Source organism: Bacillus sp. RSS_NA_20, from assembly GCF_020165915.1.
Taxonomy (GTDB): domain Bacteria; phylum Bacillota; class Bacilli; order Bacillales; family Bacillaceae; genus Bacillus; species Bacillus altitudinis.
On the sequence record NZ_JAIUKW010000005.1, the window covers coordinates 344,627 to 402,297 of the forward strand.

Genomic DNA, 57,671 nt, shown 5'->3' on the forward strand with positions numbered 1-57,671 from the left:
AGAAGAACCTGGGAAAGTGATTGAGCTTCAAAAAGAAGGACCAGTCGTTGGAACAGGAAATCAGCAAGGCCTTTTATTAACGAGTGTACAGCCCGCTGGAAAGAAAAAAATGAGCGGTGAAGACTTCTTAAGAGGCGCAAATATCGAAATTGGACAGAAATTAGGGCTAATCAATGAAGAAAAGTAATGTGAGAGAAGTAGCGCTAGACGCTTTAATCAAACTCGAACAAAATCAAGCCTACAGTAACTTGCTTTTGCAGTCAGTGATGAAAGAGAAAGAACTCTCCGATCAAGACAAACCGCTATTAACAGAACTTGTATACGGTACACTGCAAAACAAGCTGGCACTTGATTATATGCTCACACCCTTTGTGAAAAAACCGCAAAAAGTGGCTCCATGGGTGATGCAGCTTTTGCGGATGTCTCTTTATCAGATGGTTTATCTTGAAAAAATTCCAGATCGTGCAGCCATCCATGAAGCAGTGGAACTAACGAAAAAGCGCGGACATAAAGGTATTTCTTCACTAGTCAACGGCGTTCTTCGTTCTGTGCAAAGAGAAGGCGTGCCATCATTTGATGCGATCAAAGATCCGGTCAAGCGGCTCTCAATAGAGACAAGCCATCCATTGTGGCTCGTACAAGAATGGGTGGAGGCGTACGGTTTTGAAGCAGCAGAAAGCATGTGCCGTATTCATTTAGTCCCGCCAAAGCAGACATTGCGTGTCAATCAAATGAAAAAAAACCGCACTGCACTGCAGCAAGAACTCATGGATGCAGGAATTGAGACAGAGCTCGGCGACCTATCTGAGGATGCACTCAAACTCATGAAAGGATCTATCGTATCTACTCCTTTCTTTCAAGAGGGCTTTGTCACGATTCAAGATGAAAGTTCCATGCTTGTCGCAAGAGCGCTGGATCCTCAGCCGGGAGAAATGGTGCTTGATGCCTGTGCCGCCCCTGGTGGTAAATCAACACATATTGCAGAGCGAATGAACGATGAGGGGAACATTGTGTCTCTTGATTTACATGAGCACAAAGTAAAACTGATCAAACAGGCGGCAAAGCGTCTAAACTTAACGCATATTGAGGCAAAAGCGCTTGATGCAAGAAAAGCATCCGACCATTATGATGATGCTTCGTTTGACCGTATTCTTATTGATGCACCATGTTCAGGTTTTGGCGTCATCAGACGAAAACCAGATATGAAATATACAAAGTCCTCGGAAGACTCAGCAAGACTTGCGACAATTCAGCAATCGATCTTGCATGAAACAGCCCAGCTGCTAAAGCCAGGCGGAACCCTTGTATACAGTACATGTACAATGGATCCAACAGAAAATCAACAAGTGATTCATGCGTTTTTACAAGAACACCAAGACTTCGAACCCGATCTATCTCTTAATGAACGGCTGCCTGAGCAGGTTGCTCCGTTTGTTCAAAACGGAAGTGTACAAATTCTTCCTCATTATTTCGGAACAGATGGTTTCTTTATTTGCAGCATGAGAAAGAAGGGATAAAAAATGACAGAACAAAAACAAAAAGTAAGAAAAGAACTGAAAACAGACATGCCGTCGATCTACTCGTTTGAGCTAAATGAAATCAAAGACTGGTTAAAGGAACAAGGCGAGAAGCCTTTCCGTGCAACACAAATTTTTGAGTGGCTTTATGAAAAACGCGTCACGTCCTTTGATGAAATGTCTAACCTTTCAAAGGAATTAAGAGAAAAATTAAAAGATCAATTCGCCATCACGACTTTAAAAACAGTGATCAAACAAACTTCTCAAGATGGAACGATCAAGTTCTTATTTGAATTACACGATGGCTATACCATTGAAACCGTGCTGATGCGCCACGAATATGGCAACTCTGTCTGCGTCACAACACAGGTTGGCTGCCGGATTGGTTGTACATTCTGTGCATCTACACTTGGCGGTTTGAAACGTAACCTTGAAGCAGGAGAAATTGTGGCCCAAGTATTGAAAGTACAACAGGCGCTTGATGAAACAGATGAACGCGTCAGCTCAGTTGTCATCATGGGTATTGGCGAACCGTTTGATAACTTTGATGAAATGCTTGCATTCCTTAAAATCATTAACCATGACAACGGTTTAAATATTGGTGCACGTCATATTACCGTTTCGACGAGCGGGATCATTCCAAAGATTTATCAATTTGCGGATGAGCAAATGCAAATCAACTTTGCTGTCTCCCTGCACGCACCAAATACTGAAATTCGAAGCCGCCTCATGCCAATCAATAAGGCATACAAGCTGCCAAAATTAATGGAAGCTATCGAATACTACATTCAAAAAACAGGCAGACGCGTGAGCTTTGAATACGGTCTGTTTGGCGGAGTCAATGATCAAGTCCATCACGCAGAAGAACTTGCTGATTTATTAAAAGGAATCAAATGCCATGTAAACCTCATCCCGGTGAACTATGTACCAGAAAGAGATTACGTGAGAACACCAAGAGAACAAATCTTCCTATTTGAAAAAACGCTGAAAGAACGAGGAGTAAACGTAACGATTAGACGAGAGCAAGGCCATGATATTGATGCTGCTTGCGGTCAGCTAAGAGCGAAGGAGCGTCAGGAAGAGACGAGGTGACGAATGTTGATAAGGGCAGCCTTTCAAACCGATACAGGAAAAGTCCGTCAGCATAATGAAGATGATGCAGGTATTTTTGAAGCAAAAGAAGACACACTTCTAGCTGTTGTAGCAGATGGAATGGGAGGTCATCTTGCTGGTGATGTAGCCAGCAAGATGGCAGTTTCTTCTTTAAAAGAATACTGGCAGGAAACATCTTCAATTCCAAATAAACCAGCCGATCAAGAAAATTGGTTAATCTCAAAAATTAGCGATATTAATGACCAAGTATACGAACATGCGAAAAACAATGAGGAGTGCCAAGGAATGGGGACGACCATCGTTTGTGCGCTCGTTCATTTGCAAACGGTCACAATAGCCCATATTGGTGACAGCCGCTGCTATTTGCTAAGAGAAGGCGCGCTGACCCAATTAACAGATGATCACTCACTAGTGAATGAGTTAGTGAAAACAGGAGAGATTTCAAAAGCGGATGCAGAATATCATCCAAGAAAAAATGTGCTGACCAAAGCGTTAGGAACGGATAAACACGTTCAAATTGATGCAAGAACTTTTGAAGTGGATCCAGGAGATCAAATTTTGCTTTGCTCAGACGGATTATCGAATAAAGTAGAAGAAGAACATTTGATTCAGATTTTATCGCAAACAACCGCACCAGATAAAAAAGTGACAGAGTTAGTTCAAACAGCGAATGACAACGGCGGTGAAGATAACATTACAGCAGTACTGTTAGAAATCTCCTCCCAAACAGAGGAGGGTGACAGCAAGTGTTGATCGGAAAAAGGATCAGCGGCCGTTATCAAATTCTTCGCGCCATAGGCGGAGGCGGAATGGCCAACGTTTATTTGGCGGAGGATATGATTTTAGATCGCGAAGTGGCGATTAAAATTTTACGGTTTGACTTTGCAAGCGATGATGATTTTATTAGACGGTTCCGGAGAGAAGCGCAATCAGCAGCCAGCTTAGATCATCCGAATATTGTCAGTATCTACGATGTAGGAGAAGAAGATGACATTTATTATATTGTCATGGAATATGTCGAAGGGATGACGCTGAAAGAATACATACACGCCAATGGACCGCTTCATCCAAAAGAAGCAATTCGCATCATGGAGCAAGTCGTTGCGGCGATGGAAGAAGCCCATGCGAAACAGCTCGTCCATCGAGACATTAAGCCTCACAATATATTAATAGACAACTTGGGGAATATCAAAGTCACTGATTTTGGCATTGCCATGGCACTTAGCTCAGCGACGATTACCCATACGAATTCTGTTCTTGGCTCCGTGCATTATTTGTCCCCAGAGCAAGCGCGTGGCGGTCTTGCAACGAAAAAGTCAGACATTTATTCACTTGGTATTGTTCTTTATGAGTTGATTTCAGGACGCATGCCATTTGAAGGAGAATCCGCTGTCAGTGTCGCACTGAAGCATTTGCAATCAGAGCCGCCATCTGTGAGAAGGTGGAATCCTTCTGTACCACAAAGCGTGGAGAACATCATTTTAAAAGCGATGGCCAAAGATCCATTCTATCGATACGAAGATGCATCTGAAATGCAAAAAGACTTAAAAACGGCTTTTGACCCTGCAAGACTAAAAGAAAAGCGCTTTGTCATTGAAGAAGATCATGAAGCAACAAAAGCCATTCCTATTATAAAAGATCATCAAGTCGATCAAGACAATGAAAAAACAGCCGTCCACCCGGTTCAAAAACCAAAGAAAAAAGAGAAACAAAAGCCGAAGAAAAAACGGAAAAAATGGCCGTGGATTGTAGCATCGATCTTATTTGTTTTGACGGCTGCGACCATTTTAGCGATCACGGTCTTCCCAGGATTACTCTTTCCAAAGGATGTAGAGGTGACCGATGTTTCTGGCATGACGGTTGAAAAAGCGGAAGACACCTTGAAGAAAGCCGGATTTACCGTCGCTTCTGAACCCATTGATATTGCCGACGAGAAGATTGAAAAAGGGCTGGTTGTCAAAACAGACCCGAAAATTGGAACAAAGGTAAAAGAAGGGACAGAAATTCAGCTTTATCAAAGTACAGGTAAAGAAAAAACCGAATTACCTGATGTAACAGGTGAAAAGGTCGAGAAAGCAAAAGAACTATTAGAGAAAAAAGGGTTTAAACAGGTTGTTGTAGAGGAAGTGAATGATAATGACACAGAATCAGGCATTGTCATGGAACAGAAACCTTCCGCGAATACAGAACTTGTCGCAGCAGATGAAGAAGTCACATTGACCGTCAGTATAGGCCCTGCCGATATTACCTTACGGGATTTAACGACGTATAGTAAACAGGCCGCATCAAATTATTTAGAGGATAATGGACTAAAGCTAGATGAAAAAGAAGCATATTCTGACGATGTGCCAAAAGGTGAGGTCATGAAGCAGGAACCGGGAGCGGGGACAGCTGTTAAACCTGGTGATACGGTTAAAATTACGTTCTCCCTTGGACCAAAAGAGAAACCAGCCAAAACAGTGACTGAAAAGATTGCGATCCCATATGAACCAGAAACAGAAGGACAAGAAATGAATGTTCAAATATCCATTGACGATGCAGAACATAGCATTTCTGATTTATATGAAACCTTTAAAATCACTGCGCCCACTGAGCGAACGATTAAATTTAAGATAGAACCTGGTCAAAAAGGATACTATCAGGTGACTGTGGATGATAAAGTAGTAAGCTCCAAAACGATTGAATACCCTGATGATGAATAAAGGAGGGACTTTATGCCTGAGGGCAAAATTATTAAAGCATTAAGCGGATTTTATTATGTGCTGGATGAGTCTTTAGAAAGTGGCAAAGTAATTCAGTGTAGAGCAAGAGGGATTTTTCGTAAAAACAAAATAACCCCTCTTGTTGGAGATTATGTCGTCTATCAAGCAGATAACGATAAGGAAGGCTATTTGCTTGAAGTAAAAGAGCGGACAAACGAGCTGATTCGGCCGCCTATTAGCAACGTTGATCAAGCGGTGCTCGTTTTCTCAGCAGCGGAGCCAACCTTTAGTACATCGCTGTTAGACAGATTCCTAGTGCTTGTTGAAGAGAGCCAGATTGAACCGATAATCTGCATCACAAAAATGGACTTGCTGAAAACAGAGCAAGAGCGAGAAGCGATTCAAGCCTATGCAGAAGACTATCGCCAAATTGGATACGACGTTCATTTAACATCTACGATCGAAGGGGATGGAATTGAAAAGCTGACTCCGCATTTCCATCACAAGATTACTGTATTTGCAGGTCAATCAGGTGTAGGGAAGTCTTCTCTCTTAAATGCGATGAGTCCTGATTTAGCACTGAAAACAAACGATATTTCCTCCCATCTTGGCAGGGGGAAACATACAACAAGACATGTGGAACTCATTCGAACGGCTGAAGGGCTTATTGCCGATACACCGGGATTCAGCTCACTTGAATTTACAGGTATTGAAGCGGAAGATTTAGGGCTCTATTTCTTAGAAATCAGAGAGAAGAGTGCAGAATGTAAATTCAGGGGCTGTTTGCACGTAAAAGAGCCTGGATGTGCGGTAAAAGAGGCAGTAGAAGACGATCGCATCAGAGAGTATCGCTATCAGCATTATTTAGAGTTTTTAACTGAAATTAAAGACAGAAAGCCGAGGTACTAAATCATGGTTTATATTGCCCCATCCATTTTATCAGCCGATTTTGCCAATCTGGAGAAAGATATCCGTGATGTGGAACAAGGTGGAGCGGATTATATTCATATTGATGTGATGGACGGTCATTTTGTACCGAATATGACATTTGGACCAAATGTAGTGGAGGCGATCAGGCCGCATACAAAGCTGCCGCTCGATGTTCACTTAATGATTGAGCAGCCAGACCAGTATATCCCTGCATTTGCAAAAGCGGGCGCTGATATTATTTCTGTCCATGTTGAGGCGTGTCCACACTTGCATCGCACGATTCAGCATATAAAAGAACAAGGTGTCAAAGCAGGGGTTGTTTTAAACCCGCACACACCCGTTTCTCAAATCGCGCATGTATTAGAGGATGTTGACCTCGTCTTATTCATGACGGTGAACCCTGGTTTTGGCGGACAGGCGTTTATTCCTTCTGTTCTCTCAAAGGTAAAAGAAGTAAAGACACTTAGTGAACAAAAAGGCTTAACTGATTTACTCATTGAAATAGATGGCGGTGTCAATGTAGAGACAGCAAAGAGCTGCAAAGAGGCAGGCGCTAATCTACTTGTTGCCGGCTCAGCGGTATATGGGAAAGATGACCGCGCGGCGGCCATTCAGGCCATTCGAGAAGCATAAGAAAAAGAACCAAAGATCACAATGACTTTGGTTCTTTTTCAATGGAGAGGAGCGTAATCATGCACATACATATCGTAGCCGGCGGTCCTTTTGCGTACATCCCGCCGCTTGATCATGAAGCATCTGAGGAGGACATTCTCTGGGTCGGCGTAGATCGGGGAACCCTTTTCTTACTAGAGCACGGCATTGTACCTGACAGAGCATTTGGTGATTTTGATAGTGTGACAGAAGAAGAGCTTCATGAACTGAAAAAGAAATTGCCTGCACTCAATCTATTTCAGGCAGAGAAAGATGAAACGGATTTAGAACTTGCGCTGAACTGGTCTTTGCGTCAGAATCCAGCACATATTCAAATTTACGGCATCACAGGCGGAAGAGCAGATCATTTTCTTGGGAATATCCATCTCCTTTACAAAGGCATTCAGCATAAACAGAGCATGACCCTTGTAGATAAACAAAATATCATTCAAATGTTTGGACCTGGTACATACGAAATCAAACAAAACCCGGATAAAAAATATGTGTCGTTTTTGCCCTTCGGTACATCGGTTGAAAAGCTGACATTAAAAGGTTTCAAATATCCTCTGAAAAATTGTCATATTGAGCCTGGTTCCACACTATGTATTAGTAACGAACTCATCCACTCAAATGGTACTTTTTCTTTTCATGAAGGCATATTAATAATGGTAAGAAGCAAAGATTGACCAACCTATCAATGTGGATGGCTGATTAAGCTCAATTGTGCTGCAAGCGGTACTTTTAGGAGGGGGACAAAATGAAATTTTATACAATCAAACTGCCTAGATTTCTTGGCGGCATTGTCCGTGCGATGCTTGGTTCATTTAAGAAAGATTAATGAGTAATCTCCTTTATTTCCACATAAAAACGCCTGCTACAGTTAAATGTAGCAGGCGTTTACTCTTGCTTATACACGCTCAACTTTACCAGATTTCAAAGCTCGAGCTGATACATATACTCTTTTAGGCTTACCGTCCACTAGAATACGAACTTTTTGAAGGTTCGCGCCCCATGTACGTTTTGTAGAGTTCATTGCGTGAGAACGGTTGTTCCCAGCTTTTGTTTTTCTGCCTGTAATAACGCATTTACGTGCCATTTGTTTCCCTCCTAACTGCGAAAACATCATCATATTCTTCATATACGTACTTAGAGATGCCTCAAGATACTTTAATAATTTACCACAGCTTCAAGGGGTTTGCAAGGATTGTTTACTCCTCTTTCAAGAAAAATACCTTGACATCTTGATAAAAAATCAAGGCTATAGTATAAGTAGGATTGGGTCGGATTGAATGATTTCTTTTAAAAAGAAGGGTCTTATAGTAAAATAGTGATAACTCAGGGCAATTTCTCAAAAAGGGGGAACCAATGTGTCCATTGAACTTAGAACGAAATACGGACAAATTGATATATCAAATGAAGTCATTGCAATGGTGGCAGGAGGCGCTGCGATCGATTGCTATGGTATTGTTGGCATGGCGTCCAAAAATCAAATAAAGGACGGCTTGACGGATATTCTCCGCAAAGAGAACTTCAGCCGGGGTGTTCTTGTGCGTCAAAAAGAAGATCGCATTCATATTGATATGTACATCATCGTCAGCTACGGTACAAAAATATCAGAAGTCGCACATAATGTTCAAACGAAAGTCAAATATACGATTCATCACACGATTGGACTTTCAGTTGACTCAGTCAACATTTATGTACAAGGAGTAAAAGTTACGAACCCGTAGTAAGGAGGAAATATATTGTCTATTAGAAATCTGGGTGGCCGCTCATTTGCAAAAATGATTCTTGCAGGTGCTCACCATCTTTCTCAAAACGCACAAATTGTTGATGCGTTAAATGTTTTTCCAGTGCCAGACGGAGACACGGGGACAAATATGAATTTGTCAATGACTTCAGGGGCAAAAGCAGTTGAAGAAACAAATACCGATCACATTGGTAAGGTCGGGGTGGCTCTGTCAAAAGGGCTGTTAATGGGGGCAAGAGGAAACTCAGGTGTGATCCTGTCTCAGCTCTTCAGAGGTTTCAGCAAAAATATAGAACAAAAAGAAACAATTGATGCAAAAGAATTTGCGCTTGCCTTGCAGGCCGGTGTTGATACAGCATATAAAGCCGTCATGAAACCGATTGAAGGAACCATCTTAACGGTTGCAAAAGACGCAGCAAAGAAAGCGGTTGCTGTTTCAGCAACAGAAGACCAAATCGATCGTGTGCTTGAATTAACGATTGAGGAAGCAAGAGCATCACTAGACCGCACACCAGATCTCCTTCCTGTTTTAAAAGAAGTCGGCGTTGTAGATAGCGGCGGTAAAGGACTTCTTTGTGTATATGAAGGTTTCCTTGCTTCATTAAGAGGAGAAGAGCTTCCTCCTAAAACGGCCTCTTTGCCAACATTAAAAGAATTAGTGAGTGCAGAGCATCATAAAAGTGCACAAAGCCATATGAACACAGAAGATATTGAATTTGGCTATTGTACAGAATTTATGGTGAAATTCGAAGAAGACAAACAGTCCTTTGACGAAAATGCCTTCAGAGAAGAATTAAGCGAATTCGGAGATTCACTTCTTGTGGTATCTGATGATACGCTTGCAAAAGTTCATATTCATGCAGAGCAGCCAGGGGATGTCTTATCATATGCACAGCGCTACGGCAGCTTAATTAATATGAAAATTGAAAACATGAGAGAGCAGCATAGCTCGATCGTCAATGAAGAAAAAGATCACTCGCCTGCTGCACCAAAAGCAACAGCTGCTGAAAAACAGCGTTTTGGAGTAGTGAGTGTCGCAATGGGAGAAGGGATTGCTGACTTGTTTAAAAGTATCGGAGCATCCGTCGTCATTGAAGGCGGACAGACAATGAATCCGAGCACAGAAGACATTGTCAAAGCAATTGATAGCATTCATGCCGAAACCGTCTTTATCTTACCTAATAATTCTAATATTGTCATGGCAGCTAAACAGGCGGCAACTGTCTCAAGTCGTGAGGTCGTTGTTATTCCGACAAAGACCGTTCCTCAAGGAATGTCGGCACTTCTTTCTCTAAATGAAGCAGCTTCAAATGAAGACAATGAAGCAGCGATGTTAGAAGCGATTGATCATGTGAAAAGCGGCCAAATTACCTTTGCAGTGAGAGATACCCAAATTGATGGGATCGACATTGCCAAAGGCGATTATATGGGCCTATACAATGGAAAAATCACCTTAACAGCTAAAAATCAATTAGATGCAGCAAAAGAGCTTTTGACCCAAATGGTGACAGAAGATGATGAGATTGTCACAATCATCAAAGGGGAAGATGCATCATCTGATGAGATGGAAGCTTTAGAAGCATATATTGAAGAAACATTTGAAGATGTAGAAGTTGAAGTCCACGATGGAAAACAGCCGCTTTATTCATATATTTTGGCTGTTGAATAAAGAAAGAAGGGCACATGAAGCCCTTCTTCTTCTTTTGCATTTTTTTACTATGTGTTCATTCGTCAAATGAGTTGCGGGAATCGAATGAATCCATTAGTCTAAAGGGAGTAACAAACCAATCTGTGATTGGTGATGAGAGGGGAAGACCTATGAAATTTAGAAGTGTGTTTGATATTATTGGACCCGTCATGATTGGTCCATCAAGTTCGCACACGGCGGGTGCGGCTCGTATTGGAAGAGTGGCTCGCAGCTTGTTCGGAAGAGAACCGAAACGAATTACTGTATCGTTTTATGGCTCTTTTAAAGATACGTATAAAGGACACGGGACAGATGTAGCCATTATCGGCGGTGTTCTTGACTTTGATACATTTGATGAACGAATTAAAACAGCGATCGATATTGCAAAAAGCAAAGAAATCGACATTGAGTTTAAAGAAGAAGATGCGGTGCCAGCGCATCCAAATACAGCAAAAGTAGAAATTTCAGATGCGAATGGAAGCCTTGAATTAATCGGGATTTCCATTGGCGGAGGTAAAATTGAAATCACAGAATTAAATGGCTTTGAACTGAGACTCTCAGGGAATCACCCGGCCATTCTTGTGGTTCATAACGACCGTTACGGGACGATTGCAGCAGTTGCCAATGTGTTAGCGAAATTCGCCATCAACATTGGTCATATGGAAGTGGCACGTAAAGAGGTCGGGCAAGAAGCACTCATGACGATTGAAGTGGATCAGAATATTGATCCAGCGGTTTTAACAGAGCTTGAGACGCTGCCAAACATTATTCAAGTCACACAAATTGCAGAGTAACAACAAGGAGGTTATGTATGATGTTTAAAAACGTCAAAGAACTCGTGCAGCTAACAGAAGAACGGAATACCTCCATTTCAGAAATTATGATTACTCAAGAAATGGAAGTGACAGGGAAGTCACGTGAAGACATTTTCTCGCAGATGTACCGCAACCTAGAAGTGATGGAACAGGCCGTTGAAAACGGACTGAAAGGTGTGAAATCATTATCTGGTTTAACAGGCGGGGATGCGGTGAAACTTCAAGCATATATCGCATCAGGCAAAACATTGTCTGGTCATACCATTTTAGATGCTGTCAGTAAGGCAGTGGCAACAAATGAAGTGAACGCAGCAATGGGAACGATCTGTGCAACGCCTACAGCTGGCTCAGCAGGTGTTGTGCCAGGAACGCTCTTTGCGGTGAAAGAAACATTAAAGCCAACAAAGGAACAAATGGTCAGATTCCTATTTACATCTGGTGCATTTGGTTTTGTTGTGGCCAATAACGCAAGTATCTCTGGTGCAGCAGGCGGCTGTCAGGCAGAAGTAGGATCTGCATCAGGTATGGCAGCAGCAGCCATTGTAGAAATGGCAGGCGGTACGCCGCAGCAATCCGCTGAAGCTATGGCCATCACCCTAAAAAATATGCTAGGTCTTGTTTGCGATCCAGTCGCAGGACTTGTGGAAGTACCATGTGTGAAACGAAACGCAATGGGCGCTTCTAATGCGATGATTGCAGCAGATATGGCACTTGCCGGCATTACAAGCCGCATCCCTTGTGATGAAGTCATTGATGCGATGTACAAAATTGGTCAAACGATGCCAACCGCTCTTCGTGAGACCGCACAAGGCGGACTAGCTGCAACACCGACAGCAAGGGAGCTTGAAAAGAAGATTTTCGGAGGTGTGACCTCATCTCGTGATACAGAAATTGCAAGATAAGATCTCTGCCCTAAAAGGGATTGGAGAAGAAACAGAAAAAACCCTAAATGAACTTGGAATCTACAAAGTAGCCGATTTACTCGGCTACTTTCCTTATCGATATGACGACTATGAGCTTCGCAACTTAGAAGAAGTCAGGCATGACGAACGTGTCACAGTTGAAGGAAAAGTGCACAGTGAGCCCGTTCTCACCTATTATGGAAAAAAACGAAGCAGGCTGACATTCAGGCTGCTTGTCGGTCGTTTTTTGATTACAGCCATATGCTTCAATCGACCTTATTTAAAACGAAGTCTTGTTTTAGGCGATACGGTATCCGTCACAGGGAAGTGGGATAAAAACCGGCAATCCATTATGGTTCAGGAATTTAAAAAAGGAACACACGAACAAGATGGCAGTATAGAACCTGTTTATTCGGTCAAAGAAAATGTAACCGTGAAAATGATGAGACGATTTGTAAAACAAGCGTTGTCACTCTATGTAGACCATGCAGAAGATCCACTGCCAAAGCAGCTTGTAGCTGCTTATAAACTCATGTCTTATCAAGAAGCACTAAAAACCATTCATCTCCCTGAAACGAGAGACTCGCTCAAGCAAGCAAGACGACGCTTCGTGTACGAGGAATTTCTCATCTTCCAGCTGAAGATGCAGGCGATCAGAAAAAAAGAACGAGAAAAAACATCAGGCATCCAGCATCCGTTCTCAAAAGAGGCGGTCTTTGAGTTTGTTCATAGCCTGCCGTTCCCGCTGACAAAAGCACAATCAAGAGTGCTGGATGAAATTATGTCAGATATGGCATCCCCGTACCGGATGAACCGGCTTCTTCAAGGGGATGTTGGATCGGGGAAAACAGCTGTAGCGGCAATTGCCCTTTATGCCGCCCATTTATCCGGCTTTCAAGGTGCGCTGATGGTGCCAACTGAAATTTTGGCTGAACAGCATGCCGATTCACTGTATCAGCTATTTGAAAAATGGGGGCTAAATATTGCTCTTTTGACGAGTTCAGTGAAAGGAAAGCGCCGCAGAGAACTGCTTGAACGTCTGAAAGAGGGAGAAATTGATATTTTAGTCGGCACGCATGCCCTTATCCAGGACGAAGTGGAATTTCAGCAGCTTGGTCTTGTTATTACAGATGAACAGCACAGGTTCGGCGTGGAACAGCGGAAAAAACTGCGAAGCAAAGGGCAGGACCCAGATGTTTTGTTTATGACCGCAACGCCGATTCCAAGAACGCTTGCCATCACAGTATTTGGAGAAATGGACGTCTCTGTCATTGATGAGCTGCCAGCTGGCCGAAAGCAGATTGAAACGTATTGGGTGAAGCATGACATGCTTGAGCGGATTCTTGCTTTTGTTGATAAAGAGCTGAGAAAAGGCAGACAAGCGTATATTATTTGTCCACTTATAGAAGAATCAGACAAACTGGATGTCCAAAATGCGATTGATGTTCACAGCATGCTGACAGAGGCGTATCGCGGAAAATGGTCGATCGGCTTAATGCACGGGAAACTTGCAAGTGATGAAAAAGATCAAGTGATGAGAGATTTCACTTCCAATGAAGTGCAAATCCTTGTGTCAACGACAGTTGTTGAAGTTGGAGTCAACGTGCCAAATGCGACCATCATGGTCATTTATGATGCGGACCGTTTTGGACTGTCACAGCTTCATCAGTTAAGAGGCCGGGTCGGACGCGGAGAGCATCAATCTTTTTGTATTTTAATGGCGGACCCTAAATCAGAGACCGGTAAAGAGCGCATGCGGATCATGTCTGAAACAACGGATGGCTTTGAACTGTCTGAAAAGGACTTAGAACTAAGAGGCCCTGGCGACTTCTTTGGCAAAAAACAAAGCGGAATGCCTGAATTTAAAGTGGCAGACATGGTTCATGACTATAGAGCGCTTGAAACCGCTAGAAAAGATGCGGCAGAGCTCGTGCAGTCTGAAGCCTTTTGGACAGACCCTGAATACAAAGAACTTAGGCAAACACTCGTAGACAGCGGTGTGCTTGGCGGAGATAAATTGAGCTGATCAAGTGCTGGAGGAATTTTCTTGTCTTTTTGAAACAAGGATTGATTTATCATCTATGAGATTATATACTACTATTAGTACCTAGTCATAAATGTACGGATGGTGTCTGCATATGAAACTAAATAAAAAAGAACGACAAAGGCTTCTCCAGCAAACGATCAGCTCGACTCCGTTCATTACTGATGAAGAATTGGCAAGTAAATTCGGTGTAAGCATTCAAACAGTTCGTCTTGACCGTTTGGAGCTGTCAATCCCTGAATTACGCGAACGAATTAAGCACGTGGCCGAAAAGACATTAGAGGATGAAGTGAAGTCTCTTCCGCTGGATGAAGTCATTGGAGAAATGATTGATGTAGAGCTTGATGATCAAGCGATTTCCATTTTTGAAGTAAGAAAAGAGCATGTATTCAGCCGTAACCAAATTGCCAGGGGACATCATCTTTTTGCCCAGGCAAATTCGCTGGCAGTAGCCGTCATCGACGATGAACTGGCTTTGACAGCAAAAGCAAATATTAAGTTTACAAGGCAGGTCAAACAAGGCGAAAGAGTTGTCTCAAAAGCCAAAGTTGCCTCACATGATAAAGAAAAAGGCAGAACCGTAGTTGAAGTAAACAGCTATGTAGGTGAGGAAGTTGTCTTCTCAGGCGATTTCGTCATGTATCGCTCAAAACAAAAGTAAAAGGTGGCACATAACATGAGAATTGCAGTCGATGCAATGGGGGGAGATCATGCCCCTAAAGCCATTATTGACGGTGTGCAAAAAAGCTTAGAAGCATTTTCAGATATCGAGATTACACTAGTCGGCGATGAAAGCAAGATCAAATCATACATAACAAATCATGAACGCATCACGATCTTAGATGCAAAAGAAGTCATTGAACCAACGGATGAACCAGTGCGTGCAGTGAGACGTAAAAAGGATTCTTCTATGGTGAAAATGGCGCAGGAAGTTTCAGAAGGAAGAGCAGATGCCTGTATTTCAGCTGGAAATACTGGGGCACTCATGACAGCAGGCCTGTTTATCGTAGGCAGAATTGATGGCATTGACAGACCAGCACTTGCTCCGACGTTGCCAACACTTGATGGCAGCGGGTTCTTATTATTGGATGTCGGCGCAAACGTTGATGCAAAGCCAGAGCATCTTGTGCAATATGCCATGATGGGATCTATTTACGCAGAGCATGTCTTCCCGAAGAGCAATCCACGCGTTGGACTTTTAAATGTCGGGACAGAAGATAAAAAAGGCAACGATTTAACGAAAAAAACCTTCGAATTATTAAAAGCATCAGATTTGAATTTCGTAGGAAATGTAGAATCGCGTGACTTATTAGAGGGTGTAGCTGATGTCGTTGTCACAGATGGTTTCACGGGGAATATCGCCCTTAAAACGATCGAAGGCACAGCCCTTTCTGTTTTTAAAATGCTGAAAGAAACCTTAACATCCAGTTTCACAGCTAAAATAGCAGCAGGTATGATGAAGCCAAAATTAATGCAGATGAAATCTAAAATGGATTACTCCGAATATGGTGGTGCCGCATTATTTGGTTTAAAAGCGCCCGTTATTAAAGCGCATGGTTCCTCTGATGAAAATGCGATTTTTCATGCCATTCGTCAGGCGCGTGACATCGTTAAAAAAGACGTTTCAGCTATCATTCATCAAGAAGTTCAAAAAGAAGACACGAATGAGTCGTAATGGAGGTAGAGCAGCATGAGTAAAATTGCTTTTTTATTCCCAGGCCAAGGCTCTCAAAAAATTGGCATGGGAAAAGATTTATTTGACCAAGAAGCAGCATCTAAAGCTGTGTTTGAAGAAGCAGATCAGACCCTTGGTTTTGATTTATCTTCAATGATTTTTGAAGGAGATGCAGAAGAACTGACGCTGACATATAATGCACAGCCAGCTCTTTTAACGACAAGCATCGCGATCTTAAAGAAGTTTGAAGAGAGCGGAATCAAAGCAGATTATGCAGCAGGGCACAGCCTGGGTGAATATACAGCCCTTGTTGCAGCGGGAGCTCTTTCGTTTAAAGATGCCGTTTACGCAGTGAGAAAGCGCGGCGAATTAATGAATGAAGCCGTTCCAGCAGGAGAAGGCGCAATGGCGGCGATTCTTGGCTTAGACCAAGCAGCGCTTGTAGAAGTGACAAAAGAAGTGACAGAAAGCGGTCATCTTGTAGAACTTGCGAACTTAAACTGTCCGGGCCAAATCGTCATCTCTGGTACAGCAAAAGGTGTGGAACTTGCATCAGAGAAAGCGAAAGAAAAGGGCGCAAAACGTGCAATTCCACTTGAAGTGAGTGGACCTTTCCATTCTGCATTAATGAAACCAGCAGCTGAAAAATTCACAGATGTATTATCTAAATTAGACATTTCTGATGCCGCGACGCCAGTGATTTCAAACGTAACAGCAGACATCGTGACATCACGTAATGAAATTGAAACGAAGCTGATTGAACAATTGTATTCTCCTGTTCGATTTGAAGAAAGTGTAGAACGCCTGATTGACTTAGGCGTGACAACATTTATTGAAATTGGTCCTGGTAAAGTGCTCTCAGGTCTTGTGAAAAAAGTCAATCGCCGCCTGACGACCATTTCCGTATCAGATCAAGCAACAATTGAAGCAGCCATTCAAACACTCAAGGGGGATTCTTGATGCTTACAAATAAAACAGCCGTTGTCACAGGTGCATCTCGCGGTATTGGTCGTTCGATTGCGATCGATTTGGCGAAAAAAGGTGCCAATGTTGTGGTGAACTATTCAGGCAACGAAGCAAAAGCAAATGAAGTCGTCGATGAGATCAAAGCACTTGGCCAGCAGGCTTTTGCTGTCAAAGCGGATGTGTCAAATGCAGAAGAAGTACAGGCATTAATGAAACAAGCCGTTGATACATTTGGTTCAATCGACATTCTTGTGAATAATGCTGGAATTACAAAGGACAACCTGCTCATGAGAATGAAAGAAAATGAATGGGATGATGTCATTAACATAAACTTAAAAGGTGTCTTCAACTGTACAAAAGCTGTGACACGTCAAATGATGAAACAGCGCAGCGGAAGAATCATCAATGTAGCATCTGTTGTCGGCGTTTGCGGAAACCCTGGACAAGCAAACTACGTTGCAGCAAAAGCTGGTGTGATCGGATTAACGAAAACAACAGCGAAAGAGCTGGCAAGCCGTCATATTACAGTCAATGCCGTAGCACCAGGCTTTATTTCTACTGATATGACTGACAAGCTTGATGAGAATGTTCAAACAGAAATGCTTAAGCAAATCCCGCTCGCACGCTTTGGTGCGCCTGAAGATATAAGCAACGTTGTTGTCTTTTTAGCTTCAGAAGGAGCAGGTTATATTACAGGCCAAACCATCCAAGTGGATGGCGGAATGGTTATGTCCTAAGAAATATCAAAATTTCGTTACGTTTTCTCTAGTTTTTTAAAAACGAATCAACTATAATACTTTGAGGGGAGGTGAAAGGCAATGGCAGACGTATTAGAGCGTGTATCAAAAATTATTGTAGACCGCCTTGGCGTTGATGAGGCTGACGTGAAAATGGAAGCTTCATTTAAAGAAGATTTAGGCGCTGATTCCCTTGATGTAGTTGAGCTAGTTATGGAACTTGAAGATGAGTTCGATATGGAAATTTCTGACGAAGATGCTGAAAAAATTGCAACAGTCGGTGACGCTGTGAACTACATAAATAACCAGCAATAAGCGTAACAAAGTCCCGTCTATTTTCATGGCGGGACTTTGAAAATTTATGTTAGTTTCAACATATTCAGCTGATCAATTGTCAGCCTTTTTCAGATGCTAAGGAGCACGGTTTCCTTGCATGTAGAAAGAGAGACTCCATATAATCAGTATCCTTAAAGGCGATGACGCCTACCTGGAGGTTGCTATGCCAAAACAATATAAAGACAAACAGAAACAGAGCAAAAAACTAGAGCAATTCAGAGAATTTCAGCAGCGCATTTCTGTACACTTTAAAAATGAAAAACTACTCTATCAAGCCTTTACACATTCCTCTTATGTGAATGAGCATCGTAAAAAACCTTATGAGGATAATGAAAGACTTGAATTTTTAGGGGACGCTGTTTTAGAGTTGACGATCTCACAGTTCTTATTTGCAAAGTACCCAGCCATGAGCGAGGGAGATTTAACAAAACTGAGAGCGGCGATCGTATGTGAGCCATCACTTGTGTCATTAGCACATGAGCTGTCCTTTGGAGACCTTGTTCTTTTAGGAAAAGGGGAAGAAATGACAGGCGGCAGAAAACGCCCAGCACTCTTAGCAGACGTATTTGAGGCGTTTATCGGAGCGCTTTATTTAGATCAAGGACTTGAGCCTGTTGAACGATTCCTAGAAGCCTATGTATACCCGAAAATTAATGACGGGGCATTCTCACATGTCATGGACTTTAAAAGCCAGCTTCAAGAATTTGTTCAGCGAGATGGAAAAGGTGTACTTGAATACCGAATCCTGCATGAAAAAGGTCCAGCACATAACCGGGAATTTGAAGCCAATGTATCCCTTAGAGGAGAAGTGCTCGGAATTGGAAATGGTCGTTCAAAAAAAGAAGCGGAACAGCATGCTGCACAGGAAGCACTTGCTAAATTACAGAAACATCATATGAACCAATAAAATCCCCCTCGTGATTCAGGGGGATTTCACTCTGTTTTCCATCATCTTTTTTCAGTTCATATGGTAAGATAATAGTACTTCAAATACATAAGGAGGATCACTCTCATGTTCCTCAAACGTTTAGACGTGATAGGATTCAAATCTTTCGCACAGCGGGTGACCGTAGACTTTGTCAAAGGGGTTACAGCTGTTGTTGGACCAAACGGAAGCGGCAAAAGTAATATTACTGATGCGATCCGCTGGGTACTTGGAGAGCAATCAGCAAAAAGCCTCCGCGGAGGAAAAATGGAAGACATCATTTTTGCAGGAAGTGACTCAAGAAAACGAGTCAACTTAGCAGAAGTGACATTAACGCTCGATAACGAAGATCACTTTTTGCCGATCGATTTTCACGAAGTCAGTGTGACAAGAAGAGTCTATCGTTCTGGAGAAAGTGAATTTCTCATTAACAATCAATCTGTCCGCTTAAAGGATATTATTGATCTTTTCATGGATTCAGGTCTTGGAAAAGAAGCTTTTTCGATCATCAGCCAAGGTAAGGTAGAAGAGATTCTATCGAGTAAAGCTGAAGAAAGACGTAGCATCTTTGAAGAAGCAGCTGGTGTCCTGAAATATAAAACAAGAAAGAAAAAAGCCGAGAATAAACTGTTTGAAACGCAGGACAACTTAAACCGGGTGGAAGATATTCTGCATGAACTAGAAGATCAAGTAGAACCACTAAGAATGCAGGCATCTATCGCAAAAGACTATCTGCAAAAGAAAGAAGAACTTGAAAATGTAGAAATTGCTCTCACCGTCCATGATATTGAAGCACTGCACAAAAAATGGACAACACTTGGTGAAGCTGTCGAGCGGTTCAAACAAGATGAAATGAAGCAGTCCACAGACATTCAAGCGAAGGAAGCCAAAATCGAAGAATCGAGAGACCGTATTCAGGCGCTTGACGATTCGATTCATGACCTCCAAGAAGTCCTCCTTTTCACAAGTGAAGAACTAGAAAAGCTTGAAGGGAAAAAAGAAGTTCTAAAAGAACGGAAAAAAAATGCGGCCGCTAACCAAGGGCAGCTAGAAGACACGCTCGTGCGTTTAACCGAAAAACAGTCGTTGTTAACGAAAAAGATTGAACAGCAGAAAGTCACACGTGACAGCCTGCAAACAGAAGTGCAGCAGCTAAAAGATGAAGTGAAAACAAAACAGCATCAGCTGTCTCTTCATAGTGAAGATGTGGAAGGGCAAATTGAACAGCTGAAAAGCGATTATTTTGACTTATTAAACGAGCAAGCTTCTATCCGAAACGAACGTACATTACTAGAAGAGCAGCAGCGCCAAGCAGCCTTGCAGCTAGAGCGGTTAACGCAAAATAATCAGAAACATATCGAAGAACGGGTGTCTGTGAAGGGAAAGAAAACAGAAGCCGAGCAGCAACTTTCAGAACGAGAAGAAGACATTTTGGCTCAGGTGAAACGCTTTAGAGAAGCGGAACAAAAGCTAGAGCAGATGAAGCGTCAATACGAGAAAAAAGAAACGGCTCTTTACCAAGCCTATCAATATGTACAGCAGGCAAAATCTAAAAAAGAAATGCTTGAATCGATGCAGGAAGACTTCTCAGGTTTTTTCCAAGGAGTAAAAGAGGTTTTAAAGGCAAAGGACCGGTTAGGCGGTATTCACGGGGCGATTGCAGAGCTGATTCAAACAGAGCAGCAACATGAAACAGCGATTGAAATTGCACTTGGCGCAGCCACGCAGCATGTCGTTACTGAAAATGAAGCGGCTGCCAGACAGGCCATTGGATACTTAAAGCAGCATTCCTTTGGGCGTGCGACCTTCCTGCCGATGAACGTCATCAAAGAACGAACCATTCAGTTTAGAGATATTCAAACAGCTGAGCAGCATGACGCATTTATCGGCGTAGCGAGTCAGCTCGTTTCCTTTGACGAAAAGTATGAAAAAGTCATACAGAATTTGCTTGGAACGGTCCTGATTGTTCAAGACTTAAAAGGTGCCAATGAGCTGGCGAAAATGCTTGGACATCGTTATCGCATCGTGACCCTTGATGGGGACGTGGTGAACCCAGGCGGTTCAATGACTGGGGGCGGCGTAAAGAAAAAGAACAATTCCCTCCTCTCCAGAACCCGAGAGATTGAAACATTAACAAAGCAGCTCGTTGAAATGGAAGAAAAAACAACGATCCTTGAAAAAGAAACAAAAGAAACGAAGCAATCGATTGCCGCAAGCGAAGTCCAATTAAATGAACTGCGTCAGCGCGGCGAAATTCTTCGAGAAAAGCAGCAAGAGTTAAAAGGGACATTATATGAACTGCAAGTAGCGGAAAAAAATATTAACGCTCATCTAGAGCTCTATGATCAAGAAAAAGAAGAGTTGCAGCAGCGCTCTAGCGAACTTGCGAGCAAGGACAAAGAGCAGGCAGCCCTTGAAACATCTATAGGTGAGAAACTGACCTCTCTTGACGAAGAGATCAACACGTTAACAAAACGGAAGCAGACCCAAAGCTCAACGAAAGAAACCATTTCTTCCGAATTAACAGAGCTGAAAATCTCGCTTGCCAAAAAAGAGCAGTCTTTAGCGAATGAACAAGAAAAACTATCGAGCTTAACGGCTGAATTAGAAGAGGCTGAAAAGACGCTGACGGAAACAAAAGAAGATTTGTCCCTCTTAACAAGTGAAATGTCATCCAGCTCAAGCGGCGCCGAACAACTGGAAGAAGCGGCAAAAGAGAAACTGGAACATAAAAACAAAACGACAGCGCTTATCTCAGAGCGACGCAAACAGCGCCTGGCTCTTTCTGAAACATTAGAATTCGCAGAACGTGAACTAAAAGAGCAAAAACGCCTGTATAAACAGCTCACGACAAGCTTAAAAGATGAAGAAATCAAGCTTGGCCGCATGGAAGTTGAACTTGATAACCTCATCGCCTATTTAAACGAAGAGTATGCCCTTTCGTTTGAAGGAGCAAAAGAAATGTATCATCTGACGCTATCGCCGGATGAAGCAAGAAAACGCGTGAAATTGATCAAACTAGCCATTGAAGAGCTTGGAACAGTGAACTTAGGCAGTATTGACGAGTATGAACGTGTGAATGAACGTTTTCTCTTCTTAACTGAACAGCGCAATGATCTGACAGAAGCGAAAAATACGTTATTCCAAGTCATTGAAGAAATGGATCAGGAGATGACGAAACGTTTCTCTGAGACATTCTCTCAAATCCGCGGGCATTTTGAATCTGTTTTCCAAGCATTATTTGGCGGAGGAAGAGCAGACCTTAAGTTGACAGATCCAAACGATTTACTAAACTCAGGCGTCGATATTGTGGCGCAGCCGCCGGGGAAAAAGCTGCAAAATCTAAGCCTGCTTTCAGGCGGAGAAAGAGCATTAACAGCCATCGCTTTATTATTCTCGATCTTAAAAGTGAGACCTGTTCCATTCTGTGTGCTAGATGAGGTAGAAGCAGCGCTTGATGAAGCGAATGTGTTCCGCTTTGCCCAGTATTTAAAGAAATATAGCCAAGAAACACAGTTCATTGTGATTACACACCGAAAAGGAACCATGGAAGAAGCAGATGTTCTGTACGGTGTCACGATGCAGGAGTCAGGTGTCTCAAAACTGGTATCTGTCAAACTAGAGGAAACGAAAGAGCTTGTCCAGTAATTAAAGGAGGTTTTTGAACCAATGAGCTTTTTTAAGAAATTAAAAGAAAAATTTACGCAGCAAACCGATTCAGTATCAGAAAAGTTTAAAGATGGACTTGAAAAAACGAGAAATTCGTTTCAGGGAAAAGTAAATGAACTCATTTCTCGCTATCGTAAAGTGGATGAAGACTTTTTTGAAGAACTAGAAGAAGTGTTAATCGGTGCTGATGTTGGTTTCACGACTGTGATGGAACTGATTGATGAGCTGAAAAAAGAAGTGAAATTAAGAAACATTCAAGACCCAAGTGAAGTACAAGCAGTCATCTCTGAAAAACTCGTGGAGATTTACAATAGCGGTGAGGAACAAATCTCTGAACTGAACATTGAAGACGGCCGTTTAAATATTATTTTATTCGTAGGCGTGAACGGTGTCGGTAAAACCACAACCATTGGTAAGCTGGCAAACAAGCTGAAAAATGAAGGGAAATCCGTCATTTTAGCAGCAGGTGATACGTTCCGTGCGGGGGCGATTGAGCAGCTTGAAGTATGGGGCGAGCGCTCTGGTGTTCCTGTCGTTAAACAAACAGCAGGCTCTGACCCGGCAGCGGTCATCTATGATGCCGTTCAATCAGCTAAAGCCAAAAAAGCAGATGTCCTGATCTGTGATACAGCAGGCAGACTGCAAAATAAAGTCAACTTGATGAAAGAGCTGGAGAAGGTCAAGAGAGTCATTGAACGCGAAGTGCCCGATGCACCGCATGAAGTACTGCTTGCCCTTGATGCGACAACGGGTCAAAATGCGATGGCGCAAGCGAAGGAATTTTCTAAAGCAACAAACGTGACAGGTATCGCTTTAACAAAGCTTGACGGTACTGCAAAAGGCGGGATTGTTCTTGCCATTCGCAATGAGCTCAACATCCCTGTAAAACTTGTCGGATTAGGTGAAAAAGTAGACGATCTGCAAGAGTTCGATGCTGAATCGTATGTGTACGGATTATTCTCAGACATGATTGATCAAGAAGACTAATCAAGATGTCGGCAAAACTGCCGGCATTCAGCGTGTAGACAAACCCTCGCATTCTTTGTCAGTCCTGCGTGCTGGTGCTCACGAATGATAAATTCGCTCCGCGCCAGTACTCGTCCTTCCTAGACTGCAAAGGTTTTCTATCACGCTGAAAAGAAGACAAAGTGCTAAAATCAAGTTCATTTTAGCCCTTTGTCAACAATCTGGGGATGCCGGCAAAACTGCCGGCATTTTTATTTATATATCGCCGCAGGAAGTGACAAGATAAAAACTTGACACATAGATTAGAACCGTGTAAACTTAGTTGTTGTAAAGGGAATGAACTTAACAAAGGGGAGAGAGCCCATGACGCTTGAAAAAACAACGAGAATGAACTACTTGTTTGATTTCTATCAATCGTTGTTGACCGCAAAACAAAAGAGCTACATGTCGCTTTACTACCTAGACGATTTTTCCCTCGGTGAAATTGCGGATGAATATGAAGTATCAAGACAGGCTGTTTATGATAATATTAAACGGACTGAAGCGATGCTTGAACAATATGAAGAAAAGCTGCTCTTGTTTAAGAAATTTAAAGAGCGTAAAGAACTTCTCACAAAAATGAGAGAGCTTGTAGCAGATTCCGCGCAAAAGGAAGAAGCAGAAGCTTTAATTGAATCGCTTGAGAAATTAGATTAGGAGGCGGCACAGTATGGCATTTGAAGGATTAGCCGACCGACTGCAGCAGACGATTTCAAAAATCCGCGGCAAAGGAAAAGTGTCAGAGCAAGATGTAAAAGAAATGATGCGCGAGGTACGCCTTGCCCTTCTTGAAGCTGACGTCAATTTTAAAGTAGTCAAAGACTTTGTGAAAAAAGTAAGCGAGCGGGCAGTTGGACAAGAGGTCATGCAAAGTCTTACCCCAGGACAACAGGTCATTAAAGTTGTAAAAGAAGAACTCACTGAATTAATGGGCGGGGAAGAGAGTAAAATCGCTGTAGCGAAAAAATCTCCAACTGTCATTATGATGGTTGGTCTTCAAGGGGCAGGTAAAACGACCACAACTGGAAAGCTTGCCAACTTACTTCGCAAAAAACATAATCGCAAGCCGATGATGGTGGCGGCTGATATTTACAGACCAGCAGCGATCCAGCAGCTTCAAACGCTTGGGAAACAGCTTGATATGCCCGTATTCTCATTAGGTGATCAAGTTAGTCCTGTCGAAATTGCCAAACAGGCAATTGAAAAAGCGAAAGAAGAACATCATGATTATGTCATTTTAGATACAGCAGGACGTCTTCATATTGATGAAGACTTAATGGATGAACTTCAGAAAGTAAAAGAAGTCGCAAATCCAGAAGAGATTTTCCTCGTTGTTGACTCGATGACTGGTCAAGATGCTGTCAATGTCGCAAAAAGCTTTAATGAACAGCTTGGTTTAACAGGTGTCGTTCTGACAAAACTAGACGGTGATACGCGAGGCGGGGCAGCACTTTCAATTCGTGCAGTCACAAATACGCCGATTAAATTCGCCGCACTAGGTGAAAAGCTTGATGCAATTGAACCATTCCATCCAGAGCGGATGGCATCGAGAATTCTTGGCATGGGAGATGTGCTCACGCTTATTGAAAAAGCACAAGCAAACGTTGACCAAGATAAAGCGAAAGAGCTTGAACAAAAAATGCGGACAATGAGCTTCACGCTCGATGATTTCCTCGAGCAGCTTGGGCAGGTTCGCAACATGGGTCCACTTGATGAACTGATTCAAATGATGCCGGGAGCCGGTAAAATGAAAGGGCTCAAAAACGTCCAAGTAGACGAAAAGCAGCTCAATCACATCGAAGCGATCATTAAATCAATGACGACCGAAGAAAAAGAACAGCCAGAGGTCATCAATGCAAGCCGCAGAAAACGGATTGCAAAAGGAAGCGGAACATCTGTACAGGAAGTCAATCGCCTTTTAAAACAATTTGACGAAATGAAAAAGATGATGAAGCAAATGACCAACATGTCCAAAGGAAAGAAAAAAGGCGGCTTTAAATTACCATTTATGTAATTGGTTATACATGATAAAACCGTTGTTAAGAAAAAACACTTTACAAACCCTTTTATCATTGTTAATATACTATCTTGTTGAAATATTTTCGGAGGTGCTAGTAAAATGGCAGTAAAAATTCGTTTAAAACGTATGGGAGCAAAAAAATCTCCTTTCTATCGTATTGTTGTAGCAGATTCTCGTTCACCGCGTGACGGTCGTTTCATCGAAACAGTTGGAACTTACAACCCAGTGGTATCACCAGCTGAGGTGAAAATCAACGAAGAATTAGCGCTTAAATGGCTTCAAAATGGTGCGAAACCATCTGATACAGTTCGTAACCTTTTCTCAAGCCAAGGAATTCTTGAAAAATTTCATAATGCGAAAAACAGCAAATAATGAATGAGCTGTCCTTGGAAGAATTGATTGTGTCCATCGTCGAGCCACTTGTTGATTTCCCTGAAGATATTCACGTATCTTCATTAGAAAAAGATGAGCAGGTCATTTACACACTGTCTGTCAATGCTGAAGATACCGGAAAAGTGATCGGAAAGCAGGGACGTACAGCTAAAGCGATACGAACAGTCATATTTGCAGCAAGTGCAGAGTCTTCTAAGAAAGTTCAACTTGAGATTGCTGACTAAAAAGGGAGAGGGCTTAGGACCTCCCCTTTTTTTACACGTTTAAATCTATTTTTCGTTATACTGTAGAGGACAAATGCCTTCGGATAGGGGGACAAAAAGGAAGATGCAGATCATTCAACATGTCACCGTTATGCAAGTATTAACTGAAAGCAGTAAGGACAAACTGTTAACGACTTTTTTGGAGAAAAAAGAAAGACTAGAACGTGAGTGCAATCAACTATATTTTCAACTAAAAAAGCATGAAAAAGAACCACATCAGCAAGAAGCCATCCCTCAATTTCAAAAAGCCATTGAAAAAAGACAAGAGAAAATGAGGCAAATTGATTTTCAAGTCGAGCAGCTGCATATCTTGCCTCTTGGCAGTGAAATGAAAGAAACAGAAGTGGATGCGCTGATTGAAGTAAAAATAGGTGATAAATGGGATGACAAAATGCAAGACAATGTCATCGTCGTGAAAGACGGCACCATTGTGGAAATACGTCAGGGGTGATTGAGAACATGGAGCTAGAATGGTTGAATGTCGGAAAGATCGTCAATACACATGGAGTGCGCGGAGAAGTACGTGTTGTGTCAAAGACTGATTTCCCAGAAGAACGCTACAAAAAAGGCAGCGTCCTTTATATTTTCAAACAAAATCAAAAAGAACCAATAAAAGTGACTGTCGCATCACATAGACAGCACAAACAATTTGATTTACTGACATTTGAAGAAGTTGGCTCGTTAAATGAAGCTGAGCAATTAAAAGAGTCGATTTTAAAAGTAGAAAAAGAACATCTTGGTTCATTAGATGAAGGGGAATTCTATTTCCACGAAATCATCGGCTGTGAAGTATATGATGAAGAGGACAAACTGATTGGTCAAATCAAAGAAGTTTTAACGCCAGGGGCAAATGATGTATGGGTGGTTGGAAGAAAAGGCAAAAAAGATGCCCTCATCCCTTATATTCCATCTGTCGTCAAAACAGTTGATATTTCATCCAAGAAAGTACACATTGAAGTGATGGAAGGACTCATTGACGAATGAAAATTGACTTTTTAACACTATTTCCTGAAATGTTTGAAGGGGTGCTTCACTCATCGATCTTAAAAAAAGCTCAGGAAAAAGATGCGGTCTCATTTGATGTCGTGAATTTTAGGGAGTATTCCGATCATAAACATAAAACAGTGGATGACTATCCGTATGGCGGCGGTGCTGGCATGGTTCTGAAAGCACAGCCTGTATTTGATGCGGTAGAAGATTTAACGAAAAAAGCAAACAAGAAGCCCCGCATTATTCTTGTCTGTCCTCAAGGAGAAAGATATACACAAAAGAAAGCAGAAGAGCTTGCAAAAGAAGAGCATCTTATGTTCATTTGCGGCCACTATGAAGGCTACGATGAGCGCATCAGGGAGCATCTTGTCACAGATGAAATTTCAATCGGAGATTTCGTTCTCACAGGCGGAGAGCTGCCGGCGATGATGATTGCAGACAGTGTGGTCAGGCTTTTGCCTCATGTGCTTGGAAAAGAAGCGTCTCATATCGAAGATTCATTTAGTACAGGTCTGCTTGAGCATCCACACTATACAAGACCAGCTGATTATAAAGGATTGAAAGTACCAGATGTGCTTCTCTCTGGAAATCATGCCAAAATTGAAGAGTGGCGGCGTAAAGAATCGTTGAAACGAACCTATACAAGACGGCCAGATTTGATCGATTCTTGCAAAACATTAACGGATGAAGAAAAAAGATGGCTTTGGCAGCTTCATAATGACTAGATTGTATTGCACAAGGTATACAGGTGTGGTATGATACTACTTGTGACTTGGACGGCTTGCCGATTCAAGTTTGAAAACGATGTTCCGCTGCAATGAAGAAAGAGGACATGAGCATCTGTTGGAAGGAGTTGAAAACGATGCAACAATTGATTGAAGAAATCACAAAAGAACAATTACGCACTGATCTTCCTGCGTTCCGTCCTGGTGACACTTTACGTGTACACGTGAAAGTTGTCGAGGGTACTCGTGAGCGTATCCAGATCTTTGAAGGTGTTGTAATTAAGCGTCGTGGTGGTGGAATCAGCGAAACTTTCACAGTTCGTAAGATCTCTTACGGTGTAGGCGTTGAGCGTACATTCCCTGTACACACACCAAAAATCGCTAAGATCGAAGTTGTACGTCACGGTAAGGTACGTCGTGCGAAACTTTACTACCTACGTGAACTTCGCGGTAAAGCGGCTCGTATCAAAGAAATCAGACGATAATGATATCAAAGGAAAGAGCTTGTTACCTGTAACAGGCTCTTTTTTTGTACAATGTATAGAGAGACAACCGTTAGAAGAGAGAAGGTGCACATATGACAATTCAATGGTTTCCAGGCCATATGGCAAAAGCAAGACGGGAAGTCACAGAAAAATTAAAGCTCATCGACATCGTATTTGAATTAACCGATGCAAGAATTCCGATGTCCTCTAGAAACCCAATGATTGAAGAAATCCTCCAAAACAAACCGAAAATTATGCTTTTGAACAAAGCAGATAAAGCAGATCCTCGTATGACAAAAGAGTGGCAGGCACACTTTGAAGCGCAAGGTGTACGGTCGCTTGCCATTAATTCTGTCGATGGACAAGGGTTAAATCAAATCATTACGACATCAAAAGAAATCTTAAAAGAAAAGTTCGATCGAATGAAAGCAAAAGGTGTTAAGCCGCGTGCCATTCGAGCTTTGATTATCGGAATTCCCAATGTCGGCAAATCAACGCTGATCAATCGGTTGGCAAAGAAAAATATTGCGAAAACAGGAGATCGACCTGGTATTACGACGTCACAGCAATGGGTGAAGGTAGGAAAAGAACTTGAACTGCTCGATACCCCCGGAATTCTCTGGCCGAAATTTGAAGATGAACAAGTAGGTCTTAGGCTGGCCGTCACCGGAGCGATTAAAGACTCAATCATCAACTTGCAGGATGTCGCAGTGTATGCGCTGCGCTTTTTAGAAGAGCACTATCCAGAGCGATTAAAAAAACGCTATGATCTAGCAGAAATACCTGAAGATACAGTTGAGCTGTTTGATGCCATTGGCACAAAACGCGGCTGTCTGATGAGTGGAGGATTCATTAATTACGACAAAACGACCGAAATCATCATTCGGGATATTCGAACGGAAAAATTTGGTCCCCTCACTTTTGAGAAGCCTGAAAGCTAAAAGACACGCAGCTCATGCGGGTCTTTATTTTTTGCGAAAAACTGCCGATATAAAGAAGGAGGCTGCGGAAAAGCCAATGTACACGGTCAAACAAATAAAAGCATTAATAGAACAACATGCTGACGACGAGTCATACATTCGTGAACTATTGAAAGACGATACAAGAAAAAGTGTCCAGAAGCTGATGGACAAATGGAACAAAGAGAGAGAAAAGCAGCAAGAACTACATGCAGCATGGAAGCAAATGCTGCAATTTGAAACCAAAGCAAAAGCGCAAGGATACACTTATATTGCAGGCATAGATGAAGCAGGAAGAGGACCACTCGCTGGCCCAGTGGTTGCGGCAGCTGTGATATTAAAAGAAGATACCGTCCTACTCGGTTTAAATGATTCAAAACAGCTATCTGAGAAAAAAAGAATGACCTATTATGAGCTCATTCAAAAGGAAGCGCTCGACATCGGCATCGGCATTGTTGATGCGGCAACGATTGACGAAATCAATATATACGAAGCATCAAGACTGGCGATGGTGAGGGCTGTAAAGCAGCTCACTCACACACCTGATTATCTACTCATAGATGCGATGACGCTCCCGCTTCCTACTCAACAGGAGAATATCATCAAAGGAGATGCTAAAAGCGCATCCATCGCAGCTGGTGCATGTATTGCCAAAGTGACAAGGGACCAAATGATGGAAGAGTATGGACGCCAGTACCCTGAGTATCAATTTGAAAAACATAAAGGGTATGGAACGAAAGAGCACCTTGCTGCCATTCAAACACATGGCGCCACACCTATCCACCGGTTATCATTTGCACCAGTGAAATCTGTTATTTCATAAATATTTTGACACAAGGAGGCTGCCTGTGATGACAAGAGTTGAAGATATACATACTGCACTGAATAGTCGGCTGAATACGGCAGAATCTGTTCCGCTTAACACGGAAGGAAAGGAAAATATTCACCGGCTCATTCTCGGCAAAGTACTGAAAATGCTCGGGGATGATACAGCACTTGTTCAAATAGGTTCGACCAAAATCAAAGCGCAGCTAGCGGCTCAGCTCAAAGCCGATTCTTTCTACTGGTTCCAATTAGAACAAGAAGGTGGAGGCAGTCTGAGTAAATTAAGACCTGTTCAGCAATTTGACCAAGATCCTAAAACATTAAAGGATGCCGCAGCTAAACTACTAGAAGGTCTGTCGCTTAAAAATGGACTTGAACAAATGTTAACAGCTACAGCCTTTTTAAAAGAAAAACCGGTCATCAACGAAGCAGAGTTAAAAACGGCAGTAAAATGGATTGAACAACTTCAAGGTGCGGATATCAAAAAAGGTCTGCAAGCACTTCTTTTTGCTTTAAAGAAAGATTTGCCGATTCAACAAGGAGTGCTCCAATCAATATTAGCGATGAAATCCCCCTCTGCACTTCATCAGGATGTGACAGCACTGCTAGATCGATTAACACAGCTTCCGAAGCAATCAGAAGCCACACAGGCTCTTACACAGGCCGTTCGTACGGTTGTAAATGCTGAGACAACCGTTCATGCAGAAAAGCTCTTATCGGTGCTTCTAGGAGCAAAAGAAGGTCAAACGAAGCAAGGAGAAAGCTTGCAGCAAGTGCAGCCTCATGTCAATCCGGCTCAGCAAACAAAGCAGAGCCAGCCCACCGCTATACAACAAGGGCGACAGGCGGATACAGTGAATCAGAACAGCGTGCAGCAATTATTAAGTCCAAAACAGCTCCCGCTTCAGCAAATAGAACGCATTCTGACGAGCATCACAAAGCAAGGTACAGACGGACAGCAGCAGCTTGATGTAAAACAACTCACATCACTGGTTCAAGCAGTCCAGCAGGCAGGGCCACAGGCTGACGCAAAGGCAGCCGTGCTTCAAAGGGAATTTCCGTTTCTTTCAAAAACAGAGGCGAACGCATTGGCAAAGGCCATTCAGCAGACTGAACCAGCATTAAGCAATAAAACCGATGTACTCGATTTACTGATGACGATGAAAAAAGCGATAGGTGTACGAGATGAAATTGGGATGCTGAAATTACTGGAAAAGGGCAGCCAAGATGTCAAAAGCCAAGAGCTTCACCAATTAAAGATGGTTTTAAATGATGCAAGGCAAGCTGATGTTCCCGAGCCCGTAAAAAAAGAAGTGGATCAATTATTCCATAGATTAAATGGGCAGTTACTAGTGCATCAGGAAAACCAAACAGTTAGTCAAATGATGGTTTCTTACCCGCTTTTCTCAAAACATAGTGTTCAAGATTTAACCTTTATTCTAAAAGGGCATAAGAAAAAAGATGGCTCTATCGATATTTCTCAGTGCCGTTTAATGTTTTATTTAAACATGGAAAACTTAGAAGAAACGTTAATAGACTGTACGATTCAGCAAAAAGTGATGTCAATTACAGTCGAGACGGCTCACGAACTGCAAGGGACCATTAATCCAATGATTCCAGCTGTTCGAGAGAATTTAAATGCCCTAGGGTATAGTTTGACGGGGATTACAGCGAAAAAGAGAGAAGAGCCAATTGATCCGTCTGACTTTCTGGATGAACACTTTCATAAAATCAGCGAGAAAGGGCTGGACTTACGAGTATGAAAGATTCAAAACCGCTTAGAAGAGCGGTCGCTCTACACTATGATGAAGAAAAACAAAAAGCGCCAAAAGTCGTTGCAACAGGCAGTGGCTATGTGGCTGATCATATTATTGAAGAAGCTCAAAAAGCTGGAGTCCCTATTCAAGAAGACCGTAATTTAGTAGAACTGATGCGCCACTTAACGCTCGATGAGGAAATCCCAGAAGCGTTATACGATACTGTAGCAGAAATATTTTCATTTATCTATCGATTGGATCAAAAAATGAAAAAATAAGGTAAAATAAGTGTTTTGACTGAAAAATTTATATTTTTAATAAAATAAAAGTTTGAATGTTTAGAAGGATTTTACGATTTTACATAGAACCCTAGACATTCTCTTTTTTATTCTTTAAAATGAAAGCGCAGTCTATTTTATAATTTTTGTTTCTACATATGTTGGGAGGATGGGAAATGAATATCCATGAGTACCAAGGAAAAGAAATCCTAAGAAAATATGGGGTTTCAGTTCCAAATGGTAAAGTAGCATTTACACCTGATGAAGCAGTGAAAGCATCAGAAGAGCTAGGAAGCTCTGTATATGTCGTAAAAGCACAGATTCATGCAGGCGGCCGTGGTAAAGCTGGTGGGGTAAAAATTGCAAAAACAAAAGATGAAGTGAAAGGGTTTGCAGAGGAATTGCTCGGCAAGACACTTGTCACACATCAAACAGGGCCTGAAGGGCGCGAAATAAAACGCTTACTTATTGAAGAGGGCTGCGATATTCAAAAAGAATACTATGTAGGACTCGTTTTGGATAGAGCAACATCAAGAATTGTTTTGATGGCTTCTGAAGAAGGCGGTACTGAAATTGAAGAAGTAGCAGAAAAAACGCCAGAAAAAATCGTGAAAGTGGTCATCGACCCAGCGATTGGTCTCCAAGCCTATCAGGCGAGAGAAGTTGCGTTTAAAATTAATATTCCAACAAAATTAGTTGGTCAAGCTGTTAAGTTTATGACAAGCCTTTACAATGCGTTTATTGAAAAGGATTGTTCAATTGCCGAGATAAATCCTCTTGTTGTAACAGGTGATGGAAAAGTCATGGCACTTGATGCAAAATTAAACTTTGATAGCAATGCCTTATATAGACAAAAAGATATATTAGAATACCGTGACCTTGATGAAGAAGATCCAAAAGAGATTGAAGCATCTAAATATGACCTAAGCTACATTTCTCTAGATGGGAATATTGGCTGTATGGTGAATGGAGCAGGCCTTGCGATGTCTACAATGGATATCATCAAGCATTACGGCGGGGACCCTGCAAACTTCCTTGATGTTGGCGGCGGTGCAACTGCTGAAAAAGTAACGGAAGCATTTAAAATCATCTTATCTGATCAAAATGTCAAGGGGATTTTCGTGAACATTTTTGGCGGCATCATGAAATGTGATGTCATCGCAGAAGGTGTTGTTGAAGCGACGAAACAAGTCGGCTTAACATTACCACTCGTTGTACGTCTTGAAGGAACAAACGTTGAATTAGGGAAGAAAATCCTGAGTGATTCAGGCTTAAATATCACTTCTGCTGAGTCTATGGCTGACGGGGCAGAAAAGATTGTATCTTTAGTCAAGTAGAGCAGAAAGGCAGGGAACCTAAATGAGTGTATTTATTAATAAAAATACGAGAGTAATTGTTCAGGGGATTACCGGTTCAACCGCATTATTCCATACAAAACAAATGATTGAGTATGGAACAAATATCGTTGGCGGTGTCACACCTGGAAAAGGTGGAACTGAAGTAGAGGGAGTTCCTGTATTTAATACTGTATCTGAAGCAGTACAGACAACTGGAGCAAATGCTTCTGTTATCTATGTACCAGCACCATTTGCAGCAGACGCCATTTTAGAGGCTGTTGATGCAGAAGTGGATCTAGTGATTTGTATCACAGAACACATTCCAGTTCTGGATATGGTTAAAGTGAAACGCTATATGGAAGGTAAGAAGACAAGACTTGTTGGACCGAACTGTCCTGGCGTGATTACACCTGAAGAATGTAAAATTGGCATCATGCCTGGCTACATTCATAAAAAAGGTCATGTTGGTGTTGTGTCTCGTTCTGGAACGCTTACATATGAAGCGGTACATCAGCTTTCAGAGGCTGGTGTTGGTCAATCAACAGCTGTAGGAATTGGCGGAGACCCTGTCAATGGCACGAACTTTATTGATGTATTAAAAGCCTTCAATGAAGATCCTGAAACGCATGCTGTGATCATGATTGGTGAAATCGGTGGTACTGCTGAAGAAGAAGCAGCTGAATGGGTAAAAGCAAATATGACCAAGCCGGTTGTTGGCTTTATTGGCGGTAAAACAGCGCCTCCAGGAAAACGTATGGGACATGCTGGTGCCATTATTTCTGGTGGTAAAGGAACTGCTGATGAAAAAGTAAAAACAATGCGTGAATGTGGAATTGAAGTGGCAGAGACACCATCTGTCATGGGAGAAACCTTAATTAAAGTGTTAAAAGAGAAGAATCTCTTCGAAGCTTGTAAAACGCATTAATGACACAAGAAGACTTGTTCTTTGACAAGTCTTCTTCTTTCTATCTTAAACTGGAGGAATGGTATGTACAACGTGTCCGAAAGAATGATTTTTCACCGCTTAAAAGGCCTCATCTCACCCTCTTTGTTAACAAAATGGTGGAAAGTCGATCCTGAGCTATATATAAATGAAGAAACACATCATTTCAAACAGGATCGATCATTACAAAAGATCGACTTTACCCGCTTACAACAAGCTGAAGAAAATGAATTCCCCATTTTTCAACACATCGTTCAAGCCTATTTAAAGCAAAATATTCACATGGTTCCCATCACATCACCTTTATATCCCAGCTCACTAAAACACATTTATGATCCTCCCCCAGTATTATTCCTAAAAGGAAACGTTACCTATTTAAATGAAGAAAAAAGTTTAGGTGTAGTAGGTACACGAGTGCCATCCTCTTATGGAGAAGCGTGCGTGAAGAAAATTGTTGGAGAACTTGTAGAGGAAGATTGGATGATTGTGAGTGGTTTAGCAAAAGGAATTGATGGACTTGCACACAAAGAGTGCATAAGAAAAAAAGGAAAAACGATTGGTGTTGTAGCTGGCGGCTTTCAACATGTATATCCAAAAGAACATGTGCAAATGGCTCAATATATGGGAGAACATCATTTACTGTTGTCAGAGCATCCGCCTTATATCAAACCAGAAAAATGGCATTTTCCAATGAGAAACAGATTAATTAGTGCCCTGACAAGAGGAACCATCGTGGTCCAGTGCAAAGAAAAGAGCGGTTCGCTTATTACAGCCTACCAGGCATTAGAGCAAGGAAAAGAAGTGTTTGCTGTTGCAGGATCGATCTTTGATTCTAATTCTATAGGTCCAGCTAGACTGATTCAGCAAGGTGCCAAGCTTGTTCATTCAACGAAGGATATTTTAGAGGAATTCTCCTTGAGTGGTGTTCAATATACTGAACTCCCATAAAAATATCGTTTGACAAAAGACATCGGAATATTTAATAATAGTGAGGATTTAAGTTTACACTTTGTTTTTCGTGTTTATAATGATGTTCATCATAAAGAATTTTTAACGATTGCCTGTTAGATAGGTGCAATTAACATAAATATAAATTTGTGAAATGGATAAAGAGAGAACACCTCTTAAGGGGGATTTTGAGTATGGCTGATTATTTAGTCATCGTTGAGTCGCCAGCAAAGGCGAAAACGATTGAGCGTTATTTAGGAAAAAAGTATAAAGTAAAGGCTTCAATGGGGCACGTAAGGGATTTACCGAAAAGTCAGCTTGGTGTTGACACTGAGCATGACTTCGAACCGAGATATATTACGATTCGAGGAAAAGGTCCAGTCTTAAAAGAATTAAAAACAGCAGCGAAAAAAGCAAAAAAAGTATATCTCGCAGCTGACCCCGACAGAGAGGGAGAAGCGATTGCTTGGCATTTAGCCCACAGCCTTGACCTTGACCTCTCTTCAGATTGCCGCGTTGTCTTTAACGAGATTACAAAAGATGCAATTAAAGATTCCTTTAAACATCCACGTATGATCGATATGGACTTGGTTGATGCGCAGCAGGCAAGACGGATTTTAGATCGTCTCGTTGGATATAAAATCAGCCCGATTTTATGGAAGAAAGTCAAAAAGGGTTTAAGCGCCGGTCGTGTTCAATCAGTTGCACTCCGCCTGATTATTGACCGCGAGAATGAAATTAATGAATTCAAACCAGAAGAATACTGGACAATTGATGGCACCTTCCTAAAAGGGAAAGAAAGTTTTGAAGCGAGTTTCTTTGGCGTAAATGGCAAAAAACATCCGCTAAAAACAAAAGAAGATGTAAAAGAAATCCTTGCGAAATTAAAAGGAAGCAAGTTTTCTGTTGAAAAAGTGACGAAAAAAGAACGTAAACGCAACCCAGCTGTTCCGTTTACAACATCTACCTTACAACAAGAGGCAGCGAGAAAACTAAACTTCCGTGCGAAGAAAACGATGATGATTGCACAGCAATTATATGAAGGAATTGATCTTGGTAAAGAAGGTACAGTAGGTCTCATTACATATATGAGAACGGACTCAACACGTATTTCCAATACGGCAATTGAAGAAGTATCTGCTTTCATTGATCAAACGTACGGCAAGAATTTCTTGAATACAACAAAACGTACTGCCAAAAAGAACGAAAATGCACAGGATGCTCACGAAGCCATCCGTCCGACTTCTACGCTAAGAAAACCAGCAGATGTCAAACACGTGCTAAGTAGAGATCAGCTTCGTCTTTATAAATTGATTTGGGAACGTTTTGTGGCAAGCCAAATGGCACCAGCTGTTCTTGATACAATGAGTGTGGATCTTGAAAATAACGGGCTTACTTTCCGTGCAAATGGAAGTAAGGTGAAATTCCCTGGATTTATGAAAGTATATGTTGAAGGGAAGGACGACCAGTTAGAAGAAAAGGACAAAATGCTTCCTGATCTGAAAGAGGGGGATACCGTTCTTTCAAAAGATATTGAACCAGAGCAGCACTTCACGCAGCCGCCTCCACGTTACACTGAGGCAAGACTTGTCAAAACCCTTGAAGAGCTAGGTATCGGCCGCCCATCGACGTATGCACCAACATTAGATACCATTCAAAAGCGCGGCTACGTGGCACTTGATAACAAACGGTTTATTCCAACAGAGCTTGGAGAGATTGTGCTCAACTTAATTATTGAATTCTTCCCTGAAATCATTAACGTAGAATTTACTGCGAAAATGGAAAAAGAACTTGATAGCGTTGAAGAAGGTACGATTGAATGGGTACGCATTATCGACAGTTTCTATCAAGATTTTGCAAAACGGGTAGAAAAAGCAGAAGCAGAGATGCAGGAAGTTGAGATTGAGCCTGAATACGCCGGAGTTGATTGCGAAGAGTGTGGTCATCCAATGGTGTACAAAATGGGGAGATACGGTAAGTTCATGGCATGCTCTAATTTCCCTGACTGCCGTAACACAAAACCAATTGTCAAAGATATTGGTGTCAAATGCCCGACTTGTCACGAAGGAAATATCGTTGAACGGAAATCTAAGAAGCGCCGCATTTTTTACGGTTGCGATCGTTTTCCAGAGTGTGAATTCGTTTCTTGGGACAAACCAATTGAAAGAAAGTGTCCAAAATGCGAAAATATGCTTGTAGAGAAAAAGCTGAAAAAAGGCATTCAAGTTCAATGTGTGAACTGTGATTATAAAGAGGAACAACAAAAATAGCGGTGAGCAGCCTTGTTCACCTGCTTTTTTATGTCATCAAATAGAACTTACGAAATAGGAGAGTTGTACAATGAGTCAATTTGTAAATGTGATCGGAGCAGGTTTAGCAGGAAGTGAAGCGGCATGGCAAATTGCCAAGCGCGGAATTAAAGTCCATCTGTATGAAATGAGACCTGTCAAACAAACACCAGCTCACCACACAGATAAATTTGCGGAGCTCGTATGCAGTAACTCATTGCGTGCGAATGCTTTAACGAACGCAGTCGGTGTTTTAAAGGAAGAAATGCGTCATTTAGATTCAGCAATCATCGCAGCAGCAGATGAAAGCTCGGTTCCTGCTGGTGGAGCGCTTGCAGTAGATCGTCATGAATTTGCAGCGAACGTCACAGACCGCGTGAAAAATCACCCGAATGTGACGGTCTTTCAAGAAGAAGTGCAAAGCATTCCAGAAGGTCCGACGATTATCGCAACGGGTCCTCTTACATCAGAAGCACTTTCAAAAGAATTAAAATCTTTAACAGGTGAAGAGTATTTATATTTCTACGATGCAGCAGCGCCTATCCTCGAGAAAGACAGCATCGATATGGATAAAGTGTACTTGAAATCACGTTATGATAAAGGGGAAGCGGCTTATTTAAACTGTCCGATGACAGAAGAAGAATTCGATCGTTTTTATGAGGCGCTCATTTCTGCTGAAACTGTGCCGTTAAAAGAGTTCGAAAAAGAAATCTTCTTCGAAGGCTGTATGCCCATTGAAGTCATGGCCAAAAGAGGAAAAAAAACCATGCTCTTTGGCCCGATGAAACCAGTTGGACTTGAAGATCCAAAAACAGGAAAAAGACCTTACGCTGTTGTTCAATTAAGACAGGATGATGCAGCAGGTACTTTATATAATATTGTTGGTTTCCAAACACATCTGAAGTGGGGCGATCAAAAGGAAGTATTTCGTTTGATTCCAGGTCTTGAAGAGGCAGAGATTGTTCGCTATGGTGTGATGCACCGTAATACATTTATTAACTCGCCAAGCCTTCTAAAACCGACGTATCAATTTAAAAATAGAGATGACTTATTCTTTGCCGGACAAATGACTGGTGTTGAAGGATATGTTGAGTCCGCGGCTTCAGGACTAGTGGCTGGAATCAATGCAGCTCGTTTTGTTAAAGGAGAAGAGCTTGTGACACTTCCAGAAGAAACAGCGATTGGCAGTATGGCTTACTACATCACATCAACAAACAAGAAAAGCTTCCAGCCGATGAATGCAAACTTTGGATTGCTGAAAGATCTTGGCGTTCGAATTAAAAACAAACAAGAGCGCTATGCAGAGTACGCTAAACGCGCAATCGAAACTATTCAAACTATTTCGAAATCTCTGTAGTAAAACATTGCACGGAAAGCAAGATATGTGATACCATTTAAAAGCCTTAAAGAGGTGTAAAAATGACAGATAAACAGCGTCTTGTCCACTTATTCATTGAATATTTGCAGATTGAAAAGAACTATTCAGCTTTAACGATCTCAGGTTATACTGAGGCGATTGAAGAGTTTGTCAGATTTATGAACATTCAAGGAATAGACGGTTTTGAAGAGGTATCCTATCAAGATACGAGAATTTATTTAACAGAAGCTTATGAAAAAGGCCTTACAAGAAGAACGATTAGTAAGAAAGTCTCTGCACTTCGCAGCTTTTATAAATTTTTATTAAGAGAACAGCTTGTGAAAGAAAATCCTTTTTTACTCGTTAGCTTACCAAAGCAGGATAAGCGAATTCCTTCATTTTTGTATGAAGAGGAACTAAAAGAGCTATTTACAGTTTCTGATGTAAATACACCGCTTGGTCAAAGAAATCAAGCCATTTTAGAACTACTTTATGCAACAGGTATGAGGGTCAGTGAGTTATGTTCATTAAAAGAATCTGATCTTGATTTATCGATGGATACAGTGCTTGTACATGGGAAAGGCAGCAAACAGCGGTATGTACCTTTCGGATCTTATGCACATGAAGCGCTCTCCACATATTTAGAGGATGGAAGGCAGAAGCTGAAAGTGAAGGGAAAGGATCGTGCTGATTCACATGTGTTTTTGAATCAGCGCGGAGCTCCTCTTACAGATAGAGGCGTTCGATTCATTCTAACTGAATTAATGAAAAAGGCGTCTGGCACATTACATATCCATCCACACATGTTAAGGCACACCTTTGCTACGCATCTTTTAAACGAGGGAGCGGATTTAAGAAGTGTTCAAGAACTTCTCGGTCACTCAAATTTATCATCAACACAGGTGTACACGCATGTATCAAAAGATTCTTTAAGAAAAACGTACATGTCTCATCACCCAAGGGCTTTTAAACGATCCTAAAAGGAGGTTTTTTCATGTCATCATTTCATGCAACCACAATCTTTGCCGTTCAACATAAAGGGAAAAGTGCGATGGCTGGGGACGGTCAAGTCACTTTTGGGCAGGCTGTCGTCATGAAACACACAGCAAAAAAAGTGCGCCGTCTTTTCGGAGGCAAAGTACTCGCAGGTTTTGCTGGTTCAGTTGCAGATGCATTTACACTCTTTGAGAAGTTTGAAACGAAGCTTGAAGAATACGGTGGTAACCTAAAACGAGCAGCTGTAGAACTGGCGAAAGAATGGCGAAGTGACAAGATGCTCAGACAGCTTGAGGCCATGCTGATCGTCATGAATAAAGAAAGCATCCTGCTCGTATCTGGAACAGGAGAGGTCATCGAGCCAGACGATGGCATTTTGGCTATCGGGTCAGGCGGTAACTACGCGCTTAGCGCCGGGAGAGCACTCAAAAAACATGCAGGTGACCATCTCTCAGCTCGAGAGATTGCAAAGGCGGCTCTTGAAACGGCCGGAGAAATCTGTGTCTACACGAACGATCAAATCACTTTAGAAGAGCTTGAATAGAAAGGACATGAGACGTATGGAGAAAAAGCCGTTCACCCCAAGAGAGATAGTTGAAAAGCTCGATCAGTACATTATTGGTCAGCTTGATGCGAAAAAAGCAGTGGCGGTGGCTTTAAGAAACCGTTACAGAAGAAGTCTTTTACATGATAAGCTAAAGGATGAAGTCGTTCCTAAAAACATCTTAATGATTGGTCCGACAGGTGTGGGGAAAACAGAAATTGCCCGCAGAATTGCAAGGATTTCTGGTGCACCTTTCATTAAAGTGGAAGCGACGAAGTTTACTGAAGTTGGATATGTCGGACGTGACGTAGAATCAATGGTCAGAGATTTAGTGGAAACAGCAATCAGACTAGTCAAAGAAGAAAAAATGAAGGATGTTCAAGAAGAAGCGGAAAAACAAGCAAACAAACGGCTTGTTCATCTACTTGTTCCTGGAAAGAAAAAAAGTCAGTCTGTGAAAAATCCTTTTGAGATGCTGTTTGGTGGTTCTGATGCTGATGAAAGTGATCGAGATCACTCAAGTGAAGAAGTAGAGCTTGAGTCGACGAGAAAACGCATTGCGCACCAGCTGGCGATGGGTGAACTTGAAGACCATTACGTCACGATTGAAGTTGAAGAGCAGCAGCCTTCCATGTTTGATATGCTTCAAGGCTCGGGTATGGAGCAAATGGGTATGAACATGCAGGATGCGCTTAGCAATCTCATGCCTAAAAAGAAAAAACGCAGAAAGCTGACCGTCAGAGAAGCGAGAAAAGCGTTAACTGCTGAGGAAGCTTCAAAACTGATTGATATGGATGAAGTCGGTCAGGAAGCCGTGCAAAAAGCAGAGCAGCAAGGAATCATCTTTATCGATGAAATCGATAAAATTGCCAAAAGCGGTGGTGCATCGTCTGCAGATGTTTCTCGTGAAGGGGTTCAACGTGATATTTTACCGATTGTAGAAGGTTCCACTGTGATGACGAAGTATGGGGCTGTGAAAACAGATCATGTTCTATTTGTAGCAGCAGGCGCTTTTCATATGGCGAAACCCTCGGATTTGATTCCAGAGCTTCAAGGGCGCTTCCCAATCCGTGTAGAATTAGATAAATTAAGTATAGAAGACTTTGTGAAAATCTTAACGGAACCAGATAACGCGTTATTAAAGCAATATAAGGCTTTACTTGAAACAGAAGGTATATCTCTTGAATTTTCTGACGATGCTATTCATAAGATTGCCGAAGTGGCTTATCACGTCAATCAGGAGACGGATAACATCGGTGCAAGAAGGCTTCACACCATACTTGAGAAGCTGCTAGAAGAGCTCTCATTTGAGGCGCCTGATATTACAATGGAAACAGTGACTATTACCCCTCAGTATGTAGAAGAGAAGCTAGGAAAGATTGCAAATAACAAAGACTTAAGTCAATTTATACTTTAACAAATGAATAAAGTAATCTAGGAGGATCATTATTATGGCGTTACTACAAAAAACAAGGATTATTAACTCGATGCTGCAAGATGCAGCGGGGAAACCGGTTAATTTTAAAGAAATGGCAGAAACACTGAGAGATGTCATTGATTCAAACATTTTCGTATTAAGCAGAAGAGGGAAGCTTCTTGGCTACTCCATTAACCAGCAGATTGAAAATGCACGTATGAAAAAAATGCTGGAAGATCGTCAGTTCCCTGAAGAATATACAAAAAGCTTATTCAATGTCCCTGAAACATCTTCAAACCTTGACATCAACAGTGAGTACACAGCTTTCCCGATTGAGAACCGTGATTTATTCCAATCAGGTTTGACAACGATTGTGCCAATCATCGGAGGCGGAGACCGCTTAGGGACGTTAATCCTTTCTCGTTTGCAAGATACATTCACAGATGATGATTTAATTCTTGCTGAATACGGCGCAACAGTTGTTGGAATGGAGATTCTTCGCGAGAAAGCGGAAGAAATTGAAGAAGAAGCAAGAAGTAAAGCGGTTGTTCAAATGGCAATCAGCTCTCTTTCATATAGTGAGCTTGAAGCGATTGAGCATATCTTTGAAGAACTTGATGGAAACGAAGGGCTGCTTGTGGCAAGTAAGATTGCTGACCGTGTAGGAATCACTCGTTCAGTGATCGTAAACGCACTTCGTAAATTAGAAAGTGCAGGCGTTATTGAATCTCGTTCTCTTGGAATGAAGGGAACATACATCAAAGTGTTAAACAACAAATTTTTAATTGAACTTGAAAATTTAAAATCTCACTAATCAAAAAAAACCCTTTTCGGCCGAAATAAACGCTGAAAAGGGTTTTTTTGTATAAAAAATGAGTATTTGTCCGAAAAATGACACTCTTTTTTCCAAGAAACCCCTTACAATTCTGTAGTGCTTTGAATCTAGGTCTTTATACCTATTCGTAAAATAGATATATATTACGAGTTTTTTTTACAATTACATCATAGACTTTAATCCTATTATTTCTTACAATGAACATATGGTTTTACAAATCTCGACATGATTAAATGGAATGAAATACATATGATTGGAGGTATATGGTTTTGGATATATTTTCTGGAACGATAAGTAACCTTGAGAATGCCTTGGGCAGAGCGAACGTTAAGCAAAAAGTCATAAGCAATAATATCGCGAATATAGACACACCGAACTACAAGTCTAAAAAAGTTGCATTCCACGACATGCTAAATGATGCGTCAATCAAATTAGATGCTAAAAAAACATACCAAGGTCACATTGATTTCTCTAAAACAGGGTCTAATTATTCAGTTGTTTCGAGTAACCGTACTTCTTATCAAGAAAACGGAAATAATGTCGATATTGATCAAGAGATGAGTGAACTCGCTAAAAACCAAATTCAGTATAATGCGTTGGTTGAAAGAATGAGCGGAAAGTTCAATTCTCTTAAAACAGTTTTGACAGGAGGTAAGTGATGTCGATTTTTTCAGGCGTGAACGCTTCGGCCTCAGCATTAACAGCACAGAGGCTCAGAATGGACGTTGTATCCTCTAACCTTGCGAATATGGATACAACAAGAGCTAAACAGGTTGATGGCAAGTGGGAGCCTTATAGACGCAAGCTCGTCACATTACAGCCGTCAGGTGAATCATTTTCATCTATATTGAACTCAAGCATGAATTCGAGCGGCAAATTAGGAAACGGCGTCAAAGTAACAAAAATTACTGAAGACGAAACTCCATTCAACCTTCAATATGATCCTACAAATCCCGATGCCAATGAAAATGGATATGTTCAAACACCAAACGTTGATCCATTAAAGGAAATGGTTGATCTCATCAGCAGCTCAAGGTCATATGAAGCAAACGTGACTGCGCTGAATGCGAATAAAAGCATGCTGATGAAAGCTTTAGAAATAGGAAAGTAAGGTGAAAAGAATTGGTTAACGCAATATCTCCTTTCCAGCTTCAAACCGCTCAGCAAGCAAGTGAATTGACGAATGCATCGTCTGTGCAGGCGGCTGCACCTAAAAGTCAAACGAATTTCTCTGATGTGCTGAAGAATTCCATTGAGGCATTAAATCAATCACAGCTGAAATCAGACCAGTATACGAATGCTCTCGCACAAGGGAAAGATGTCAATCTCGATGAAGTCATGATTGCTTCACAAAAAGCGAGTGTGACACTCACAGCTGCAACCGAGTTTCGGAATAAAGCAGTCGAAGCGTACCAAGAGATTATGAGAATGCAGATGTAGGAGGTGCTGGTGGACAAAAAATAGACTGAATGGAATGACCGGGGGTTAAGATGAATCGTACTTTAATGCAATTAAGAACAAAAACAGTTGAGTTTTGGCGAAATCGATCAAAATTACAAAAAATACTCATGATTGGCGGCGTAGCTGCCCTAGCAATCATTATTACGGTTGTTAGCATCTTTGCTTCTTCTGAAAAAATGGTTCCGTTGTTTAGAGATTTGTCTGAGGCAGAAGCAGGACAAATCAAACAGGAACTGGATGGCAAAAACGTTAAATCGGAACTTGCAAATAACGGAACGACGATTTTAGTTCCAGAAAAGCAAGCAGACACTTTAAAAGTAACACTTGCATCAGAAGGACTTCCTAAAACGGGGAATATTGATTACTCCTTCTTTGCGAACAATTCCGGCTTCGGTTTAACAGATAATGAATTTGATGTTCTGAAAGTAGACGCAACTCAGACAGAACTATCCAATCTGATCAACACGATTGATGGGATTAAAGATTCAAAGGTTATGATTAACCTGCCAAAAGATTCCGTTTTTGTTGGAGAAGAGCAAAGTAATGCATCAGCATCAATTGTGCTGCAAGTTCAACCAGGCTACACGCTTACTCAGCAACAAGTAAAAGGCCTTTATCATCTTATTTCAAAAAGTGTGCCGAATTTAAAAACAGAAAACATTGTCATTATGGACCAAGATTCCAACTACTATGACTTAAACAGCAGCTCAGATTCCTATGCAAGTGGAATGGATGCACAGCAGCAGAAAAAAGAGGAGATTGAAAAGAATCTTCAACGAAAAATTCAACAGCTGCTTGGAACGATGATGGGTCAAGAGAAAGTTGCCGTATCGGTCACTACAGACATTGATTTTACTGAAGAAAAAAGAAAAGAAGATCTTGTCGAACCAGTTGATCAAGAAAACATGCAAGGAATTGCTGTCAGCGCTGAAAAGATTGCTGAAACTTATTCAGGCAATGGCGCAGCAGCTGGAGGCACCGCTGGAACAGGTGACGATGATGTCACAAATTATCAAGGTGCCGATGGAACGAATGGAAGCGGAGATTACGAAAAGAGCGAAGATCGTATCAATTATGAAGTCAACCGCATTCATAAAGATATCAAAGAAAGTCCTTATAAAATCAGAGACGTTGGCATTCAGGCACTGGTTGAACCACCTACTGCAAACGATCCTAACTCATTAACTGCTGAAAGGCAGGATGATATCAAAAAAATTCTTTCAACCATCATCAGTACATCGATTGATAAAGAATACACAAACGGTCAAGCGCTCACTCAAGCTGACTTAGATAACAAAATCGTTTTATCTGTATCAAAATTAGACGGTAAACAGCAAACGGCAGCAGAAAACCCTTCAAACAATATTCCAATTTGGGTTTATATTGTTGGCGGTGTGCTACTACTTGCCATTATCGCTCTCATTATCCTTCTCGTACGTAAGAGAAGAAAAGATGAGGAAGAAGAGTTTGAGTTTGATGAACGTACACCAATTCATGTTCCTGATATCGATACTGAGCCAGAAACAGAAGAAATGGTGAGAAAAAATCAGCTTGAAAAAATGGCAAAAGATAAACCAGAAGACTTTGCTAAATTGCTACGCAGCTGGCTGTCCGAGGATTAGGAGGAATACACATGTCGAGAAAAGATCCAAATCGACTAACAGGCAGACAAAAAGCAGCAATCCTAATGATTTCCTTAGGGCTAGACGTGTCAGCATCTGTATACAAACATCTGTCTGAAGACGAAATAGAAAAATTAACATTAGAAATTTCAAATGTAAGAAGTGTAGATACTGCTAAAAAAGATGAGATCATCGAAGAATTTCACAGCATTGCCATCGCGCAGGACTACATATCACAAGGTGGCCTTATGTACGCAAGACAAGTGCTTGAAAAAGCGCTTGGTGAGGACAAAGCGGACAGCATCTTAAATCGCTTAACATCCTCACTTCAAGTGAAACCATTTGATTTTGCTAGAAAGGCTGACCCAGAGCAAATTTTAAACTTTATTCAGCATGAGCATCCACAAACCATTGCGCTCATTCTTTCCTACCTAGATCCAGTACAGGCTGGACAGATTTTATCTGAGTTAGGCGAGGAAGTACAAACCGAGGTTGCAAGAAGAATTGCTTTAATGGACCGCACATCTCCAGAGATCATCAATGAGGTGGAACGTATTCTTGAACAAAAGCTCTCTTCAACCTTTACGCAAGATTATACCCAAACGGGCGGAGTCGAAGCGGTAGTCGAAGTCCTGAATGGTGTAGACCGTGCAACGGAGAAAACCATTTTAGATACACTGGAAATTCAAGATCCTGAGCTTGCTGATGAAATTAAGAAACGTATGTTTGTCTTTGAAGACATTGTCACTCTTGATAGCAGAGCCATTCAGCGCGTGATTCGAGATGTTGAGAATGACGATTTACTACTTGCACTCAAAGTGGCAAGCGAAGAAGTCAAAGAAATTGTCTTCCGCAACATGTCGCAACGTATGGTCGAAACGTTCAAAGAAGAAATGGAGTTTATGGGACCTGTCCGGCTTAGAGATGTCGAGGAAGCACAGACTCGTATTGTCAGCATCGTAAGACGACTTGAAGAGGCTGGAGAAATCGTCATAGCTCGAGGTGGAGGAGACGATATCATTGTCTAGGATTATCAAACATGAAACATCTGTTATTCCTGAACAAGGCCGTCAAACCATTCCCTTGCAGCAAGTGGAATTCAAAAGAGAACATCACGAAGAAGAGCTTGTCAACGAGACAGAAGCATCTCAACTTGTATTAAGTGATGCGCAAGATGAAGCAAGCCGTATTTTAGAACAAGCAAATCGTGAGCTGGAACAAACAATGGCTGAAATCAATCAGCGGCGAGCTGATTTTGAAGCAGAAAGAGTACAGCTCATTGAAGAAGCGAAACAAACAGGATATCAAGATGGTTTTCAAAAGGGCGAAGCAGATGCGAATTTACAGTATCAATCGATTCTTGATCAAGCGAATGACATTGTCAGCCTTGCAAAGCAGGACTATGAAGCGAAAATCGAAAGCTCTGCTGAAGAAATTGTCGAACTTGCCTTTGAGCTCGCTAAACGAGTATGGAATGCAGCTGAGGACACAAAAGAACAATTTTTAACGCTAGTGAAGCAGGTCATTTCAGAAGTGAAGGAATATGACGATATTTCCATCTATGTCGACCCTGCACATTACGAACATGTGATGGAATATAAAGATGAATTAAATAGAATCCTTCAAAAGAATACACATCTTGCCATTTACTCGGATGAAAAAGCACCAAAAGGTACTTGTTACGTCGAAACAAGCTTTGGAAAAGTGGAAGCGAGCGTTGATACCCAAATGAATCAGTTAAAAGAAAAGTTATTAGAAGTCATTGATTCAGGTGATCACAAATGAACATAGATGTGCTAAAAGAAACGATTGAAACCGCCGATCCTTATAAACGTTTTGGTAAAGTCAATCGAGTTGTTGGACTGATGATCGAGTCCAAGGGGCCAGAAAGCTCAATCGGTGATGTATGTCTTATTCACAAAAAAGGGAGTAAGAATCATCCGATCAAAGCAGAAGTCGTTGGCTTTAAAGATGAAAACATTTTGCTCATGCCCTACGTAGAAGCCTCTAACATCTCACCAGGCAGTCTTGTTGAAGCAACAGGTGAGTCGTTAAAGGTCAAAGTAGGAACTGGTTTAATCGGTCAGGTTGTTGATGCCTTCGGTGATCCACTGGACGGCAGCATGCTTCCTAAAGGACTTGCACCTGTCTCAACAGAACAATCTCCTCCAAACCCGATGGACAGACCGCCTATTCGTGAAAAAATGGGCGTTGGTGTCAGAGTGATCGACAGCTTGCTCACAGTCGGCACTGGTCAAAGAATTGGCATATTCGCGGGAAGCGGTGTTGGAAAAAGTACCTTGATGGGGATGATTGCCAAGCAGACAGAAGCGGATCTCAATGTCATTGCACTTGTTGGAGAGCGTGGACGTGAAGTTCGCGAGTTTATCGAAAAAGATTTAGGAGCTGAAGGACTGAAGCGTTCGATTGTTGTTGTCGCAACTTCAGATCAGCCCGCACTGACAAGATTAAAAGCAGCCTATACTGCAACAGCTATTGCCGAATATTTCAGAGACAGAGGCAAAAATGTCATGTTTATGATGGATTCTGTCACAAGGGTCGCCATGGCACAGCGGGAAATAGGACTTGCAACCGGTGAACCGCCAACAACAAAAGGATATACGCCTTCAGTGTTCGCTATACTGCCAAAATTGCTAGAACGAACTGGTACAAATCAACTTGGTTCCATCACAGCGTTTTACACAGTGCTTGTTGATGGTGACGATATGAATGAGCCGATCGCTGATACAGTGCGGGGGATTTTAGATGGCCACATAGTACTTGATCGTGCACTGGCCAACAAAGGACAGTTTCCAGCTGTCAATATTCTGAAAAGTATCAGTCGTGTTATGAGTAATATCGCAAGTCATGATCACAAGGAAGCGGCTAACCGGTTCCGCCAGCTTTTATCCACATATCAAAACGCTGAAGACCTCATTAACATTGGAGCATATAAAAAAGGCTCCTCTAAAGATATTGATGAGGCCATGCAAGCTTACCCACAACTGATTTCATTTTTGAAGCAGGACGTTGAAGAGGCTGTATCGATTGAAGACAGCGTGAGGATATTGCTCAGTTTGATGAATAGAGAGGATTGACAAAAACAGTGAGATATCAATACAAATTTCAAAAGCTCTTAGAATTGAAAGAAAGTGAAAAAGACAAATCACTCGCAGCGTATCAACAATCCGTTTCGGCATTTGAGCAAGCCGCTGAAAAACTCTATGAAAATATGAGTAAAAAAGAGCTAATGGAAAAGAGCAAAGAAGAAAAGCTGAGAAGTGGGATGAGTGTTCAAGAAATGCGTCATTATCAGCAATTTGTGACGAACTTAGATAACACCATTCATCATTATCAGCAGCTTGTGATCATGAAACGCCATCAAATGAATGAAAAACAATCTGATTTAACTGAAAAAAATATTGAGTTTAAAAAGTTTGAAAAAATGAAAGAAAAGCAATTTGAAAAGTTCTCCCTTGAACATAAGGCAATTGAAATGAAAGAAATGGATGATATCTCTATCAGCCAATTCATGTTTCAAGGACATTAGGAGTCGAGATGAATGCCTAAGAAGGAAAAAACAAAGGAATCAAGCGGCGGCGGTAAATTTCAATGGATCTTGTTTATTGTCATTATCCCATTGGTTGTGCTTGTGATTGTAACGGGCACAATCCTTTATATGGCAGGTTATGATCTAAAGAAACCGCTCCAAAACATTCCGGGGATTAGCAGCTTGGTTGGATCAGATGACACATCAAAAACGTCATCTTCAAATAACGATCAACGTGATACAGAGTTGAAAGCGTTGAAAAAGACGATTAAAGAACAAGAGAATGAACTTGAAATTGCTCAAAAAGACTTGAAGACAAGTGATGAAGAGATTAAACGATTGAATCAAAAAATCAATTCACTTGAAAAAACATCTGATAAAGAGAACACGTCAGCAAGTGACAGTTCATCAAACAGTACATCATCAAGTAATAACGCATCAGGATCTTCAACTGATTCGTCAGCATCTTCTAATCAGCAATCAAAAGGAAAGGTCGCCAGCATTTATGAAAGCATGGATGCAGGGAAATCTGCCAAAATTTTATCAGAGCTAAGTGATAAAGAAGCTTTGAAGATCCTTGAAGAGCTGAGTAAAAATAAGCTGACGGACATATTAGCAAAACTGACACCTCAGAAGGCAGCAACGTTCACGAAGGAGCTTGCCAAAAAAGAAGAAAGTGAAAATGGAGGTGGACAATAAGTGAAGCTATTGGACATTGGAGCCTTACAGCAATCTTCCCAAGGTCTCTCGGGACTAAAGGGAGAGGGGGCAGTATCTGCTCGCGGCCTGTTTAAACAATTGTTAAATGGCGCAGGTATTCAAAGTGGTCCAGCTATTTCTCAGCCGGCGGAAACCAATCTATCCATGAATGATGCGATGCAAATCATTGAAAAATGGATACAATCACCTGAAGAAGGAATAGATGGAGATCTTCTTGCGGCACTTCAGGCGCTGCAAGGTCAAAAGCTTGAGGGGGCTGACTTAAAGTCACTTGAAGAGCTATTTCAAAAGATGGAATCGGTTATCTATGGCGATCAGGATGAGAAGCCAGTTGCTGAACATAGTGAACAGCTCATACAAGTCCACTTTTTCTTATATCAAATACTGAATCAGCAGCCGGTAAGCTTTGATGCAAAACTTGTACAGGATATTCAAGCAAAAGGTGAAGATTTCATCAAGTTTCTAACGAAAAACGGAGCAGATGAAAAGCTCATTCAACAAGTAAAAGAGCAGTTCTTCTCGCAAGGATCGGCACCTAAGCTGAATAATATGTCGCAAAGCGAGCTGAAACACTTTAATCAGTTAATCGATCATATGATGGCGAATGCGAAAGGGTCAGATAAAGAGTGGAAAATTTCCTTAGGAGAGTTAAAAGAAATGATTGCTCCAAGGCAAGAATCTTCCTTCTCATCTCCAGCAAAAGGTGCTGCCTCACTTGAATGGCTTATGAAAAAAGAAGTCACCAAAGGTCAAGGCACTACGGCACCTGCTTCTGAAAAAACAATCACCCATACGCTGCTTCCAGGGCATAAACAGTTCTTCCAACTGCAATCAGCTGCTCCTGTGCAGCAGACGCAAACAACTGACGAAAAGCCAGGCACGGTTGATCAGCAGATTTTAAATACGTGGAAACAAATGAAGTTCACACCATTTGGTAATTCAAGCGGACGGTTTACCGTACGATTAAATCCAGAAAATCTAGGGTTTATTACCATCCAGCTAACGAAACAAAACGGGATGTATGCGAGTAAAATTACAGCTTCAACGCAAGCAGCAAAAGAACTGCTAGAGCATCATCTGCCGCAGCTCAAGCAGGCGTTACCGAATATGTCGGTTCAAGTTGACCGTTTCCATATACCGCTTCAGTCAAATGAGCAGCCATCTTTTGGACAATTTAATGAGGAAGGCAAGCAGCAGCCATCAAAAGGACAAAGTTTCCAGCAGCCTGATGAACAGGAAGCTGAATTCCAAGATGTACTAGATGCGCTTGTTGGATCAGAAGAAGAAGAGGAGGAGATCTAATGGCAACTGTTGATGCGACGAATAGAACAGCCGCACAAGCGGACACTTCTTCAAACGCAGCAAAGAAAACAGATACACTTGGCCGAGATCAGTTCTTGAAAATCTTACTTACGCAGCTTCAAAACCAAGATCCGACAAACCCGATTGATGACCGTGAGTTTGTCACACAGCTTGCAACATTTTCTTCTTTAGAACAGCAAATGAATATGAACGAATCTATCACTCAAATGAATCAGATCATGTCTACATTTGTTGCACACCAAGATCCATTTACGACATATGTAGGCTGGATTGGTAAAGAAGTAGCGGGCAAACAAGATGATAAAGACATATCTGGCACTGTGAAGTCTGTGAAAAACATAAACAATGAATACTTCCTATATTTAGAAGATGGGACGAAAATCAGCCCTTGGGACGTTACAACTGTTGGAGAAAAATCGTAAGCAAATCGAGGAGGAAAATAAATGTTACGCTCACTTTACTCAGGAATTAGCGGAATGAAAAACTTCCAAACAAAATTAGATGTTGTAGCCAATAACGTGGCCAACGTCAATACACATGGATACAAAAAAAGCCGTATCACTTTTAAAGATATGGTCAGTCAAACCATTGCAAGTTCTGGTGGACCGACGAATAACTCTGGTTCAATCAACTCAAAACAAGTTGGATTAGGATCAGCTTTATCTTCTATTGATAAAATCATGACATCAGGTTCTTCTCAAAATACAGACGAACCATATGATTTCTATATTAATGGAGATGGATTTTTCCGTATTGAAAAGCAAGGTGAAATCCTTTTTACAAGAACAGGGAACTTCAAACCTGATTCAAATGGGGATTTGGTAACATCTGATGGAAACTATCTTCTTGGTATGGATGGGCAAAGAATCAACATTCCACGAGACAATGTGTCAAGTGTTAGTGTTGGGCCAGATGGGACCGTTTCTGTTGTGGAGAACAACGTTTCTCGTACTGTTGGACAAGTATCACTTGTGTCTTTCAGTAATGCAGGAGGACTAGATAAAGTTGGGGATAACTTATATCGCCAAACACTCAGTTCCGGTGCACCAAGTAATGCCATGGCTCCTGGAACTCAAGGAACAGGTGAACTTCAAACAGGTAAACTTGAAATGTCAAACGTTGATTTAACAGACGAGTTTACAGAAATGATTATCGCACAGCGTGGATTCCAATCGAATGCAAAGACGATCACAACATCTGATGAAATTCTGCAAGAACTTGTGAATCTGAAACGATAGGAGGTAGGAGGAGCGGTTTATCGCTTCTCTGCTTAATATGATTGAAGTGACAAGATTAAATGGCAAAGGATTTATGCTCAACGCTCTCCATATCGAGCAAATCGAAAGCTTTCCAGACACGACCATTACACTCGCCAATGGAAAGAAATTCGTTGTGAAAGAAGATGAAGAGCAGCTTCAGGAGAAAATCATTTCTTTCTATAGAAAAATCCAAGTCATTTCATTGAATCAAGGAATAGAGGAGTTTGAATGAAGAAGAAATTAGTCGTAGTAATGCTAATCATGATTATTGCTATCGTCGGAATTGGAGCAGGTATTGTCTTTCTGGTGAATGGGTCAGACGAAGCAAAAGCAGAAAAAGAGCCAACAGCAGATGAAGTCGTAAAAGCTTCTGTTGAAATTCCTGAGATTGTGACCAATTTAAAATCTGAAGGAAATGCGGTCAAACTTGTACTAAATATTGAAACAGATTCAGAAAAAGCCAAAGAAGAGCTTGAAAAAAGAAGCTTCCAAGTGAAGGATGCTGTGATCGACATTTTATCAGACACGAATGCAGATGAACTTGATGGCAAAAAAGGCAGAGAACATTTTAAAACACAGGTCAAAAACAAAGTGAATAACTATTTGCAAGATGGCAAGGTGAAAGAAGTTTATATAACCTCCTTTAATCTGCAATAGAGGCGATTAATTGACACGATGGAGGTGAAGAAATGTCAGGAGAAGTGCTTTCCCAGAATGAGATCGATGCATTATTATCCGCCATATCAACAGGCGAAATGGATGCAGAAGAGCTGAAAAAAGAAGAAACGACGAAAAAAGTGAAAGTGTATGACTTTAAACGTGCACTGCGCTTTTCAAAAGACCAGATTCGAAGTTTAACAAGAATTCATGATAACTTCGCTAGACTGCTTACCACACACTTTTCAGCGCAGCTAAGATCATATATTCAAATTTCTGTCAGCTCGGTTGACCAAGTGCCATATGAAGAATTTATTCGTTCGATTCCTAATATGACATTATTAAACTTATTTTACGTCAGCCCGCTTGAAGGAAGAATCATGCTTGAAGTGAACCCAACGATTGGCTATGCCATGATGGATAGGCTGATGGGTGGGATTGGCATTAGTCATAATAAGACAGAATCACTGACAGAAATCGAAACAAAGATTATCTCAAACATGTTTGAGGGAGCTTTGGAAAACTACAGAGAAGCGTGGCAGTCCATAACCGACATCGAGCCAGAAATGGCAGATTTCGAGGTAAATCCCCAGTTTGTTCAAATGGTGTCACCAAACGAAACAGTTGTCGTCATTTCTCTTAATACACAAATTGGTGAGGTAAGCGGGGTTATTAATCTCTGTATTCCTCACGTAGTATTAGAGCCTATTATTCCGAAGCTGTCTGTACACTACTGGATGCAATCGGAACGAAATGAACCGAAAAAAGAAGAAACAAAGGCCATTGAAAAACGGATTATGACGGCGAAAATACCGGTAGTCGCAGAGCTTGGACAATCGGAAATGACGGTGGAAGAGTTTTTGAATTTGGAAATTGGTGATTGTATTGCCTTGGACAAACCAGTAAATGCGCCTCTTACTGTTATGGTCGGAAATAAACCGAAATTCTTGGGACAGGCCGGCCGCGTGAATCGGAAACAGGCGATTCAAATTCTAGATCACGACATAAGAGGTGAAGAAGATGGAGAATAACGGAAGTAAATTATCACAAGATGAAATCGATGCGCTCCTTAAAGGAGGCAGCAATGACGATATAGAGCCTGATACACTCCTTTCTGCAATGGAACAAGATGCCATTGGGGAAATCGGAAATATATCATTTGGAAGCTCTGCAACAGCACTTTCAACCCTATTAAGTCAAAAAGTGGAGATTACAACTCCAACTGTCACAGTGATTCAAAAAAGCAAGCTGAATGAGGAATTTCCTCATCCGTATGTCGCAATTGAAGTGAATTATACGGAAGGCTTCAGTGCTAGTAACCTGCTTGTCATCCAGCAAACCGATGCGGCAGTCATTGCGGATTTAATGATGGGCGGAGATGGAACAAATGCTGACCCGTCGTTAAGTGAAATTCACTTAAGTGCAGTACAAGAAGCGATGAACCAAATGATGGGTTCAGCAGCGACGTCCATGTCAACAGTCTTTAATAAAAAGATTGATATTTCTCCGCCTCGCGTTGAGTTGCTTGATGTGAAAGAAGGAGAAGGCACAGACCGCATTCCAGCTGAAGAGATGCTTGTCAAAGTGTCCTTTAGATTAACAATAGGTGAACTCATAGATTCAAATATTATGCAGCTTTACCCTATTACGTTTGCGAAAGATTTGATTGCAGAATTAACAGACCCAGCGGAAGAAGAGCCGGTTCAAGAAGCACCTCAGAGTGCACCTGAACCACAGCAGGCTGCTCCGCAAGCACAATCTGCTCCTATGCAGCAATCGGCACCGCCGAAAAGACAGGCGAAGCCAAAGCCGGCAGAACCTGTCAATGTGGCGCCGGTTGAATTTGAGGCATTCAGTGAGCCTCAGCATACAACAAGTCAGCTCGGTAATCTTGATATGCTGATGGATATTCCACTTTCCATTACAGTGGAGCTTGGAAGAACGCAGCGCAGTGTGAAAGAAGTACTTGAACTTTCCGCTGGAAGTATCATTGAACTGGACAAACTTGCAGGTGAGCCAGTCGACATTCTGGTCAACAAACGAATCGTCGCCAAAGAAGAAGTTGTTGTCATTGATGAGAACTTTGGTGTACGTGTGACTGACATTTTAAGTCAGTCAGAAAGACTTTCTAATTTAAAATAAACAAACATATAGGGAGAGAATAAGTAAATGGCTACTAAGGTATTAATCGTAGATGATGCAGCATTCATGAGAATGATGATTAAGGATATTCTTGTAAAAAACGGATTTGATGTAGTAGGAGAAGCAGAAAACGGCGCACAAGCTGTTGAAAAATTTAAAGAAACATCTCCTGATCTAGTCACAATGGATATCACAATGCCAGAAATGGACGGGATCACAGCATTAAAAGAAATTAAACAAATCGATGCTTCTGCAAAAATCATTATGTGCTCAGCGATGGGACAACAATCAATGGTTATTGATGCCATTCAAGCAGGTGCAAAAGACTTTATCGTGAAGCCATTCCAGGCAGACCGTGTACTTGAAGCAATTAATAAAACGTTAGGCTAAAAAAGGGTGTAAGACTTGTTGAAAAAACGTTTGATATGTATAGCAATGATCAGTTTTATGCTTTTCTTTACAGCGCAGCCAGCCTCACTGTTTGCTGAAACAAAAGATCCTGAAAATGGCATGGTGAATGACTGGATCAAAGGTGAGAAAGAAAGCAAAAAGGATACAGAAAAGAAAACCACTGACAATCAAACGAATCCGGCAGAAGAAGTTCCCTCTTCTTCTGTCTCCATTATGGATTTTGTCAAAATGATTGGTGCCTTACTTTTTGTCATCCTGCTCATTTACGGATTGGTGAGATTTGTTGGAAAGCAAAACCGCTTACTCAAGCCATTTCGCTATGTTGAAAATATTGGCGGAACGACGGTTGGTCAAAATCGTTCAGTTCAGCTGATCAAAGTGGGCAAACGAGTATTAGTTGTCGGCGTAGCAGACTCAATCCAGCTGCTAAAAGAAATCGATGATGAACAAGAATGCGAAGCGATTGTGAAACAATACGAAGAAGCGATGGAAAGTAAGACTGACTTACCGAAAATGATGCAAAAATTGACATCGCAAGTGAAGAAACACGATCAGCCGACCACTTCTTCTTTTTCAGCAAATTTAAAGGCGCAGCTAGCCGAATTGAAAAAGACCCAATCAGAAGTCAGAAAGAAAGGCCCGAAACAAAATGAATGAGTTTATCGATTTATTTAATTCCAGTGGCGCAGGGAATATTAGCACATCTGTCCGTCTGCTTTTATTGTTAACTGTATTTTCAGTTGCACCAGGCATTCTTATTTTAATGACCTGTTTTACACGGATTGTGATTGTTCTTTCGTTCGTCAGAACATCACTTGCAACCAACTCAATGCCGCCAAACCAAGTGCTTGTAGGACTTGCTTTATTTCTCACATTTTTTATTATGGCACCCACGTTCTCAGAGATTAATAAAGAGGCACTCACGCCGCTTTTAAATGATGATATTACGTTAAATCAGGCCTATGAAAAAGCCGAAGTGCCAATTAAAGAGTTTATGAGTAAACATACGAGACAGAAAGATTTGGCTTTATTTCTTAGTTACGCAAAAATGGATACTCCTGAATCGATTAAAGATATTCCCTTAACGGCGATGGTACCAGCGTTTGCAATTTCAGAATTAAAGACGGCATTTCAAATTGGTTTTATGATTTTTATTCCATTTTTAATTATTGACATGGTGGTCGCAAGTGTCCTGATGTCGATGGGGATGATGATGCTTCCGCCGGTTATGATATCGCTCCCTTTCAAAATATTGTTATTTGTATTAGTTGATGGATGGTATTTGATTGTTAAATCTTTGCTGCAAAGCTTTTAGAGTAGGTGCTTAAAACATGAGTTCAGAATTTGTCATTACGATGGCTGAAAGGTCAGTGTATGTTGTTTTACTTGTCAGCGGGCCGCTTCTTGCGCTCGCACTAATCGTGGGACTAATTGTCAGTGTGTTTCAGGCGACAACCCAAATCCAAGAACAGACGCTTGCGTTCATTCCAAAAATTGTTGCAGTGCTCATTGGACTTGTTGTGTTTGGTCCGTGGATGCTTTCAACAATTGTGTCATTTACAACAGAGCTGTTCTCTAATTTAGATCGATTTGCAGGTTAATCAGAGATGTCAATCATAGAATTATTTCCTGCCTTTCTTCTCGTTTTCATTCGGATCACCGCTTTTTTTGTGACAGTGCCGCTATTAGCGCATCGAACGATACCAGCAGTTCACAGAGTTGGTTTTTCACTGTTTTTGGCT

65 protein-coding genes (2 of these 65 running past the window's edge) are annotated in these 57,671 nt (G+C 41.5%); 64 read left to right on the plus strand and 1 reads right to left on the minus strand.

Annotation, left to right across the window (positions count from 1 at the left end; translation table 11 throughout):
* The 9 genes from fmt to spoVM all read left to right on the plus strand — a co-directional run.
* Positions 1–187, plus strand: the final stretch of a protein-coding gene (gene fmt / locus LCD32_RS07315; RefSeq protein ID WP_017359336.1) for a methionyl-tRNA formyltransferase. It extends 767 nt beyond the left edge of the window; the window shows 187 of its 954 coding nt (coding positions 768–954); its start codon lies beyond the left edge, outside the window; the stop codon is at positions 185–187.
* The gene (rsmB, locus tag LCD32_RS07320) at positions 174–1,517 is read left to right on the plus strand and encodes a 16S rRNA (cytosine(967)-C(5))-methyltransferase RsmB (protein WP_057079566.1); all 1,344 of its coding nucleotides are present in this window, start codon (positions 174–176) and stop codon (positions 1,515–1,517) included. Before fmt ends, rsmB begins: the two co-directional genes overlap by 14 nt.
* Before the next feature lie 3 nt (positions 1,518–1,520).
* Entirely contained in the window at positions 1,521–2,609 is a 1,089-nt protein-coding gene (gene rlmN / locus LCD32_RS07325; RefSeq protein ID WP_024720337.1) for a 23S rRNA (adenine(2503)-C(2))-methyltransferase RlmN, read from the plus strand.
* Between the two features lie 3 nt (positions 2,610–2,612).
* Positions 2,613–3,383, plus strand: coding sequence for a Stp1/IreP family PP2C-type Ser/Thr phosphatase (locus LCD32_RS07330; protein WP_181891586.1), 771 nt, complete (start codon positions 2,613–2,615; stop codon positions 3,381–3,383).
* The gene (gene pknB / locus LCD32_RS07335) at positions 3,377–5,332 is read left to right on the plus strand and encodes a Stk1 family PASTA domain-containing Ser/Thr kinase (protein WP_224563366.1); all 1,956 of its coding nucleotides are present in this window, start codon (positions 3,377–3,379) and stop codon (positions 5,330–5,332) included. Before LCD32_RS07330 ends, pknB begins: the two co-directional genes overlap by 7 nt.
* 12 nt (positions 5,333–5,344) lie before the next feature.
* Positions 5,345–6,241: a ribosome small subunit-dependent GTPase A gene (gene rsgA / locus LCD32_RS07340; protein WP_224563370.1), complete on the plus strand. Its 897-nt coding sequence runs from the start codon at positions 5,345–5,347 to the stop codon at positions 6,239–6,241.
* Between the two features lie 3 nt (positions 6,242–6,244).
* A complete protein-coding gene (rpe, locus tag LCD32_RS07345; protein ID WP_017367226.1) occupies positions 6,245–6,895 on the plus strand; it encodes a ribulose-phosphate 3-epimerase in 651 nt (216 codons plus the stop codon).
* A gap of 59 nt (positions 6,896–6,954) precedes the next feature.
* Positions 6,955–7,599, plus strand: coding sequence for a thiamine diphosphokinase (locus tag LCD32_RS07350; RefSeq protein ID WP_178896646.1), 645 nt, complete (start codon positions 6,955–6,957; stop codon positions 7,597–7,599).
* A gap of 71 nt (positions 7,600–7,670) precedes the next feature.
* Complete coding sequence (gene spoVM, locus LCD32_RS07355) at positions 7,671–7,751, plus strand: stage V sporulation protein SpoVM (protein ID WP_008354550.1); 81 nt, start codon at positions 7,671–7,673, stop codon at positions 7,749–7,751.
* Positions 7,752–7,820: 69 nt separating this feature from the next.
* Here spoVM and rpmB read toward each other — a convergent pair whose 3' ends face one another.
* Positions 7,821–8,009, minus strand: coding sequence for a 50S ribosomal protein L28 (rpmB, locus tag LCD32_RS07360; protein ID WP_003212514.1), 189 nt, complete (start codon positions 8,007–8,009; stop codon positions 7,821–7,823).
* 271 nt (positions 8,010–8,280) lie between these two features.
* Between rpmB and LCD32_RS07365 the strand changes: the two genes are divergently transcribed.
* The 55 genes from LCD32_RS07365 to fliR form a co-directional block, all read left to right on the plus strand.
* Complete coding sequence (locus LCD32_RS07365) at positions 8,281–8,643, plus strand: Asp23/Gls24 family envelope stress response protein (protein ID WP_008344871.1); 363 nt, start codon at positions 8,281–8,283, stop codon at positions 8,641–8,643.
* A 15-nt stretch (positions 8,644–8,658) separates the two neighbouring features.
* Positions 8,659–10,332, plus strand: a complete 1,674-nt coding sequence (locus tag LCD32_RS07370; RefSeq protein WP_017367228.1) for a DAK2 domain-containing protein — start codon at positions 8,659–8,661, stop codon at positions 10,330–10,332.
* Positions 10,333–10,481: 149 nt separating this feature from the next.
* Positions 10,482–11,144: an L-serine ammonia-lyase, iron-sulfur-dependent subunit beta gene (gene sdaAB / locus LCD32_RS07375; RefSeq protein WP_017367229.1), complete on the plus strand. Its 663-nt coding sequence runs from the start codon at positions 10,482–10,484 to the stop codon at positions 11,142–11,144.
* Positions 11,145–11,164: 20 nt separating this feature from the next.
* Complete coding sequence (gene sdaAA, locus LCD32_RS07380; RefSeq protein ID WP_024720342.1) at positions 11,165–12,067, plus strand: L-serine ammonia-lyase, iron-sulfur-dependent, subunit alpha; 903 nt, start codon at positions 11,165–11,167, stop codon at positions 12,065–12,067.
* Complete coding sequence (gene recG / locus LCD32_RS07385) at positions 12,045–14,093, plus strand: ATP-dependent DNA helicase RecG (RefSeq protein WP_046527266.1); 2,049 nt, start codon at positions 12,045–12,047, stop codon at positions 14,091–14,093. The genes sdaAA and recG overlap by 23 nt, the downstream gene beginning before the upstream one ends.
* Positions 14,094–14,205: 112 nt before the next feature.
* Complete coding sequence (fapR, locus tag LCD32_RS07390; RefSeq protein WP_008344859.1) at positions 14,206–14,772, plus strand: transcription factor FapR; 567 nt, start codon at positions 14,206–14,208, stop codon at positions 14,770–14,772.
* Positions 14,773–14,787: 15 nt separating this feature from the next.
* On the plus strand, positions 14,788–15,786 hold the full coding sequence (gene plsX, locus LCD32_RS07395; RefSeq protein WP_017359101.1) for a phosphate acyltransferase PlsX: 999 nt from the start codon (positions 14,788–14,790) through the stop codon (positions 15,784–15,786).
* A gap of 15 nt (positions 15,787–15,801) precedes the next feature.
* Positions 15,802–16,746 (plus strand): ACP S-malonyltransferase, encoded by a 945-nt coding sequence (gene fabD / locus LCD32_RS07400; protein ID WP_045034254.1) that lies wholly within the window; start codon positions 15,802–15,804, stop codon positions 16,744–16,746.
* A complete protein-coding gene (fabG, locus tag LCD32_RS07405; RefSeq protein ID WP_008344855.1) occupies positions 16,746–17,489 on the plus strand; it encodes a 3-oxoacyl-[acyl-carrier-protein] reductase in 744 nt (247 codons plus the stop codon). The genes fabD and fabG overlap by 1 nt, the downstream gene beginning before the upstream one ends.
* A gap of 81 nt (positions 17,490–17,570) precedes the next feature.
* Positions 17,571–17,804 (plus strand): acyl carrier protein, encoded by a 234-nt coding sequence (gene acpP / locus LCD32_RS07410; protein WP_008344853.1) that lies wholly within the window; start codon positions 17,571–17,573, stop codon positions 17,802–17,804.
* A gap of 184 nt (positions 17,805–17,988) precedes the next feature.
* On the plus strand, positions 17,989–18,732 hold the full coding sequence (rnc, locus tag LCD32_RS07415) for a ribonuclease III (protein ID WP_008344850.1): 744 nt from the start codon (positions 17,989–17,991) through the stop codon (positions 18,730–18,732).
* 105 nt (positions 18,733–18,837) lie between these two features.
* Complete coding sequence (gene smc / locus LCD32_RS07420; protein ID WP_116306848.1) at positions 18,838–22,398, plus strand: chromosome segregation protein SMC; 3,561 nt, start codon at positions 18,838–18,840, stop codon at positions 22,396–22,398.
* A 21-nt stretch (positions 22,399–22,419) separates the two neighbouring features.
* On the plus strand, positions 22,420–23,406 hold the full coding sequence (gene ftsY / locus LCD32_RS07425) for a signal recognition particle-docking protein FtsY (protein ID WP_017359097.1): 987 nt from the start codon (positions 22,420–22,422) through the stop codon (positions 23,404–23,406).
* Positions 23,407–23,748: 342 nt separating this feature from the next.
* Complete coding sequence (locus LCD32_RS07430) at positions 23,749–24,081, plus strand: putative DNA-binding protein (protein ID WP_008344844.1); 333 nt, start codon at positions 23,749–23,751, stop codon at positions 24,079–24,081.
* Positions 24,082–24,094: 13 nt separating this feature from the next.
* On the plus strand, positions 24,095–25,438 hold the full coding sequence (ffh, locus tag LCD32_RS07435) for a signal recognition particle protein (protein ID WP_008344842.1): 1,344 nt from the start codon (positions 24,095–24,097) through the stop codon (positions 25,436–25,438).
* A gap of 105 nt (positions 25,439–25,543) precedes the next feature.
* Positions 25,544–25,816: a 30S ribosomal protein S16 gene (gene rpsP / locus LCD32_RS07440; RefSeq protein WP_008344841.1), complete on the plus strand. Its 273-nt coding sequence runs from the start codon at positions 25,544–25,546 to the stop codon at positions 25,814–25,816.
* Complete coding sequence (locus LCD32_RS07445) at positions 25,816–26,061, plus strand: KH domain-containing protein (protein ID WP_024424192.1); 246 nt, start codon at positions 25,816–25,818, stop codon at positions 26,059–26,061. The genes rpsP and LCD32_RS07445 overlap by 1 nt, the downstream gene beginning before the upstream one ends.
* 103 nt (positions 26,062–26,164) lie before the next feature.
* Positions 26,165–26,551: a YlqD family protein gene (locus tag LCD32_RS07450; RefSeq protein WP_008344839.1), complete on the plus strand. Its 387-nt coding sequence runs from the start codon at positions 26,165–26,167 to the stop codon at positions 26,549–26,551.
* 8 nt (positions 26,552–26,559) lie between these two features.
* Positions 26,560–27,084 (plus strand): ribosome maturation factor RimM, encoded by a 525-nt coding sequence (gene rimM / locus LCD32_RS07455; protein ID WP_017367236.1) that lies wholly within the window; start codon positions 26,560–26,562, stop codon positions 27,082–27,084.
* Positions 27,081–27,815: a tRNA (guanosine(37)-N1)-methyltransferase TrmD gene (gene trmD / locus LCD32_RS07460; RefSeq protein WP_007499635.1), complete on the plus strand. Its 735-nt coding sequence runs from the start codon at positions 27,081–27,083 to the stop codon at positions 27,813–27,815. Before rimM ends, trmD begins: the two co-directional genes overlap by 4 nt.
* A gap of 137 nt (positions 27,816–27,952) precedes the next feature.
* Positions 27,953–28,300: a 50S ribosomal protein L19 gene (gene rplS / locus LCD32_RS07465; RefSeq protein WP_008344834.1), complete on the plus strand. Its 348-nt coding sequence runs from the start codon at positions 27,953–27,955 to the stop codon at positions 28,298–28,300.
* A gap of 92 nt (positions 28,301–28,392) precedes the next feature.
* Complete coding sequence (gene ylqF, locus LCD32_RS07470; RefSeq protein ID WP_007499632.1) at positions 28,393–29,241, plus strand: ribosome biogenesis GTPase YlqF; 849 nt, start codon at positions 28,393–28,395, stop codon at positions 29,239–29,241.
* Between the two features lie 76 nt (positions 29,242–29,317).
* Positions 29,318–30,082: a ribonuclease HII gene (locus tag LCD32_RS07475; RefSeq protein ID WP_046526651.1), complete on the plus strand. Its 765-nt coding sequence runs from the start codon at positions 29,318–29,320 to the stop codon at positions 30,080–30,082.
* Between the two features lie 28 nt (positions 30,083–30,110).
* Positions 30,111–31,847: a glycosyltransferase gene (locus LCD32_RS07480; protein ID WP_138825735.1), complete on the plus strand. Its 1,737-nt coding sequence runs from the start codon at positions 30,111–30,113 to the stop codon at positions 31,845–31,847.
* A complete protein-coding gene (locus LCD32_RS07485) occupies positions 31,844–32,119 on the plus strand; it encodes a FlhB-like flagellar biosynthesis protein (RefSeq protein WP_008344827.1) in 276 nt (91 codons plus the stop codon). Before LCD32_RS07480 ends, LCD32_RS07485 begins: the two co-directional genes overlap by 4 nt.
* A gap of 176 nt (positions 32,120–32,295) precedes the next feature.
* Entirely contained in the window at positions 32,296–33,456 is a 1,161-nt protein-coding gene (gene sucC, locus LCD32_RS07490) for an ADP-forming succinate--CoA ligase subunit beta (RefSeq protein ID WP_008344824.1), read from the plus strand.
* Positions 33,457–33,478: 22 nt separating this feature from the next.
* Entirely contained in the window at positions 33,479–34,381 is a 903-nt protein-coding gene (gene sucD, locus LCD32_RS07495) for a succinate--CoA ligase subunit alpha (protein ID WP_007499624.1), read from the plus strand.
* Positions 34,382–34,444: 63 nt separating this feature from the next.
* The gene (gene dprA / locus LCD32_RS07500) at positions 34,445–35,347 is read left to right on the plus strand and encodes a DNA-processing protein DprA (protein ID WP_035700738.1); all 903 of its coding nucleotides are present in this window, start codon (positions 34,445–34,447) and stop codon (positions 35,345–35,347) included.
* A gap of 194 nt (positions 35,348–35,541) precedes the next feature.
* On the plus strand, positions 35,542–37,617 hold the full coding sequence (topA, locus tag LCD32_RS07505; RefSeq protein WP_046526653.1) for a type I DNA topoisomerase: 2,076 nt from the start codon (positions 35,542–35,544) through the stop codon (positions 37,615–37,617).
* A gap of 70 nt (positions 37,618–37,687) precedes the next feature.
* A complete protein-coding gene (trmFO, locus tag LCD32_RS07510) occupies positions 37,688–38,992 on the plus strand; it encodes an FADH(2)-oxidizing methylenetetrahydrofolate--tRNA-(uracil(54)-C(5))-methyltransferase TrmFO (protein ID WP_007499618.1) in 1,305 nt (434 codons plus the stop codon).
* 62 nt (positions 38,993–39,054) lie between these two features.
* Positions 39,055–39,972 carry a tyrosine recombinase XerC gene (gene xerC, locus LCD32_RS07515; RefSeq protein WP_007499616.1) on the plus strand — a complete coding sequence of 306 codons (918 nt, stop codon included), beginning with the start codon at positions 39,055–39,057 and terminating at the stop codon, positions 39,970–39,972.
* 14 nt (positions 39,973–39,986) lie between these two features.
* On the plus strand, positions 39,987–40,532 hold the full coding sequence (hslV, locus tag LCD32_RS07520) for an ATP-dependent protease subunit HslV (protein ID WP_007499614.1): 546 nt from the start codon (positions 39,987–39,989) through the stop codon (positions 40,530–40,532).
* A gap of 16 nt (positions 40,533–40,548) precedes the next feature.
* Complete coding sequence (gene hslU, locus LCD32_RS07525; RefSeq protein WP_008344818.1) at positions 40,549–41,949, plus strand: HslU--HslV peptidase ATPase subunit; 1,401 nt, start codon at positions 40,549–40,551, stop codon at positions 41,947–41,949.
* Between the two features lie 34 nt (positions 41,950–41,983).
* Entirely contained in the window at positions 41,984–42,763 is a 780-nt protein-coding gene (gene codY / locus LCD32_RS07530; protein ID WP_007499612.1) for a GTP-sensing pleiotropic transcriptional regulator CodY, read from the plus strand.
* Positions 42,764–43,053: 290 nt separating this feature from the next.
* Positions 43,054–43,443, plus strand: a complete 390-nt coding sequence (gene flgB / locus LCD32_RS07535) for a flagellar basal body rod protein FlgB (protein WP_017359092.1) — start codon at positions 43,054–43,056, stop codon at positions 43,441–43,443.
* Positions 43,443–43,895, plus strand: a complete 453-nt coding sequence (gene flgC, locus LCD32_RS07540; protein ID WP_007499610.1) for a flagellar basal body rod protein FlgC — start codon at positions 43,443–43,445, stop codon at positions 43,893–43,895. The genes flgB and flgC overlap by 1 nt, the downstream gene beginning before the upstream one ends.
* A gap of 11 nt (positions 43,896–43,906) precedes the next feature.
* Positions 43,907–44,224, plus strand: coding sequence for a flagellar hook-basal body complex protein FliE (gene fliE, locus LCD32_RS07545; RefSeq protein ID WP_007499609.1), 318 nt, complete (start codon positions 43,907–43,909; stop codon positions 44,222–44,224).
* A 50-nt stretch (positions 44,225–44,274) separates the two neighbouring features.
* Positions 44,275–45,867, plus strand: a complete 1,593-nt coding sequence (fliF, locus tag LCD32_RS07550; protein WP_024720350.1) for a flagellar basal-body MS-ring/collar protein FliF — start codon at positions 44,275–44,277, stop codon at positions 45,865–45,867.
* Positions 45,868–45,878: 11 nt separating this feature from the next.
* Entirely contained in the window at positions 45,879–46,895 is a 1,017-nt protein-coding gene (gene fliG, locus LCD32_RS07555; protein WP_008344808.1) for a flagellar motor switch protein FliG, read from the plus strand.
* Positions 46,888–47,652, plus strand: coding sequence for a flagellar assembly protein FliH (fliH, locus tag LCD32_RS07560; protein ID WP_017367245.1), 765 nt, complete (start codon positions 46,888–46,890; stop codon positions 47,650–47,652). Before fliG ends, fliH begins: the two co-directional genes overlap by 8 nt.
* Entirely contained in the window at positions 47,649–48,965 is a 1,317-nt protein-coding gene (gene fliI, locus LCD32_RS07565) for a flagellar protein export ATPase FliI (RefSeq protein WP_008344803.1), read from the plus strand. Before fliH ends, fliI begins: the two co-directional genes overlap by 4 nt.
* Positions 48,966–48,973: 8 nt before the next feature.
* Positions 48,974–49,417 (plus strand): flagellar export protein FliJ, encoded by a 444-nt coding sequence (fliJ, locus tag LCD32_RS07570; RefSeq protein WP_024720352.1) that lies wholly within the window; start codon positions 48,974–48,976, stop codon positions 49,415–49,417.
* 12 nt (positions 49,418–49,429) lie between these two features.
* Positions 49,430–50,116, plus strand: a complete 687-nt coding sequence (locus LCD32_RS07575; RefSeq protein ID WP_007499599.1) for a MotE family protein — start codon at positions 49,430–49,432, stop codon at positions 50,114–50,116.
* A complete protein-coding gene (locus LCD32_RS07580) occupies positions 50,117–51,439 on the plus strand; it encodes a flagellar hook-length control protein FliK (RefSeq protein WP_224563374.1) in 1,323 nt (440 codons plus the stop codon).
* Positions 51,439–51,882 carry a flagellar hook assembly protein FlgD gene (flgD, locus tag LCD32_RS07585; protein WP_041507305.1) on the plus strand — a complete coding sequence of 148 codons (444 nt, stop codon included), beginning with the start codon at positions 51,439–51,441 and terminating at the stop codon, positions 51,880–51,882. The genes LCD32_RS07580 and flgD overlap by 1 nt, the downstream gene beginning before the upstream one ends.
* Positions 51,883–51,903: 21 nt before the next feature.
* Complete coding sequence (flgG, locus tag LCD32_RS07590) at positions 51,904–52,698, plus strand: flagellar basal body rod protein FlgG (RefSeq protein ID WP_008344796.1); 795 nt, start codon at positions 51,904–51,906, stop codon at positions 52,696–52,698.
* 37 nt (positions 52,699–52,735) lie between these two features.
* Positions 52,736–52,951 (plus strand): flagellar FlbD family protein, encoded by a 216-nt coding sequence (locus LCD32_RS07595; RefSeq protein ID WP_008344794.1) that lies wholly within the window; start codon positions 52,736–52,738, stop codon positions 52,949–52,951.
* Positions 52,948–53,376 (plus strand): flagellar basal body-associated protein FliL, encoded by a 429-nt coding sequence (gene fliL / locus LCD32_RS07600; protein WP_007499592.1) that lies wholly within the window; start codon positions 52,948–52,950, stop codon positions 53,374–53,376. Before LCD32_RS07595 ends, fliL begins: the two co-directional genes overlap by 4 nt.
* A gap of 32 nt (positions 53,377–53,408) precedes the next feature.
* The gene (gene fliM / locus LCD32_RS07605; protein WP_007499590.1) at positions 53,409–54,407 is read left to right on the plus strand and encodes a flagellar motor switch protein FliM; all 999 of its coding nucleotides are present in this window, start codon (positions 53,409–53,411) and stop codon (positions 54,405–54,407) included.
* Positions 54,397–55,518, plus strand: a complete 1,122-nt coding sequence (fliY, locus tag LCD32_RS07610) for a flagellar motor switch phosphatase FliY (RefSeq protein WP_224563378.1) — start codon at positions 54,397–54,399, stop codon at positions 55,516–55,518. The genes fliM and fliY overlap by 11 nt, the downstream gene beginning before the upstream one ends.
* 27 nt (positions 55,519–55,545) lie before the next feature.
* Positions 55,546–55,908 (plus strand): response regulator, encoded by a 363-nt coding sequence (locus LCD32_RS07615; RefSeq protein ID WP_003212360.1) that lies wholly within the window; start codon positions 55,546–55,548, stop codon positions 55,906–55,908.
* 18 nt (positions 55,909–55,926) lie between these two features.
* A complete protein-coding gene (fliZ, locus tag LCD32_RS07620) occupies positions 55,927–56,586 on the plus strand; it encodes a flagella biosynthesis regulatory protein FliZ (protein ID WP_224563381.1) in 660 nt (219 codons plus the stop codon).
* Complete coding sequence (fliP, locus tag LCD32_RS07625; protein WP_007499580.1) at positions 56,579–57,244, plus strand: flagellar type III secretion system pore protein FliP; 666 nt, start codon at positions 56,579–56,581, stop codon at positions 57,242–57,244. The genes fliZ and fliP overlap by 8 nt, the downstream gene beginning before the upstream one ends.
* A 16-nt stretch (positions 57,245–57,260) precedes the next feature.
* Positions 57,261–57,530, plus strand: coding sequence for a flagellar biosynthesis protein FliQ (fliQ, locus tag LCD32_RS07630; protein WP_003211206.1), 270 nt, complete (start codon positions 57,261–57,263; stop codon positions 57,528–57,530).
* A gap of 6 nt (positions 57,531–57,536) precedes the next feature.
* Positions 57,537–57,671, plus strand: partial view of a flagellar biosynthetic protein FliR gene (gene fliR / locus LCD32_RS07635; RefSeq protein ID WP_007499578.1) — the 5' end (the start) only. The gene runs 645 nt beyond the window's last position; only the first 135 of its 780 coding nucleotides appear in the window; its start codon is at positions 57,537–57,539; the stop codon falls past the right edge of the window.

Bases quoted from the DNA above. Each gene is read 5' to 3' on its own strand.
- rsmB (WP_057079566.1), top strand. From the start codon at position 174: ATGAAGAAAAGTAATGTGAGAGAAGTAGCGCTAGACGCTTTAATCAAA.
- rlmN (WP_024720337.1), top strand. From the start codon at position 1,521: ATGACAGAACAAAAACAAAAAGTAAGAAAAGAACTGAAAACAGACATG.
- LCD32_RS07330 (WP_181891586.1), top strand. From the start codon at position 2,613: ATGTTGATAAGGGCAGCCTTTCAAACCGATACAGGAAAAGTCCGTCAG.
- rsgA (WP_224563370.1), top strand. From the start codon at position 5,345: ATGCCTGAGGGCAAAATTATTAAAGCATTAAGCGGATTTTATTATGTG.
- rpe (WP_017367226.1), top strand. From the start codon at position 6,245: ATGGTTTATATTGCCCCATCCATTTTATCAGCCGATTTTGCCAATCTG.
- LCD32_RS07350 (WP_178896646.1), top strand. From the start codon at position 6,955: ATGCACATACATATCGTAGCCGGCGGTCCTTTTGCGTACATCCCGCCG.
- spoVM (WP_008354550.1), top strand. From the start codon at position 7,671: ATGAAATTTTATACAATCAAACTGCCTAGATTTCTTGGCGGCATTGTC.
- rpmB (WP_003212514.1), bottom strand. From the start codon at position 8,009: ATGGCACGTAAATGCGTTATTACAGGCAGAAAAACAAAAGCTGGGAAC.
- sdaAB (WP_017367229.1), top strand. From the start codon at position 10,482: ATGAAATTTAGAAGTGTGTTTGATATTATTGGACCCGTCATGATTGGT.
- sdaAA (WP_024720342.1), top strand. From the start codon at position 11,165: ATGTTTAAAAACGTCAAAGAACTCGTGCAGCTAACAGAAGAACGGAAT.
- fapR (WP_008344859.1), top strand. From the start codon at position 14,206: ATGAAACTAAATAAAAAAGAACGACAAAGGCTTCTCCAGCAAACGATC.
- plsX (WP_017359101.1), top strand. From the start codon at position 14,788: ATGAGAATTGCAGTCGATGCAATGGGGGGAGATCATGCCCCTAAAGCC.
- fabD (WP_045034254.1), top strand. From the start codon at position 15,802: ATGAGTAAAATTGCTTTTTTATTCCCAGGCCAAGGCTCTCAAAAAATT.
- fabG (WP_008344855.1), top strand. From the start codon at position 16,746: ATGCTTACAAATAAAACAGCCGTTGTCACAGGTGCATCTCGCGGTATT.
- acpP (WP_008344853.1), top strand. From the start codon at position 17,571: ATGGCAGACGTATTAGAGCGTGTATCAAAAATTATTGTAGACCGCCTT.
- rnc (WP_008344850.1), top strand. From the start codon at position 17,989: ATGCCAAAACAATATAAAGACAAACAGAAACAGAGCAAAAAACTAGAG.
- smc (WP_116306848.1), top strand. From the start codon at position 18,838: ATGTTCCTCAAACGTTTAGACGTGATAGGATTCAAATCTTTCGCACAG.
- ftsY (WP_017359097.1), top strand. From the start codon at position 22,420: ATGAGCTTTTTTAAGAAATTAAAAGAAAAATTTACGCAGCAAACCGAT.
- LCD32_RS07430 (WP_008344844.1), top strand. From the start codon at position 23,749: ATGACGCTTGAAAAAACAACGAGAATGAACTACTTGTTTGATTTCTAT.
- ffh (WP_008344842.1), top strand. From the start codon at position 24,095: ATGGCATTTGAAGGATTAGCCGACCGACTGCAGCAGACGATTTCAAAA.
- rpsP (WP_008344841.1), top strand. From the start codon at position 25,544: ATGGCAGTAAAAATTCGTTTAAAACGTATGGGAGCAAAAAAATCTCCT.
- LCD32_RS07445 (WP_024424192.1), top strand. From the start codon at position 25,816: ATGAATGAGCTGTCCTTGGAAGAATTGATTGTGTCCATCGTCGAGCCA.
- LCD32_RS07450 (WP_008344839.1), top strand. From the start codon at position 26,165: ATGCAGATCATTCAACATGTCACCGTTATGCAAGTATTAACTGAAAGC.
- rimM (WP_017367236.1), top strand. From the start codon at position 26,560: ATGGAGCTAGAATGGTTGAATGTCGGAAAGATCGTCAATACACATGGA.
- trmD (WP_007499635.1), top strand. From the start codon at position 27,081: ATGAAAATTGACTTTTTAACACTATTTCCTGAAATGTTTGAAGGGGTG.
- rplS (WP_008344834.1), top strand. From the start codon at position 27,953: ATGCAACAATTGATTGAAGAAATCACAAAAGAACAATTACGCACTGAT.
- ylqF (WP_007499632.1), top strand. From the start codon at position 28,393: ATGACAATTCAATGGTTTCCAGGCCATATGGCAAAAGCAAGACGGGAA.
- LCD32_RS07475 (WP_046526651.1), top strand. From the start codon at position 29,318: ATGTACACGGTCAAACAAATAAAAGCATTAATAGAACAACATGCTGAC.
- LCD32_RS07480 (WP_138825735.1), top strand. From the start codon at position 30,111: ATGACAAGAGTTGAAGATATACATACTGCACTGAATAGTCGGCTGAAT.
- LCD32_RS07485 (WP_008344827.1), top strand. From the start codon at position 31,844: ATGAAAGATTCAAAACCGCTTAGAAGAGCGGTCGCTCTACACTATGAT.
- sucC (WP_008344824.1), top strand. From the start codon at position 32,296: ATGAATATCCATGAGTACCAAGGAAAAGAAATCCTAAGAAAATATGGG.
- sucD (WP_007499624.1), top strand. From the start codon at position 33,479: ATGAGTGTATTTATTAATAAAAATACGAGAGTAATTGTTCAGGGGATT.
- dprA (WP_035700738.1), top strand. From the start codon at position 34,445: ATGTACAACGTGTCCGAAAGAATGATTTTTCACCGCTTAAAAGGCCTC.
- topA (WP_046526653.1), top strand. From the start codon at position 35,542: ATGGCTGATTATTTAGTCATCGTTGAGTCGCCAGCAAAGGCGAAAACG.
- trmFO (WP_007499618.1), top strand. From the start codon at position 37,688: ATGAGTCAATTTGTAAATGTGATCGGAGCAGGTTTAGCAGGAAGTGAA.
- xerC (WP_007499616.1), top strand. From the start codon at position 39,055: ATGACAGATAAACAGCGTCTTGTCCACTTATTCATTGAATATTTGCAG.
- hslV (WP_007499614.1), top strand. From the start codon at position 39,987: ATGTCATCATTTCATGCAACCACAATCTTTGCCGTTCAACATAAAGGG.
- hslU (WP_008344818.1), top strand. From the start codon at position 40,549: ATGGAGAAAAAGCCGTTCACCCCAAGAGAGATAGTTGAAAAGCTCGAT.
- codY (WP_007499612.1), top strand. From the start codon at position 41,984: ATGGCGTTACTACAAAAAACAAGGATTATTAACTCGATGCTGCAAGAT.
- flgC (WP_007499610.1), top strand. From the start codon at position 43,443: ATGTCGATTTTTTCAGGCGTGAACGCTTCGGCCTCAGCATTAACAGCA.
- fliF (WP_024720350.1), top strand. From the start codon at position 44,275: ATGAATCGTACTTTAATGCAATTAAGAACAAAAACAGTTGAGTTTTGG.
- fliG (WP_008344808.1), top strand. From the start codon at position 45,879: ATGTCGAGAAAAGATCCAAATCGACTAACAGGCAGACAAAAAGCAGCA.
- fliI (WP_008344803.1), top strand. From the start codon at position 47,649: ATGAACATAGATGTGCTAAAAGAAACGATTGAAACCGCCGATCCTTAT.
- LCD32_RS07575 (WP_007499599.1), top strand. From the start codon at position 49,430: ATGCCTAAGAAGGAAAAAACAAAGGAATCAAGCGGCGGCGGTAAATTT.
- flgD (WP_041507305.1), top strand. From the start codon at position 51,439: ATGGCAACTGTTGATGCGACGAATAGAACAGCCGCACAAGCGGACACT.
- flgG (WP_008344796.1), top strand. From the start codon at position 51,904: ATGTTACGCTCACTTTACTCAGGAATTAGCGGAATGAAAAACTTCCAA.
- LCD32_RS07595 (WP_008344794.1), top strand. From the start codon at position 52,736: ATGATTGAAGTGACAAGATTAAATGGCAAAGGATTTATGCTCAACGCT.
- fliL (WP_007499592.1), top strand. From the start codon at position 52,948: ATGAAGAAGAAATTAGTCGTAGTAATGCTAATCATGATTATTGCTATC.
- fliM (WP_007499590.1), top strand. From the start codon at position 53,409: ATGTCAGGAGAAGTGCTTTCCCAGAATGAGATCGATGCATTATTATCC.
- fliY (WP_224563378.1), top strand. From the start codon at position 54,397: ATGGAGAATAACGGAAGTAAATTATCACAAGATGAAATCGATGCGCTC.
- LCD32_RS07615 (WP_003212360.1), top strand. From the start codon at position 55,546: ATGGCTACTAAGGTATTAATCGTAGATGATGCAGCATTCATGAGAATG.
- fliP (WP_007499580.1), top strand. From the start codon at position 56,579: ATGAATGAGTTTATCGATTTATTTAATTCCAGTGGCGCAGGGAATATT.
- fliQ (WP_003211206.1), top strand. From the start codon at position 57,261: ATGAGTTCAGAATTTGTCATTACGATGGCTGAAAGGTCAGTGTATGTT.